The organism is Tepidisphaeraceae bacterium (assembly GCA_035998445.1).
Classification (GTDB): Bacteria; Planctomycetota; Phycisphaerae; order Tepidisphaerales; family Tepidisphaeraceae; genus DASYHQ01.
Genome location: DASYHQ010000051.1, coordinates 1 through 57,671 on the forward strand (window position 1 = coordinate 1; position 57,671 = coordinate 57,671).

Genomic DNA, 57,671 nt, shown 5'->3' on the forward strand with positions numbered 1-57,671 from the left:
GCCGCATATAACTTCGCTAAGCGACTCAAAACCCTGCATGGCCTCACGCCCCACGAGTTCATCTGCAAGAAGTGGCTTGAAGACCCTAGCCAGTTCCATTCAGATCCGAACCAGCACATGCTGGGACTGTACACCTAGTGCATCACGGATTCTTCAGTAAGTACTCCAGCACGTCCCCATGCGCATTTGGGGCCCCCGCCAGAAACGGCACCTTCGCGCCTGTGTAAGCCGTCAGGTCGTACGGCCAGATTGGCTTGCCATCCAAACCCGTCACCACCCCGCCAGCGGCCAGCACGATGGCGCAGGGCGCAACCGCGTCCCAGAGTTTGCCGTTGACGGTGATGGCGGCGTGGGCGACGCCGGCGGCGACCTGGATGGCCTCGATGGCGGCCGAGCCGAGCATGCGCGTCTTCCAGGTCGTCTGCCCGATGAAATTGCACGCCCACTGCGGGCAGCGGCCGGCCTTGTCGATCAGGTTGCTCGTGACCATGATCATCGCGGCGTCGTCCAACCGGCGCTCGGTGGCGCGAATGGGGTGGCCGTTGAGCGTGGCGCCTTCGTCAACGATGCCAGCGTACATCTCGTCGCGCGTCACGTCGTACACCACGCCCAGCACCGGTCGGCCGGCGTCCATTAAGCCGATGCAGACGGCGAACGCGCCCAGGCCGGCGATGAAGTTGTTGGTGCCGTCGATCGGGTCGATCACCCAGTTGCGGCCAGCGGGATTCGGGATGATCGCGGTGATCGCGTCGCCGGCGTCGGATTCCTCACCGATGATGCCGTCGGTCGGGAAGCGCTGGCGCAAACCGTCGACGATGTATCGCTGGGTCGCGCGGTCGGCGACGGTGACGGCCTCGTCGGTCGTGGTGGCGTGGGTCTTGGTCAGCCGATCGACCTTCCCGTAATGGCTCAGCGCCACGCTGCCCGCGCCGCGCGCCAACTCCACGATGTACGACAGGTCATTCGAAAGCGACATGCCCCGCACGATAGGCCGCAGGCCGTCGCTTGGCAACGCGATGCATTGGGACGCGTGATGTTGCGCGCCAAGCACGCCAAGAAGCCAAGGGCGCCAAGTAGTAAGCACGTCAGGGAAGATACTGGTCTGAAGCGATACATTCGACGATTGGAGGCCGACCTGCTTAGTTTGGATCTTCTTGGCGCTCTTGGCGTACTTGGAGACTTGGCGCGATGCATTCGATGATCAGAAGGCCTAAGCGCTTCCCAATCGCACCATCGGATTTACAATCGCGCACGCAGTTCGCGTGACCCATGCCGACTTCGCTCCCCCCAACCGCCGCGTCCGAGTTCGTCTCCGGCACGGAGATCCACGGGCCGAGCGTGAACCCGCGCGTGGAGTTTCGTATCGCGCGAATCGCGCTCTTCGTCGCGATCGCGCTGCTGGTCACAAAGTTCACCGCGTACGCGATCACGGGCTCGGCGGCGATCTTTTCCGACGCGCTGGAAAGCGTCGTGAACGTCGCGGCGGCCATCATGGCGATCTGGGCGCTGGCGGTGGCGCATCGGCCGGCGGACCAGTCGCATCCGTACGGGCATGGCAAGGTGGAGTTCATCGGCGCCGCGCTCGAGGGCGGCATGATCCTGCTGGCCGCCGTCGCGGGCGCGTTGAAGGCGATCGACGTGCTGCTGCGCAGCCCACCCGTCTCGCCGAAGTTAGACGCGGGCCTGGCACTGATGGCGGCGGCCTTGGTCGTCAACGGGGTGCTGGGCGCGGCGCTCGTGCGAATGGGTCGGCGGCGCGGATCGCTCGTGCTGGAAGCCGATGGCCGGCATCTATTGAGCGACGCGCTGACGAGCGTGGTCGCGGTGGCGTCGCTGTGGATGGTGCGTTGGACGGGCAAGGCGTGGATCGACCCGCTGGGCGGCCTGATCGTGTCGGTTTGGATCGCAGTGGTCGGCGTCTCGTTGATCCGCCGGAGCGTCGCCGGGCTGATGGACCAGACCGACCCGGCCGACGATGCGCTGCTGCGGCGCATCATCAACCGGCACATCGGCGACGGTGCGAACGAGCCGCGCGTCTGCAGCTTCCACAAGCTACGCCACCGCCATAGCGGCAGATATCACTGGGTCGACTTCCACCTGAAGGTGCCGGCCGACTGGGACATCCAACGTGCCCACGAGGTCGCCAGCGCCATCGAGTACGAGATCGAGTTGGCCCTCGTCCACGGCAACGCGACGGCGCACGTGGAGCCGTGCGGCGAACGGGGCTGCGGGCAGTGCAGTGCTTCCCGCTAGTCGGCCGATGGATGCCTAACATTTTTGCGGGGCATCGAACGTAACATGGGCGTCTCGCCCATGCCCGTGGATCGCATTAGAGACTTGATTAGTGGCAACTCGCTTCGACTGAGCAGTTGCCACTAAGCAAATCATCCGGCCCTGCAACGCGCATGGGCGAGACGCCCATGCTACGGCGAAGCGTCTCCCCACCGACGCGTTTCCTCACATCCCTACGAAAATCCTAAAGGTTTTCTCGGACGCAAGCGGATAATAGGTAGACGCCACGGCGACGAACGCTCGTGTTTTTCGTATCGAACGGAGCGCGAGAACGAGATTCGCCCGAAAAAACAATGGATTTTGAGGATCGGACGTTGATATGCCCGGTTTTTCAGGTACTTTTAAGGCGTCGGCCCCTGTGGCTCGGGGTTGACGCAGATGGCTTCGGGCGGCGTTGAGGCGTCCGAAGACTGGCAGTCGGGTGGTTGGACCGCCCGAAGGCCGCCGACGTGCCCGGTGAGGCGCGTTGGCCAAAGTTCACCTCTACGTTTCTCTTGGAAAGGAGAATCTCATGGCAAAGGCTCCCGCAAAAGCGCTCACGAAGAGCGAAATCGCCGCCACGTTGGCTGAGAAGGTCGGCATCAGCAAGAAGCAGGTGAACCTGTTCTTCCAGGAACAGGCCAACCTCGCCTACAAGCATGCGAAGAACACCTTCGTGGTCCCCGGCATCGGCAAGCTCGTGCTGGCCGAAAGCCCGGCCCGCGAGATGGTGATGCGCTTCGGTCCAAAGACCGGCCAGACCGTCAAGGTCCCCAAGCGCAAGAAGGTCAAGTTCCGCATCGCCAAGGCCGCCAAGGACGCGATCCTCGGCACGAAGTAAACCTTCGATCGCCCGCGATCAGGAATAACGGAAGTTACGAAGCTGCAGGACGAATTTCGTCCTGCAGCTTTGTTTTTGGGTTGAACGAAGTGCGACAAAGTGGCGTGGGAGGCGTTGCGGGTTGGATGAAAGAAGCGCTCGAGCGGCTCAAGGAACCTGCCGCTGAAGCGGCAAGTCCGGTGGGTTCTCGTTAATCAGATACGCAGCGGGCATTGGGTGCGACCGCGTGGGTATCTTAGGACCCTCAAACAGTTTGTCGATCTTCCATCCGCTTCTTTGGCACGCCCGTTGTTTGGTGTCGTTTGCGCCACACAACTTGGAGACGATATGACGATGAGCGACGGAACTGCTTCGAACCCCGCCTTGAACGCCGACTCGCGGGAAAAAGGCACGGAAGGCATTATTACCCAGCTGAACTCCCTGCTACGCGGAGAGATCTCGGCGGCTGAAACGTACAAGCAGGCGATCGACAAAGTCGGTACCGACCACGCCGAAAGCGTGAAGATGCTTCGTCAAATTCAAGACGAGCACGGCCGGGCGGCCCAAGGGATCCGCGAGCGCATCCGCTCGATGGGTGGCGAGGCGGCCGATTCGTCGGGGGCATGGGGCATCTGGGCCAAGACGGTTCAGGGCACCATGAGTCTGTTCGGTGGCGATACCGGTGCCCTCAAAGCGCTTAAAGAGGGTGAGGAGCACGGCTTAAAGGACTACCGAGAGGCCATCGACGACGTCGACGGCGCCACCGCCCAGATGATCACCAACCAGTTCATCCCCGCCCAGCAGCGGCACATTAACCTGCTGGACCAGCTGATGACCAGCACTGCCAAGGCGTGACGAACGATCGGGTAGAGCAAGCTCCGCAACGGATCGATCAGGCGCGCGATGCGACTGCATCGCGCGCACTTGATCGACAGCGGCATTTAGCTATACTCTGCCCCTCGTTTTATCCGAAGGATCTTGATTATGGCCCGTGAAGTCCGCGAAAAGCGTGAGAAGCGCGAACAATTCCAAACGTTCAACCGTCCGAAGGTGAAGATCGCCCGCACCGCCGCCGATGGCACGGTCTACATCGACTACAAGGACACCGAGTCGCTGCGCAAGATGATCAGCGGCAACGGCAAGATCCAGTCGCGCAAGCGCACCGGCGCCAGCGCCATGGAACAACGCATGATCGCCAAGGCCGTGAAGCGCGCCCGCTATATGGCGCTCCTGCCCTACGTGACGGCCGCCCAGTAAGCGCCCCGTTCCGTTCGATGCAATTGCGACGACGCCCGGCTCCGCGGAGGACCCGGGCGTTTTCGCGTTTTGGCTGAACGACGGCCTTCCCGTTTTAGCGGGGAGGTTTCCCCGCCCCGACCTTTCTCGTTCTTCAACTCGCCCGCGACTTGATCGCACGCCCCGCCTTCACCGCGTACAGCGCCTTATCCGCCTCGGCCATCATGTTCGCGACCGAGGGCTCGGCCAAGCTGCGCAGTGTGCTCATCCCGATCGACAACTTCGGTGGCAACGGCACCTTGAACGTGCGCGCGAACGCCTCCGTCAGCACCGCCAGCCGCTCGGCGAACGCGCCACCCGTCGCGGCGTTGCACCCGGGCAGCAGGATCAGGAACTCGTCGCCACCAATGCGGAACGCTTCGTCGGCCGCGCGCAGCGTGCCGCGCATCAACTGGCCTACTGATTTCAAGAAATCGTCACCCGCGGCGTGGCCCTTCAGGTCGTTCAGTTGCTTGAAGTAGTCGACATCGATCATCAGCAGGCACAGGTCGGTCCCCTCTTGCTGACAACGGTCCATCATCTCCGGTAGCGCGTCGTCCAGCCGCCGGCGGTTCTGCAAACCAGTGAGCGTGTCCGTGGTCGATTGTCGCTTCAGCGAACCGATGCGCCGCTCGAGCTGTTCGGTGCGCTGCGCGACGCGCTGGCGCAGCTCGTGGTTCAGCTCGGCCACCTTCGTCTGTTGCGATCGCAGTTCGCGCATCAGCTCGGCGACCATCATCGCGGCTGGGCGCAGCTGCCCACCGACGGCGTTCAGCACGTCGATCGGCGCGTTGCGATCGCGCACGTCCGTGTACGCTGATTCCAACCGGCGCAGCGGCGCGACCCACTCTCGCTGTCGGTAGTACCCCGCCGAGATCAGTCCCGCTGCGGCCGCGCCGATCAGTGTCAACTGCGTGACGTACGTGCCCCAGCGCGGCGAGGCGCCCTGCACCCACTGCGCGCACAGCGCCACGCCGGCGACCAGGGCGAGCAACGTGAGGCCCTTCAGGCCCCATAACGCGGCGCGCCGGGCCGCGGATGATGAGGGCGCACTATCGGACTGCGGCGCATTACGGTCTTCCACCAGTTCTCCAAAAACGCTTTCGATTGATATCGACGCACTGCGTTACCTCCTTAACGTGCCACTGTCATGGTCGTCACAGAGTTACGGAAAGGGGAAATGGTTCACCTCTAATCCCGACCACCCGCATGACCGATACGACTGGTATCACGATGACCGCACACTCAAAATATGACCTGGTCGTGCTTGGGTCCGGCCCCGCCGGTCAGAAGGCTGCCGTCGCTGCGGCCAAGCTCGGCAAGCGGGTGGCGGTCGTCGAACGCGCCCATAGCGTCGGTGGCGTCTGCATCCATACCGGAACCATTCCGTCGAAAGCGATCCGCGAGGCCGTGCTGCACCTCACTGGCATTCGCGAGCGCGCGGTCTACGGCGACGGTTACGCGGTGAAGCACGGCATCACCATGGCCGACCTGCTCTATCGTTGCCATCACGTGGTGAAGAGCGAGGTCGACGTCATCCGTAACCAGATGGAACGCAACGGCGTCACCATGCTGTACGGTAGCGCCTCGTTCGCTGGGCCGAACACGATCCGCGTGGAACACGACGGCGGCGCGTACGACGTCTTCGGCCAGCACATCCTGGTGGCCGTCGGTACCCAACCGGCGCGACCGAGCACGGTGCCCTTTGTGCCGGGCAAAATTATCGATAGCAACGGACTATTGGAACTGCAGAAGTTGCCGCGCAGCATCGTGGTGGTGGGCGGTGGCGTGATCGGCACCGAGTACGCCTGCATGCTGGCCGCGGTCGGCGTGCGCGTGACGCTCGTTGAATCGCAGCCGCGCTTGCTGGAGTTCGTGGATAACGAACTGGCCGAGTCGTTGCAGTTTCGCCTTCGTGACATGGGCGTGCGCCTGCGTTTAGGCGAGAGCGTGTCGACGATCGAAGATACGACCGACGGCGTCGTGGCGACGCTGTGCAGCAACAAGCGCATCTTCGCCGACACGCTGCTGTACGCCATCGGCCGCCAGGGCGCCACGGCCGGACTGAACCTGGAGGCCGCGGGATTGTCTGCCGACAATCGCGGGCGCTTAAAGGTGAACGAGACGCTGCAGACCAGCGTGCCGCACATCTACGCCGCCGGTGACGTGATCGGCTTCCCCGCGCTGGCGGCCACGAGCATGGAACAGGGGCGCCTCGCGGCGCATCACATGTTCCCGCAGGCTGGCAGCCTTGTCGCGCCGGCGGCGGAAGCGGCGCCGTTTCCGTACGGCATCTACACGATTCCCGAGATCAGCATGATCGGCGCAACCGAGCAGCAGCTCACGCAGGCGGGTACGCCATACGAAGCGGGCATCGCGCGTTACCGCGAGATCGCGCGCGGCCAACTGATCGCCGACCCGCACGGCTTAATGAAGTTGCTTTTCCACCCGGAGAGCCGCAGGTTGCTCGGGGTGCACGTGATCGGCACTGGCGCGACGGAGCTGATTCACATTGGGCAAGCAGTGATGACCGCGGGCATGCCGATCGATTATTTCGTTGAGAGCGTTTTTAACTACCCCACGCTCGCCGAGTGCTACAAAGTCGCAGCGCTGGAAGGACTGTCGCGGTCGCGGCCGGCGCAGAAGACACCGGCGACCCCACTTGCCGTCGCTGCGTAGCGAGAAATCCGATCGCGGCCGGCATCCGCCTTCAGTCGCTCATCGCGACACCCGATACGTCGTGTGCAGCCGCCAGCTGCGCATCGCGATGAACCCACACCCAATCTCTACGCTGCGCATTCTGATCGTCGAGGACGACAAGGGCACCCGCTGTGCGATGACGCGGTTGCTTGAACGTCACGGCTACGGCGCCACCGCGTCGGGCACGGTCGCCGATACGCTCGAACTGTTGCTGCGGCAGACGTTCGACGTCGCGCTCGTCGATCTGATGCTCCCCGATGGTCACGGCGGGGAGATCGTCGACTGGCTAACCCTGCACGCGCCTCAGACGGCCGTCACCGTGCTCACCGGTTGCAACGACGCCACCTTGCTGCAAGCCATCAGGGCCAGCGGTGGCGTGCGCCTGTTGCAGAAGCCGATCGAGTTCGTCGAAGTGCTGGCGAACATTCGCAAGACCGGCTGAGACGGTAAAGAACCCGAAGGCGCGATGGGGCGACGGAACCCGCGGAGAACAGTCGACCTAGATCGGCAAGTGCCGCGCCTGTCGACTCGGCAGCGCACCGGCGTGCCGGCGGCGGGCGGCGCGGGCATCGTCCTTGTTCACGAAGTCGCGCAGGAAGACTGGCCGATCACCGCGCCCGGCGCGTTGCCAATCGCGCCAGAGGGATTCGGCCGTCGCGCGTTCGTCAAGGCTCAACCAATCGACGCAGAACCGCAGCACCCCCTCGGCCAGCTCGTGCAGTGGAATGCCGTGCGCGCGACCAAAGCGCGCGAAGAGCCATTCCGTCATCGCGCGGAAGCTGGCGAACGGTGAAGGTCCGTTGTCGAGCACCCGCGCGGTCGTCTCGACGAAGTTGCCGCTGTTGGCGATCAGGTCCCAGAAGCGCGCAAAACGCTTCATGCCGAGCATGGCGCCCGCGTCGATCAGCTTCGTCTGTCGCACCTCGTACGGTGGCGCAGGGTCGTACACCATCTCCCAAGTCGCATCGTGCCGCACGATCGGCGTGCCGCGCAGGCGCTTCAGCATGCCGACTTGGATCTCCTGAGGCCGCAATCGCACCAGGCGGTCGAAGCCGCGCGCGAAGCTGGCGATGTCCTCGCCAGGCAGTCCGACGATCAGGTCGGCATGCACGTGAACGCCCGTCTGCTCGCGCAGCCAGGTGAGGTTCTCCTGGATCTTCGCCACGTCCTGCCGGCGACTGATGAGGGCCGACACGTCCTCGTTGAACGTTTGGATGCCCACCTCGAACTGCAGCGTGCCTGGCGGGAATTGTGTGATGAGCTCGCGCAGCGGATCGGGCAGGCGATCGGGGATCATCTCGAAGTGCAGGAACAGATCGTCGCTGAGCCGATCGAGGAAGAAGCGCAAGATGGCGCGGCTGATGTTCAGGTTGAGGTTGAACGTGCGATCGACAAACTTGAACCGCCGCACACCGCGGTCGAGCAGCGACTGCATGGCAGCCAGGAACGCATCAGTCGGCACGTTGCGCACCGGCACGTCGAGCGAGGACAGGCAAAACTCGCACTTGAACGGACAGCCGCGCGACGCCTCAACGTAAATCACGCGTTGCGCGATATCCACATCGGTATACAAATCGTATGGCAGCGCCACCGTCGGCGACGAAGGTGCAAGTTGCAGCGCCTTTTGCTTCGCGGCGAACTCCGGTAGATCGGCGGCGATGACCTTCGTCAACGGCCTGCGGTTGGTCAGCAGCTTGTCGCAGAGCGCCGCGAACGCGAGGTCGGCCTCGCCGGTGATGACGTAGTCGGCCAGGTGCGCGATCTCCTGCTGGTTCGTCTCGTACGACACCTCTGGCCCGCCCAGCACGATCGTCAAGTTTGGGCGCAGCCGCTTCAGTTCGCGCACCAGTTCGGTCGACTGCGTTACGTTCCAGATGTAGACGCCGATGCCGACGATAATCGGTTCCTGTTTCAGGACTTCTTGCGCAGCCGTCGGGATAGGGCGCTTGATGTCGAACTCGATCATCGTGGCGTGCGCCGCCAGCGGGCCGAGGTTGGCCATGAGGTAACGCAAGCCGAACGACGCGTGCGCGTAGCGGGCGTTGAGGGTGGTGAGGACGATCTGCGGCATCAGGAAGACAAAGTGTATCAGTATAGTCGGCCGATTTCGTCGGTGTGGAGTTCAAGTGTGGCTGATAGGATGAGCCTGGTAATATGCGCGATCTGTGTATCGTATGTCGGCTGGCGTGCCGGCCGGTGCATTTGAGTATCAGGATTAGCCTGACGGGCCGATGTCGATAGCGCCATGGCGCGTCGATTGCGACTTTATCACCCATGCCCCCCACGTCGGACCAACTCGTAGCGCAGATCGTCTGGCTGTTCGTGCTGGCGATCCCCGTGTCGTGCGTCGCGTGGACGGTGACGCACGAAGAGGTATTCCGCGAGCCGCGTGAGTTCTGCCAGCGGAAGAGCCAGTCCTGCAATCGCGTGTTCAAGCGCAAGTTCTTCTACCTGTTCACCTGCGAGTACTGCTTCAGCCACTACGTGACGATTTTGTTCATCTGGCTGACCGGCTATCGAATGCTGCTGGACGACTGGCGCGGTTACGTGCTGGCATTCTTCGGCGTGGTCTGGATCGCCAACGCCTACATGAGCCTGTTTGCCCGCCTGCGCGTCGACATCCGCAGCGAGCGCGCCGTGGCCGAGGTGCGAGCGAAGGAAGCGGAAGTGAAGGCCAAGCAGATCGAACGCATGAGCGCCGAGCCTGCCGATCGCGCTGCGACGCATGAGAACGAGGACGGGTCGCGTCCGATAAGAACGTCGATGTGAGTGGCGTCCCCGCATTCCATAGGCCTCCGCGTTCACCTCATGTCGGCGAATTTCCCCGCTGCAGATTTGCCACCCTCACCATTCGAATCGTAGGTTTCATGGACGGCCCGACGAATCGGGCGGGCGGCCCTATTGGGGAAGACGAGTTCGAAAGACAGGATGACATGCAACTGGCCCAGGAATCCAACACGGCTCTGATCGACGCGACGGTGTTTCCGCGCGAGGTCGACCTGATCATCTCGGCGTTGGAGGCCGGTGGATCGGGTGGCGCCGAGAGCCGCGTGCTGCCGCGCTTCCCCTATCGCACCCGGGCGGAACTGCGGTTGTTCAGTGACGGCGGTGGCCAGCGCCCGTGGACGCTGTACACGCGCGACGTGAACCGCCGCGGGCTGGGGTTCGTCACGTCGCACCGGTTGCCGCTGGGCTACGGTGGCGTGTTGAACATCGCCGCGCCGGACGGGCGCGTGCTGGCGGTCAACTGCACGCTGCTGCGCTGCCGCGAGGCTGCGCCGGGCTGGTTCGAGGGATGCGTCTACTTCAACCGCGACCAAGCCGATTTCGGCGCGTTGGAGTAACGCGGGCCGTTCGTTAAACTCGCACGGGTCCCCCGCGTTTACCCTCACCAGCGGAGCCGGCCCATGCGCGCATTGCACAGCCTGTTGATCGTCCTCCTGATGTCCACCGGCGCCATCGCGCAGGACGTTCCCCCTTCCCCCACTACCGCACCGGCCGACCAACAGCAGGCCGGTGGTTTTCCGGGCATCGCGGTCGATGTCGCCGCCAAGCAGGTGCGCGTGGACTGCGAGACGCTGGACGTCGACGCGCCCCTGGAGTTCTTTTGCGTGGTCAGCGGCACCAACGAGCACGAGGCGATGCTGCGCTCGCCGATCAAACCGTCACACCTGCACGCGGCGCTGCTGATGCTCGGCCTGCAGCCGGGCGAGCCGGTGCGCTATTCCGAGGCCACCGAGAAGTGGATTCCACCGCACGGCCCGCCACTGACGCTGTTCGTTGAGTTCGAGAAGAACGGCAAACGGCAGCGGTATCCCGCGTACCGGTTGCTGCGCAACGTAAAGACGAAGCAACCGATGCCCCCGACGACGTGGATCTTCGCCGGCAGCCGATTGCTGGACGACAACTCGTACGCCGCCGATGCAACGGGATATCTCGTGAGCATCGTGAACTTCAACTACACGGTGATCGACATCCCGATGCTCGCCAGCAGCGCCAACGAGTCGCTGTCGTGGGAGATCAACTCCGACCTCATGCCGCCGCACGCCACGAAGGCCACGCTGGTGATCGAGCCGGCCGGTGCCGGTGATGTGGCTCCGCCGAACGGAAGCGGGAATGCCGATCTGGGCACGACGTCTACGACGCAGCCGACCGATGATCGCAACACTGGTACGAGACTCTCCGACGTAACGGTGAATGCGGCCGAGATCGACACGTTGCAGTCGGCGTGGGAGGCCGCGGTGCGGCCGCACCACGCGGCGCTGCGCGAGGCGGCTCAGGCCCACTACGACGTCATCAATTCGATGCGCCGCGAACAGCAGCGCTTGATCGATGAGGCTGATCGCATCCAACGCCGCATCGATGAGTTGGAGAAGAGCTATCAGGACATGACCACGCCGCGCCCGTCGGCGATCACACCATGAGCGAGCCAAGGCACGTTGGCGACTTGATCCGTGTCGCGCGGGCTGTGGCGCCACTGCTCCTCTTGTCGGCGATCGCAATCAGCGCGTGCTGGTTCTTCGCCGGTCCGACGATGGGACTGGCGTTCGCGGGATTCGGCATCGTGACGTTGATGGTGCCAACCGGCGCCCTCGATCGGAGCGGCACGACCGGGTCGCTAAAGCAACCAACCCAAGTGCTGTTGGTGCAAGTCGCAATCGTGCTGCCCGTGCTGGTCGCGTGGGCGTGCGCGACAGTCGTGGGAGCGTGGGATGGTGGCGCGCTAGCGGGGTTGATGGTGTTGTTGGTGACGTACGCCAGCGCGATCGCGATGACGGCTTGTTTACTCGCGCTCGTTGTTCCACGCGCGATCACAAGTTCTTTCATGACGGTCGTCGGCATTGCCTGGCTCGCGTGGCCGATCTGGACGGCGCCGTGGATGGGGGAATCATCAGCGAACCGACTGATCGCGGTTCATCCGCTGTTCGCGGTCAACCGGGTGACAGGGTTGATCCCTTGGCCGCAACATGAAGTGATCTACGGGCTGACGCGGCTCGGGCAGGATGTGCCTTACGCGCTGCCCAGTAGTGCGCTGGGCGCGGTTGGTCTGAACGTGCTGGTGATCGTACTCGCACTGGTGCTCCAGTTCGCGGCGCGACGGTACGTTCAACGCCCCACCCGCTGAACCGGCGCGTTCCTCACCGGCTTCGTCGCCGGCGTTACAGGTGACGTCGGCGGTGCGACGTCGCGCAGCAGCAGCGGCGCCAGCACGTCCTCGGCGAACGTCATGCGCATCGGGCCGATGTGGTCGCCGAGGTTGCCATACTTCAGGAAGGCCGGGTCGTACGGGAACTGAACGAACTTCTCGTACTGCTCGGCGTCCGCGGTCGGCGGAACGACGAACCCGACGCGCCCGCCGGCCTCCACCTTCTTCCCGTCAATCGTACCGAACATCTTCGTGCCCACGCCGAGCACGAGCGTGTCGTTCATGCTCGTGAACGCGTACGCCTTATGCTCGACGTGTCGCAGCGCCTCGCTCAGGTCGTAGTCTGGCGACAGCGCCGACGACAGCAGTACGAGGTTGTGTACCTTCACCTCGGGTGGCAGCGATTCCAGCGCCCAGACGGCGATGCCCGTGCCGCCGCTGTGCGCGACAAGGTTGATCTGGCGGCGCGGGTTGCGGGCGGCGATATCGGTGATCAGCTGCGCGACGTGCCTGGCCTGCTGGCGGTTGCGCTTGATCGCCAGCAGCGCGTTCAGGCCCGGATCGTTCTCGGTCCAGTCGTACGTGTCGTGCTCCGTGAACCCGCCGAACTGCAGGCCACGCACCATGGCGCGGTCCAACCCGCGTCGGCCACCAATGCCGGGCAGGTGCAGCACGTAGGGCACCGCAGGGGCGGCTTGCGCCTGCGGCTGTTGTTCGGGCGTCGCGTTCGCCTGTGCGGACAGCTGTGCGGGCAACAGCAGGCAGCAATGCATGATCAGCAGAACGGTGGCGTGTGATGGAAAGTTCATGGTGATGGCGTTTCGGACAAACTGATGGACTGCGCCTCAAGCGCCATCTGAGTCAGCAGTGGCGCGATGTACCCGCTGGCGAAGCGCACGCCCATGGCGCCGGTGTGGTCGCCCGGATGATTATACCGGCCCCACCACGCGGGGTCGTATGCAACGCTCTTCAACTTGCGGTACTGCGCTGCGTCGCGCGCGTCGCGCGGCAACATAAACCCGCCGTACCCGGCGGCAGCGACGTGCTTGCGGTCGATCGTGCCCCACGTGCTCGTGCCCCACCCTAACACGAACCCGTCACGCGGGCTGTGGAACGCCAGCATCTGACCGCGCACGCGCATCAACGCGCGCGACAGGTCGTAGTCCGGCGACAGCGCGGGGCAGATCAGCACAACGGCCTCCACCATCACGTCGGCGGGCAGCGCTTCCAATGCCCACACCGCCGGGCCCGCCCCACCACTGTCGCTGCTGAGGAAGATCGGTCGATTGGGATTGGCGCGGGCGAAGGTGGTCAGTTCCTCGGCCAGTTCACGGGCGGCCTGGCGATTGTCCTCGTAGGCGCGCAGTGCCTTGAACCACCAGTTGCGGCCCGTCCAGTCGTAAAGGTGCACGTCGGCATCGAAGCCACCAACCTGCAAGGCCGACATGTACGAGCGCTCGAGCGGCATGTCGCCGGCGATGCCGGGAAGGTGAACCAGCATCGGCTTAGGGTCGAGCGGCACCGTGTCGCGGCGGATCGCGCAGCCGCCGATCATCATCACCAGCAGCGGGATGATGATGGACCGAACGAGCAGCGGTGGCGCAACGAGCATTGCAAACCTAGTGGATAAACGAAACTTGTTCCGACCCACATGTGGGGCACGGTCGAATCATATGCGGGCGAGGTTGAATCAGGCGACGGGTTATCGGGCGTAAAAATATCTTGGGGGACGACATCAGTATTATTGTTTTGACGTAGCGAACGCGGCGTGTCCATGGTCAACGGACGCGTCCAAACGGTGTGGTGGGCGTTCCTGAGATCGAAGCCGTTGACGGCATATAGAAGAACTGGCCGCTGAAGCGGCCAGTCCGGCGAGGGGTTGGGAGCGCGTTTAGCTGCTTTAGGCCATAGCGTCGACGACGGCCACTGAGGCGCTCATGCCAAGACGGTCGGCACCAGCATCGAACATCGCGAGTGCGGTCGGCAGGTCGCGAATGCCACCGGACGCTTTGACCAGCAGACCCTGGCCATACTTCTTCATCAGGCGCACGGCTTCCAGGCTCGCCCCACCGGCCGGGTGGAAGCCGGTGCTTGTCTTGATGAAGTCACAGCCACTCTCGCGCACCGCTCGGCAAGCAACCTCGAGCGACCGCTCTCCCGCATCGTTCCCCGCCTTCAGCAGCGCGGCCGACTCGACAATCACCTTCACTACCACATCTTTGCGAGCTGCGCGCACGGCTCGCACGACTTCAATCAGTTCCGCCCTTGCGGCATCCAAATCGAACTGCATCAGGTACGGCAAGTGCGCAACCACGTCGACCTCGTCGGCTCCTTCCTTTACGGATGAGGTTGCCTCGATCGCTTTCACGGTCGCTTTCGATGTGCCATGCGGAAACGCGGTGACGGTGCAGGTGAGCACGTTCGTGCCCTGCAACCCTTCGGCGACGGTTGCCACCCAAATTGGCGCGACGCAGACCGATGCGAACTGATGCTGTCTCGCTTCGGCGATGTTTTGCTGCACTTCCATGGCCGTTGCTTCGGGCTTAAGAATGGTGTGATCAATCTTGGCGGCGAGTTCTGAAGAGGTCATGGTTGGATGTTCTAGCAGATCGGATCGTCCTGTTCTTCCGGTTTGATAGATAACAAATATTGAGGTGCTTCTGAAGTGTCTCGTACCTTCGGGATGTCGGGTTCAGGCCGACACGTTTCGGATGGTTTAGTCTCTATCGCTACAAGGGATACGGTGGACTAATGCGATGAATATGGGGTCGAGTATGGTCAGTCGATTGTCTTAGTCGTATATGTGCGTATCGATTTCCGATCGTCGACGCTGGCACCACAGGCGCCTGTAGCACGAAGGGGCGCTGAAGGCTTGGGAGGTTCGACCTCGACTGCTGCCCGCGTGTGGCAGGTCGAGAGTGTGCACGCGATCCGCAACCCTCCCCTGCTCCGTCTGGTTTGGTGACTCCCGGGCGGTGGTTTTCCAATAGGCATGCGTTTATGTGGGAGGATCGTCAGGGCGAGGGAGTCTCCCGGCAAAGGTTGACTTTGGTTTGCTGCGGTTGCGGGATTTAGCCCTTGATGTGCTGAGAATTGTTGGGGTGTCTGTGACTTTGCCCGATTGGTATCTAGCGTGTTTGCACCTTCTAGTTTAGAAACTGGCTTGCGTGCCACGGTTCGGTACTCCAATCCGTGCTGATGCACAAGAGCGCGGTTTGGAGTACCAGAGCACGGTACCCAGCTCTAACGTGCCGGCGTGGCTGGCCGCAAAAGCGTATAGCACGCTCTAGTCATACATCGCAGGCGGACTTATCTATCGAGGTCGGTTTGCGGCGGACTCTGGTGTGGCTGGTTGGACTACCCCCTGCAGTAACATTTGCGGGCTTGGGGGGCGGGAATGTTGGGAGGTATGCCGCGGGACCGAAGGGTGATGTTCCACGTGGAACATCACCCTGGGTCTTTAAATCTTACGGTTCTACATCAACGCCGAGCCGGGTCATCAATTCATCGAACTGGTCGAGTGAACCGTAATGCATGGTGATCCGCCCTCTCCCCTTCGATCCTGACGTTCGGATTTGCACCTTCAAGCCCAGCTGGCGTGCGACCGATCGTTCAAGATCGTTCAGATGTGGCGAATCAGATTTCGATTTCGTTGATGCTGTGGTCGCCGTTGGATCTTGAACGAGGCGCTCTAGATTGCGAACGGACAGGCCTTGGGCAACCGCCAGCTCAGCCAGGCGGAGCTGTTCGCCTGCGTCGCTGACCCCCGCTAAGACTTTTCCGTGCCCTAGGGTAAGACGGCCATCGCCGATCATCTGCTGCACGTCCTTCTGCAGGTCCAACAAGCGAGTGAAGTTCGCGATGCCACTACGGTCTTCTCCCAATCGACCTGCGAGCTCCGCTTGCGTCAGGCCGAGTTGATTCATCAGCGTGCGGTACCCATTCGCCCGGTCGATTGGATTCAGGTCCTCCCTTTGAATATTCTCAACGAGCGCGAGTTGTGCTTGGGTGAGGCCATCCACGTCTCGGATTATCGCGGGAATCTCTTTCAACCCCGCCAGTTTCGCCGCCCTCAATCGTCGTTCCCCGGCGACCAGCTCATATTGATCGCCTTGCCGACGAACGAGGATGGGCTGGATTAATCCGTTCGCTTTTAAGCTGGCAGCAAGTTCAATGAGAGATGCTTCTGGAAACGAGCGGCGTGGCTGGTGCGGATTCGGCACCACGGCGTCGACGGGAACCGTCGCAGGGGCGGCATCGGTTCGATCCTGTCCGACCGGGTTCTCGGCCGCCTTTTTCTCGAGCTCCACCGCCGGGGGGGCGGCCGTTGTAGCGGGCTCCTCGTTAACGGAGATCAAGCTGCTCAGGCCACGCCCTAATCGCGATTTCATTTTTGACATTGATGTTCCTTCTTTTCTTGTTCCACGTGGAACACTCTAGCAAGCCAACAGGGCGTCGCAAAGAAATTCGAATATGACGCGTCAAACTCAACAATTGAGCTGCAACGGTGCCCCAGCGAATAAGCGAGCAAGTCCATTGAAGCCACATCAGGACGGACTCCCGTTCACAACGTTTCCAACCAGAATTTGAAGGATTGCTGCAGGCGGGCTACCCGGTCACTGAAGCAGTGGGGTGGAGTGCTACCAGCGGTGAAGCGGCGCGAGCGAATGGCAGCCGCCTCTCGAAAGGAAGGAAAGGCTTTTCAGAAATCTCCGCACGCTTCGTGTCCATTCCGTTCCCAACTGTCTCCCTCAGCACTACGCGTATAGAACGGCTACCACCATCAACGCAGGTAAGGATGAGCAGCCCATAGATAGGTGCCACAAAATAAGGCCAGCGAACTCCGCAACAACGCTACGCCGGGGCAACTGCAGCCAGCGTCCCACCGACGATCACTGCCGCCAATCCCGAGAGGGCACGCGCTGCCGAGTTCGCTCAGCATCGTCGTCCGGTTAGGGCATTTCTCTCCGAACACAAGCCCCCGTTCCGGAAACAGCACACGTCAGAATATCAAGTCCAGATCGAACTCACCCAATACGGAGCTGGGATATGTATCCAATCTATAAAACAACATCGTCGACATCGTGACTTCCTTCACATGGCACCTGAGGCCTCCGCCGCTATAATCGACCGTGACCTGCTACTGTTCGTGAAAGCACAGGGACTTATGCCATATACACTTGAGCCCGCCGGTCCGGAAACGCTGTCGTCTGCCGACGCGTCGGGGAACAGCGACAATCGATGGACGTTGAACTTCGGGCCGCAGCACCCCGCGACGCATACGACGCTGCGCCTCGTTTTGGAACTGGACGGCGAGCGCGTCGTCGGTTGCGTGCCGCACATCGGGTACCTGCATTCGGGCTTTGAAAAGCTCGGCGAGGTCCTGAACTACAACCAGTACGTCACCATCGTCGACCGGATGGACTACTCGGCCCCCATTTACAACGAGCTGGCCTGGCACGGGGCGGCTGAAAAGTTGATGGGCATCGAGATCACGCCACGCTGCAAAGTGCTGCGGACGATCGCCGGCGAGCTGGGGCGCATCCAGTCGCACCTGCTGTGCGTCGGCGCCGCGGGGTTGGACTTGGGGGCGCTCACGGCGTTCCTGTACGTGTTCAACGAGCGCGAGTCGATCTACGACATCGTCGAGCTGATGAGCGGCCAGCGTTTCCACACCAGCTGGACCCGGGTAGGGGGGCTCAACCAAGACCTGCCCGACGAGGCGATGTTCAAGAAGATGGTGAAGACGTTCATCAATGAGACGATGCCCCGGGCGGTCGGCGAGGTCGAAAAGCTGCTGAACAAGAACCGAATCTTCATCGATCGCACGAAGGGCATCAGCCCGATCAGCCGAGAGGACGCGATCGCCTGGAGCATGACCGGCCCCATGGCCCGCGCCGCCGGCGTGCGGCGCGACGTCCGGAAAGATGCGCCTTACCTCTGCTTCGCCGACAATTGGGACGGCCAGGGCGCCAAGGCCGTGAAGTTCCAGGTGCCGGTGATGACGACCGGCGACGTCTACGCGCGGTATCTCGTGCGATTAGAGGAAATGAAACAAAGCTGCGAGATCATCCGCCAGCTGATCGACGACATTCCGGGAGGTCCGGTAAACGTTTCGCCGGAAGGCAAGGAAACGCTGCCGCCGAAGGATCAGGTTTACAGCAGCATCGAGGGGCTGATCCAGCACTTCGAATTGATCATGACAAACCGCGGTTTCGAGGCGCCGAAGGGCGAGGTGTACCACTGCATCGAAAGCGGCAACGGCGAGCTGGGATACTATATAGTAAGCAGCGGCGAGAACGTCCCCTGGCGCGTCCGCACGCGGCCGCCCTGCTTCATCAATTACCAGACGTTCCCCAAGCTGGTGCAAGGCCACATGATATCGGACGTGGTCGCCGTGCTCGGCAGCATCAACGTGATCGCGGCGGAGCTGGACCGATAAGAAGTGATGAATGAGGAATGCTGAGCGATGAGTGGGGAGAGGATCGGGACCTGCGAGCGAGAACGAAGCGATTCGCGTTGCGAATCATTTCGTTGCACGTCGCCATCAAGAACGATGACACGGCTCGCGTATTGAGGAACCAACTCCTCCGCAGTGGGACATCAGTCGCGGCTCAGTATCGTGAGGCATGCCGTGCAAGATCTCGTGCCGAATTTATCAGCAAGATCGAATCGGCAACGCAGGAGCTGGACGAGAGCGCGTTGTGGATGGAGTTGCTAGTCGAGTCGGGGCTTGTGGCCACCGCACGATTGTCAGACTTGCAGCGAGAAGCTGAAGAGATAATGTCGATGCTCGTCAGTTCCGCGAAGACCTCGAAAGATCGACGTGAACGTTAGAACAGGAGCTGAATGATCTGCTGACTGGTTTTCATTCACCATTCATCATTCATCATTCACCATTGCCCATGGCTTGGATCACTGAAAACCGTCGTACCGCGATTGTCGAGAAGGGCAGCGCGCCGTACCTCACCGAGGACATGAAGGCCGAGCTGCGCGACATCTACTTCCCGCGTTACCCGACCAAGCGCGCGGTGCTGCTGCCGGCGTTGCACCTCGTGCAGCACAAGTACAACTGGCTGCCCACCGCGGCGCTGGAGGAGATCGCGACGTTCCTCGAATTGGCGCCGGCCGAGGTCATGGACACGGTCACGTTCTACGACGAGTACTGGCTGAAGCCCAAGGGCAAGTACCTCATTGGTGTCTGCCGGTCGCTCGCGTGCGAGATCTGCGACGGCAACAAGTTGACCGACCATTGCCGCACAAAGCTGAACGTCGAGCCCGGCGACACGACGGTTGACGGGCGCTTCACGCTCATCGAGATGGAGTGCATCGGCTCCTGCGGCACCGCGCCGGCGGCGCTGGTGAACGAGGTGCTGCACGAGAACCTGACCGTGGAGAAGCTCGACAAGCTCATCGCGACGCTGCCCGCAGATCCGCACAACTACAAAGACCCAACCGTCACGTGGGAGGAGAAGGGCCACGACGGACAGGGTGCTCACTAAGGTGCCCGCGCGCTCCGGCGTGGTCGTCTACGCAACCACACTGGTAAACCTTCAGAATGCACGCAGCTCCCGCACAACCTCGTGATCGCAAGCGAATGATTTCGACGATCCTCATCATCCTCGTAATCGTTGCCGGCGCGGCGTTCTGGTACCTGCGCGTGCAGACGTATCACCTGGAGACCGTGACCGACCGCGTGCTCTATCGTGACGGCAACCGTGGCGTTCGCGAGTTCGCGACGATGGTGCGCAAGGTGCAGCCGAAAACGGTCGTCACGTTGATCGATGAAAAGGAGCTCGTCGACCCGCGCAAGCCCATGTTCGCGCACGAGGCCGAATTGCTGAAGCGCCAGAACATCGACCAAGTGAACCTCGTCGTCCCGCTCGGTGGCTATCCGAGCACTGACGACATTCAGAAGTTCCTCGCGATCGTCGAAGACCCGGCCAAGCAACCGGTGGTCGTGCACTGCGCTCAGGGGGTCCGCCGTACCGGCATGATGGTGGCGGCGTATCAGGAATCGATTCTTGGCTGGGACAAGGAAAAGGTGAAGAACAACATGCTCACCTTCGGCCACAGCCAGCGCACGGTGAGCGACGTCAAGCGCTTTGTGGATACCTATGATCCGAAGTCGCGCACGATGATGGCCGAACTGGAGCGAGGCGTTGAGTAACCCCGATCCTGAAAAACTTCCCGGCAAGGGCCTCTTCGGTTGGCTTGGCCGCCAGATCGGCTACGTCAGTGGTGCCGTGAAGCGCGACGTAGGCGCGCCGCGCACGATCTACAAACAGCAGAAGGTCGAAGAGCGACCGCTACCGCAGCAACCAAACGTTACATTGCGGCGGACGACCATCGACGAAGTGGTGCAACACCACGACCGCAAGTCATGAACCGCCATTCCTTCGCTGCACCTGCGCGAGGGCAACCCGTTCTTCACCGGACGCTTATTGCGATGCCAGGCGGATCGATTCCACGATCCGCAGGGCGCCCGGCGTCGTACCGTATGTCGTACAGTTGTAGATGCGTCGCGGGCGATCGTCGCACGCATCAACGGGGAATTGTCCGATCAGCACGGCTGGCGAGTGAGTTTGACGACGTACAGCACGTTCCGGGTGCCCGTAGCGGCTGCTCAGCCAACACCCGTCGCATGAGAATCGCTTTGTTTTGCGAGGTCCCAGTGTGTCCGAGTTGAATACGGTATTCTTGCAGAACGGCGCGACGGACATGGCGCGTCGGATCGCGGCGTTCGATTGGTCGCGCACGCCGCTGGGACCGATCGATCGGTGGTCGCAATGCTTAAGGCTCGCGGTCGACCTTTGCCTGAACAGCCGGTTTCCCATGTTCATCTGGTGGGGCCCGGAACTCATCAACATCTACAACGACGGGTACGTGCAGATCCTGGGCAAGCGCCATCCGGATGCGCTGGGCGCAGCGGCGCCGGCGATTTGGGGTGAGATCTGGCCGGCGATCGGCCCGCAGGCCGAAGCGGTGATGACCCGCGGTGAATCGACGTGGCACGAGCAAGTCCTGCTGATGGTCGAACGTAACGGCTTTGCTGAAGAGGCCTACTTCACGTGGTCGCACAGTCCGATCCGCGACGAGCACGGCGTGATCGTCGGGCTCTTCTGCGTGGTTGTCGAGGACACGCTGCGCATTCAGGCTGAGCGCGATCGCCTGAAGGCCGATGAACGGGCGCGCACCATTCTCGAGAGCATTACCGATGCCTTCATCGCGCTCGACCGGGAATGGCGCCTTACCTACATGAATGCGCACGCCGAGCGCCTGCTCGGGCGCATGCCCGCCGACACGCTCGGGCAGGTGGTGTGGGACCTCTACCCCGGCCTGCAGGGAAGCGAGTTCGAACAGGTCTATCGCGCGGTGGGTCGCGACCGCGTGCCGCAGGCGATCACCTCGTATTATCCCGACCACGATCGCTGGTACGAGGTGAACGCCTACCCCGCCGGCGACGGTGGCATCTCGTTGTACTTTCGCGACGTCAGCGATCGCGAGCGCGCCGAGGCCGCGCTGCGCACCAGCGAGGAGCGCCTGGCGCTGGCGGTGGACGCGTCCGAACTGGGCACGTTCTACTGTCCCATGCCGATCGGCGAGATCATTTGGAACGCCAAGTGCAACGAGCATTTCTGGCTGCCACCCGAGGCCAAGGTCGACTTCGAACGGTTCTACTCGATCGTCCATCCCGACGACCGGGAGCGGACGCGCGCCGCCGTCGACCGCGCGGTGAACGGTCGTCAGTCGTACGACGTGGAGTACCGCACGGTTGCGCCCGACGGCCGCGTGCGTTGGGTGCGCGCCAAGGGGCGCGCGTACTACGACCAGAGCGGCGCACCGATTCGCTTTGATGGCGTCACGCTGGACATCACGGAACAGAAGCAGGCCGAGCAGTCGCTGCGCGCCAGCGAAGCGCGATTCCGCACGATGGCCGACTCGGCGCCGGTACTGGTGTGGATCGCCGGGCCGGACAAGCTGTGCAACTGGTTCAACAAGCCGTGGCTGGACTTCACCGGTCGCACGATGGAGCAGGAGTACGGCTTCGGCTGGTCGACCGGCGTTCACGCGGAAGATTTGGACCGCTGCGTCCGCATCTACACCGAATCGTTCGATCGTCGGCTGGCGTTTCAGATGGACTACCGCCTGCGTCGCCACGACGGCGAGCATCGCTGGGTGTTGGACCACGGCGTTCCGCTCTACGGGGCCGACGGGCAGTTCACCGGCTACATCGGTTCGTGCATCGACATCACCGACCGGAAGCGCGGCGAGGAAGAGCGCCAGGCGCTGCTGGACGCCGAGCGCAGCGCGCGTGCCGAGGCCGACCACGCCAGCCGAATGAAGGACGAGTTCCTCGCGACGCTGTCGCACGAGTTGCGCACCCCGCTGAACGCCATCGTCGGTTGGGCGGGCATCCTTGCCGGCGGCGCGCGCGACGAGGCCGACTTGCGCAACGGCTTAGCGACCATTCAGCGAAATGCGCGGGCGCAGACGCAGATCATCGAAGACCTGTTGGACATGAGCGGCATCACCTCCGGCAAGATGCGCATGAACGTGCAGCGCATCAACCTTTTAGCCGTACTGCGCGCCGCGATTGAAACCGTGGCGCCGGCGGCCACGGCAAAGGAGATTCGAGTCGATCTGGAGCATGCCGATCTCGCGCCGGTATGGATCGACGGCGACCCGGCGCGCCTGCAACAGGTCTTCTGGAACCTGCTGAGCAACGCCGTAAAGTTCTCCAATCAAGGCGGGCGGATCGAGCTGTCGCTCGCGTTGCGCGATTCTCGAGTCGACGTTCACGTGCGCGACGACGGCGACGGCATCCTGCCGCAATTCCTGCCGTTCGTGTTCGACCGCTTCCGCCAGGCCGATGCCTCAACCACGCGCCAGCACGGTGGCCTGGGACTGGGGCTGGCCATCGTGAAGCAACTGGTGGAATTGCATGGCGGCGACGTACAGGTCGAGAGCGACGGCGCGGGGCGGGGCGCGACGTTCCGCGTCAGCTTGCCAAAGCGCAGCGGGGCGGTTGCGAATGATGCAGACGCCGCAGCGGTCGCGGCGCCTGTGGCTGCGCAAGGCGTCGCACCCTCCGTGTCCGCAAAGCCGCCGACGGATGCGCTCACGGGTGCGACCGCCGTATGGCCGCGGTTGGACGGTGTGAGCGTGGTGGTGGTGGACGATGAGCCCGACGCCCGCGCGCTGGTGCGCCGGTTGCTGGAGGATTGCGATGCGACCGTTCGCACCGCAGGATCGGTCCAAGAGGCGCTGAACCTCATCGCTGATGGGCGTCCGAACGTGTTGATCAGCGATATCGGCATGCCCGGCGAGGACGGCTACGCGCTGCTACGCCGCCTGCGCGCGATGCCGAGCGACCGTGGCGGCGATCTGCCCGCCATCGCGCTGACCGCCTTCGCAAGAGAAGCCGATCGCGTGCGCGTCGAACAGGCGGGGTATCAGGCTCATATCGTGAAGCCGATCGTCGCGATCAACCTCGTTACCACCGTCGCCCGCCTAGCGGGACGATGAGGGAACGGTGCGACTGACGGACCAGTTCCTACAGGCTAACGGACAAAACCTGGTCGCCTTGCGCACATGTCATCCCGTAGGGAGCGGTAGCGGCCTGAGGGATCTCAATCGTCCAATGACGCTGTTCGTGGTAGATCCCTCAGGTCGGCAAGCCTCCCATCGGGATGACACGTCCCTGATTAGCGCAGGTGTCTCGTCGGCTAGCCCTAAGTCCGTCCTCCTTCGGAGTACCTCGGGACGACGAAGTCTTCTTGAGTTGCATGGAGCTATCTGATCTTCTTCGAGCTCATGCAGACGCGGTCAGCAGCGCAGGTTGATTGGTTAACAGAAACGCCGTCGCTTGATCGGCGGGCATGGGTTTGGCGAACAGGAAGCCTTGGCCGAAGTCGCAGCCGACCGCCTGCAGGAACGACACCTGTTCGGGACATTCGATCCCCTCGGCGACCACGGTCATGCCGAGGTCGTGTGCGAGGTTCATCACCGCATGTAGCACGGCGGCGTCGCGGCGCTGATTCAGGTTGGCGACGAAGGTGCGATCAACCTTCAGCACGTCGATCGTGAAGTCGTGCAGGCAGCTGAGGCTTGAGTATCCCGTGCCAAAGTCATCCATCGCCAGTCGCACGCCCAGCGTGCGCAGCCGTTCGAGCATCAGCCGCGCGTCCTGGGCGTCGTCCATCACGACGCTTTCGGTGATCTCGAGCATCAGCGCCGTTGCCGGCACACGGTGCGCCGCCAGCGCGCGTTCGAGGTGCTCGATGAGCCCATCGTCCTGCAGCTGCCTGCGCGAAAGGTTGACCGCCATTCGCAACGAGGCCATGTGGGGATAGTGCCGGTGCCATGTACCCAGTTGCCGCACGGCTTCATCCAACACCCACCGGCCCACCGGCACGATCAAGCCGGTCTCCTCAGCTAGGGGAATGAAATCTGCGGGGCTGACAAGCTGCCCGTCGCGTCGCCAGCGCACCAGCGCCTCGAAGCCAGCGACGCCGTGCGTCTCCAGCGACAGGACCGGCTGGTAGTGCAGCGTGAGCTCGTCGCGATCGACCGCGCGGCGGAGGTCGTTCTCGAGCCGCAACCGGTGGACGGCCTGCGCGTGCATCGTCTCGTCGAAATAGACGTAGCGGTTCTTTCCGGTCGCCTTGGCACGGTACATTGCCGCGTCGGCATCGCGCAGCACGTCGGCGGCATTTGCGTAAGTACCCGAGGTTACGTCGACCACACCGAGGCTCACCGTCGAGTGAAGTTCCTGCCGGTCGCAGGCGAAGGGCTCGGCGACCACGTCGATCAGCTCTCTGGCGATTGCACCGATGGCAGCCGGGTCATTCACGCCATCCAATAGTACGGTGAACTCATCGCCGCCGAATCGCGCCACCGTGTAGCGCGTGGCGGCGTGCCTGTGATTGCCGTGTTTGCGCAGGACCGTGCGGAATCGCTTCGCGACCGTGACCAGCAGTCGATCGCCGGTGGCGTGGCCAAGGCTGTCGTTGACCATCTTGAATCGATCGAGGTCCAGGAACATCACGCAGAACCGGTACCCGGGGTCACGCTGCGCGCGCTGCAGGCAATCATCGACCCGGCTCGTGAACAGCGCGCGGTTCGGCAGCTTGGTGAGCGCATCGTGCGTGGCGCTGTGGGCGGCTCGCCGGGCGGTGTGACGGGCCGCGGTGAACAACCGCGCGTTCTCCATCGCAGTGCGTCGCAGCTCGAGCTGGCTGATGACCTGCCGTGCCAGCGCCTGCAGCGCGTCGGCCTGGTCGGCGCGCAATTGGCGTGGCACGAGGTCGACGACGCAGAGCGTGCCGATCGTCTGTCCTGCCGGCGTCGTCAACGGCGCGCCGGCGTAGAAGCGCAGGTGCGGATCGGAGACGACGAACGGGTTGTCGTGGAAGCGCTCGTCCAGCGTCGCATCGGGCACGATCATCAGCTCGCTTGGCCGCAGGATGGCATGGCTGCAGAACGCCACCTCGCGGGACGTCTCGGACCCTCTGATTCCCACCTTGGCCTTGAACCACTGACGGTCGGAATCGACGAAGTTGATCAGCGCGATCGGCGTCTGGCAAATGTGCGACGCCAGCAGCGCGAGGTCGTCGAACTCGGGTTCGGGTGCGGTGTCCAGGATGTCGTAACGCAACAGGTCCGCCAAGCGGGCGGGCTCCGACGCGGGGATGGGCGGTCTGATCATGGAAAATATCCTTCGCCCAGGGTGCACGCGCCTCGAACGAAGGCGCATGACACGTTGGTCCGCTCACCATCGGCCAATTTGGCTCGCGGCAATACGGGGCATTCCAGAATTTGTGTTATCGGTCCGGTCGCGCGTTACGTGACATTAAGACGGACACGAACCGCGGTCGTCGGTACGAGGACGATCAACGACCAAGGGGAGCCCCGGCCATGATACGGCCTTCAGGCTGCGAAGTGCTTTGTGGGAAAGGAGCCGAGACTAACCGCGCATCGCCATAAGCTTATGGACACAGGTGACCGCGAGCGAGCCATCACCGACAGCGAACCCCACGCGCTTGGTAGATCCCGCGCGAATGTCGCCGGCAGCCAGAAGGCCCGGCAACGTGGTCTCCAGCGGGCAGGGCTCGCGATCGGTCAACGGCCACTTGCCGGCGCGCAGCGCATCAATGCCGGTCAGCACGTAGCCGAGCTTGTCGCGCGCGACCGTCTCGGGCAGCCACGCGCAGCCGGGCTCGGCGCCGATGAAGACGAAGACCGCGGCCACGGGTAGCGGGTCGAGCGTCTCGATGTTCGTCCGCGAGCCGTCGGTCGTGTGGTAGCCGCGCAGCGTGACGCTCTCCAACCGGCGCTCGCCGTGGACCGCGTCGATCTGCACACCTTCGTGCACGGTGATGTTTGGCGCGGTGCGAATGCGACCGACGAGGTAGTCCGACATGCCGGGGCCCAGGCGCTTGCGCACCAGCAGGTGAACCTGCCGATCGCGGCAGCAGTCGGCCAGGAACATCGCGGCCTGTCCCGCGCTGTTGCCGGCGCCGACCACGGCGACGTCCTGCGTGTCGTACAGCAGCGCCTCGACGCTGGTGCAGGCATAATGAATGCCGGCTGACTCAAAGCGCGCCGCGCCTTGGGCCTCCAGGCGTCGCCAGTTCACACCGGCGGCCAGCAGCACGGTGCGGGCGCGCAGCGTGCTGCCACAATCGAGGTGCAGCTCGTGCGTAAGCCCCGGCGCGGTTGCGGGCACGAGACGTTCGACATTGATGGGCGCGACCATTCGCGCGCCGAACTTCAGCATCTGTAGCACGCCGCGCATCGCCAGTTCCGCGCCCGACAGTCCGCTGGGGAATCCAATGAAGTTTTCGATCTTCGATGATCCCGCCGCCTGCCCACCGGGCCCGAGGCGATCGAGGACGACGGTCGAGACGCCTTCCGACGCCGCGTACACCGCCGCCGTCATGCCGGCCGGCCCACCACCGATGATCGCCAGGTCGACGACGTCGATCGGGCAATCGCGCCAAATGCCGGCGCTGCGCGCCAGTTCGCGCAGCGGGGGGTTGAGCAACAGCTGACCGTCGCTGCATTCGATGACCGGCGATTTCTTCGGTGAACCCCATCGCGCCATCAGCGCGCGGCCAGTGTCGGAGGTAGTGTCGTACCAGCGGTGCGGCACGAAGTTCTTGAACAGGAACTCGCGCACGACCGTCGTGTCGCGACAAGCGCCCGGGCCCACCACGCGCAACCCCAGCGCGTCCGACTGCGCCAGCAACCGCCGCCGCTCTAGCGCCGCGATCAGCATCTTCTCGCCGAGTTGCGGCACACGGTTCAACACCTCGCGCAAGCGCGCGCCCGGCACGCGCAGCAACCGGCTGACGCCGGCGGCGCAGGCATTGACGATCACGGGACGGCGCGTGAGCAGGTCGATGTCTCCAGCGAACTGCCCCGGACCATGCGTGACGATGTGCCGATCATCGTCAGCTGGGTTGCGGATCTCGATACCACCGGTCTCGACAATGAAGAGGTCGATGTCGGCGTCTCCGGCACGGAAAATCATTGCCCCGTCGTCATAGTCGCATAACGTCGCCAGTGGCCTCAGTGCCGCCAAATCGTTGGCGTCCAACGTTGGGAACGCCACGATGTTTACTGAAGAGATTGCCGCGGGCGAATCGGTTGTGACGGTGGCCATAGGGTGTTCCGCAGCGTTCAGTTGTAGCGAGTAAGGAAGCTTACTCAAAGCATAGGGTGCTGACCGGATGTTTGACTAAGAGAGCGATATGAATGTGTTTCAGCGGCATTCTGCAACATATCTAGAACGACACGAAAATATACTCCAAATTGACATAAGAAGATGCGAAGTGAGCCCGGTCGACGGACGATTAGTTCAACGTCGTCAAGAGCATAATCGCCAGAATCGAACCACCGACACGATGTCGTGCCTGTCTGACGCGGTTTGCATAGAAAATCACAAAGCTGATGAAGCCGTCTCCGTTTATCGTAAACCTTGAATGGATATACACTTAATGTGAAAATGCAAGCGGATTTCTAGGTACCGTTTTGTCTGGCATGGAAAGGGCGCGAAAAAAAGTGATTTGGTCACGACATAATGCTTGTAGCACTCTTGCAGATGGCTTACTTCTTAGTCCATCGAAATGAGTTGTTCGAACCAAGCTGTTCAGCAACTTAGATTACGGAGGAGATCGCTGGCGATCCCTCCAAGTTTGAAGTTCGGACCACAGTGGGTTTCTGTTCCGCACCGTCAGCTATGACGGCGTCTGTCCCCCCGGTCCCTTTTTACAACCAGACCCTTGAAATGCGTGTCAGGCGGCTGACACGCACGGGCGGTGGCCTCGTGGCCATCAACAGTGATCCTGCGCCCGCAACGGCCGTGACGAATAAGCAGACTGAACAACATGATGCACACCCGCAATCGCAAAACGGCTCACCCGACCATCGAGAAGCTCGAAGATCGTCGCTTACTGTCCGCTAGCCCCGCGATCACCAATGTGGTCCTGGTTGATGCTGGCAAGGATCAGGTCGTGGGCAAGCTGGATCATGGCGCCACGATCGACGTGGCCAAGTACCCGGGTGGCATCAGCGTTCGCGCCGACGTGAACAGCGCCGCGACCAGCGTGAAGTTTGGCTTGGGCAGCAACGACAAGCTTCGCATTGAGAACGACTCGCCGTACACGATCGCCGGCGACGCCCAGCCGTCGGACTACTGGGCCTGGCGGCCGAAGCTTGGTTGGAACCTCGTGAAGATTAAGGCGTTCAGCAAGGACGGCGCGACCGGCCGGTCCAGCCCGACCAAGGAAATTGCGATCAAGGTCGTTAACTCGGCCGTCAGTGGTGGCAGCACCTCCAAACCGACTCCTTCGCCGACGCCTTCGCCTGCACCGGCTCCCAGCACCGGTTCGACCGTGACCGCCAAATCGCCGACCAACGGCAACTCGGCCCCCAGCGTGTCGTTCATCAACCCGACCAACAACGCCGAGCAGGCCCACCCTGGCAACTACGTCGTACGCGTGAACGCCCATGATTCGGACGGGAAGATCGCGAAGGTCGAGTTCTTCGCCAACGGCCGCATGATCGACAGCACCGTCGACGCGCCCTACAGCGCCGCTTGGACGAACGTCGCGACCGGCAAGTACACCCTGACCGCCCGCGCCACCGACGACGACGGTGCCCAGAAGCTCAGCTCGATCACCGTCACGATCAAGAACCCAACGCGGGACCAGACGTTCTACGTCAGCACCAGCGGCAACGATAAGAACAGCGGCGGCAGCACGTCGAGCGCGTTCCGGACGATCGGCAAGGCTGCCAGCATCGCCGGGGCTGGCGACACCGTCGTCATCCTGCCCGGCACCTACCGCGAATCGGTCGGGCTGAAGAACAGCGGCACCGCGACGGCGCCGATCACGTTCAAGGCCCAGAAGCCAGGCACGGTCTTCATCGACGGCGCCGACCACATGGGCGGCTGGAGCCGCGAGGGGTCGAGCCACGTCTACAGCACCAAGTGGGATCTGGACTTCTTCCTGAACGGTTACCGCTACCACGGCAGCGTGAAGGAGACCGGGTACGCTGAGCAGTTCATCTACAACAATAAGGCGCTGACGCAGGTGACGAGCCGGTCGTCCCTGAGCGCCGGCGAGTTCTACGTCGACTGGAACGCCAACAAGGTGTACGTCTGGTTGCCCGACAACGCTGACGCTCGCAAGAAGACCGTGATGGGATCGAAGCGCCAGACGCTGATGACGTCCCAGTCTTATCAGAACGCCAAGTACATCACGATCGACGGCCTGAACTTCCGCCACGCCGCCAACTTCCCGCAGCAGCCGGTCGTGAAGACGAGCGATGGTTGGGTCGTGAAGAACTCGAAGTTGGAACTGATGAACGCGGTTCCGCTGGGCATCTACGGCAACAACGTCCTGATCCAGAACAACGTGATGGCCAACAACGGGCACACGGGCCTGACGGGCCAAGCGACGAACACGCTGCTGGTTGACAACGAGGTCTACGGCAACAACACGCGTGGCTTCCGCGCGACGTGGGAGTCGGGAGGTGGCAAGATGACCCGTACGGTCGGCCTGTACGTGCTGAACCACAACACGTACAACAACCGGGGCCCCGGATTCTGGCTCGACATCGACAATAAGGAATTCGTGATCGACGGTGGGTTTTTCCACGATAACCGTGGCATCAACAACGACTACGAGGGTTGCGGTCTGCTGATCGAGTTGAACAGCGGCCCCGGCCGTGTCCAGAACGCCAGCTTCTACGGCAACACGTCCTCGGGTGGCCTCGGTATCGCCGAGACCCCGTACATGTCGATCCGGGGTAATTACTTCGGCGGTGGTGATCGCTTCGAATTGCGGAACATCGCCAACCGGCCGTTCTCGATCAAGCATGTGAAGATCGAATCCAACAAGTTCGAAAACTCGATGATCGCCAACGCGAATCCAAACTTTGACGTCAACTCGTTCCGCAAGCTGAACGTCACGGCCAGCCATAACGTCTTCGATAACGCGAGCAACATCCCGTGGTACTACTGGCGCGGCGTCAAGTACTTCAGCGGTTCGTCCATCGCGTCGGCGCTAGGCGTCGATAAGACGGCCAGCGCGGGATCGGTCACCATTCCGAAGCCATAACAACGTCGCGCCTCACAACGCAGACGCAAACTCGGAGCGGCGAACGTGGGTTCGCCGCTCCGGTTCTGCGCGCTAACTTCGCACGTTCGTCTACCTTGAGAGTGGCGATCGTGGGATGACGAAGCATTTGCTAATACGCCTGAATCACCATCAGCCAACCCGCGATCGTGAAGCACGAGAGCACGGTTGACCAGAACACGCACTGGGCGGCCAGGTCGGTGTCGCCGCCCAGTTCGAGCGTCAGCAGCAGCACGTTGACGGCAGCGGGGGTAGCAGTGGTAAGGATCAGCATTCTCGCCACGTCGGGCGTGACCTGCACCGGTGTCCACCCGGTTCGATGCAGCACCCACAACAGGATGGCCGTGTGAATCGGCGCGGCGATCAGCCGCAACACCAGCACGAGCGACACCGGTTTCCACCGCGGCCATCGCGGGTTACTCGCCAGCTGCGCGCCGAGCGTGATCAGCGCGATCGGCACCAGACCGGCGGCCAAGTAGCGGGCCGGCTCGCGGATCACCGTCGGCAACAGCGCAGCGTCGCCACCGGTCCACCATCGCGCCGCCAACGCTGCGACCAGCGCAGGAATGATCGGCAACCGCAGCGCCGCGACGACGCTCGGGCCCAAGCTGCCCTGCCGCGCCGATGACGCGATGACCATGCCCAGCGTAAAGATCAGCAGGTTGATCGCGAGGATCACAAACGCCTGAACCGCCGCGGCGTCCTGCCCGGGGAAGGCCAGCATCGCCAAGGGTAACCCGTAATTACCGCAGTTGTAGAAGACGACCGACAGCGTCACCACGCTCAGCACATCCCGCCGCACGCGCAACCAGCGGCCAATCAATTCCATGATCGCCCAGAGCGTCAGCACCTGCAGCGTGCAGATGACGACCACGCCCAGCATCTGCGGGCCGGCGAGCTGGCTCGTCGCCACCGCGTAAAAGACGAACGCGGGGATGAACAGGTAGATGTTGAGCTTTGATAGCGTTGCGAGGTCGATCGCGAACTTCACCCGCATCAGCGCGCCCAGCGCCGCCAGCAGCACGATGGGCGCGATGATGTTGAGGAGGACGTCGGCCATGGGAGATGCTGCTACCATCGCGTCGCACGGCTGAGAACGCAACGGTTTCCGGCCTTCGCCTTGTTCGCGGTCGGCTGGAATCTATCATGATCTGCATGACCAACCGAACCATCGTGTCGTTCGCGGGTGACGCGATCCACATCAACGGCCAGCCCACCTACGCCGGTCGAACTTACAACGGCCACAAGATCGAGGGGCTGCTGCTGAACGTGCGCCTCGTGCAGGCCACATATCACGATGAGAACCCCGAGACGCAATCCTGGTGGCGCTATCCGGACGGCACCGACTTCGATCCCGATCGCAATACCGACCAGTTTCTGAAGATGCTGCCCGAGTGGCGCGCGCAGGGCATGCTCGGCTTCACGATCAACCTGCAAGGCGGTTCGCCGCGTGGGTACAGCACGGACCAACCGTGGCGCAACAGCGCCTTTACGCCGACGGGCGAATTGAAGGCGCCGTACATGGCGCGCATCGCGCGCGTGATCGATGCCGCCGACGAACTCGGAATGGCTGTCATCCTCGGCTACTTCTACTTCGGGCAGACGCGACACTTCATCGACGAGGCGGCCATCGAGCGCGCGGTCGACAACGCCACCGATTGGCTGCTGGCGCGCGGCGACGGTCATGTGCTGGTCGAGATCGCCAACGAGTGCGATCACTGGGACTATCCGCCGATCATCAAGCCACCGCGCGCGGTCGAGCTCATCAAGCGCGTGCAACAGCGGTCGGCCGGGAAGCTACGGACGCCAGCGGGGCGGTTGCTGGCGTCGACCAGCTTCCTCGGCCAAGCCATCCCGAGCGACGACGTCGTCGGCGCGGCCGACTATCTGTTGATCCACGGCAACGGCACCAAGAATCCCGACGCCTTCCGCCAGCAGATCCGCGGCACGCGCGCCCACCCGGCCTACCGCGGGCAGCCGATCGTCTGCAATGAGGATGACCACTTCGACTTCGGCAATCCCGACAACAACTTCCTGGTCGCCATCGGCGAGTATTGCTCGTGGGGCTACTTCGACTACCGCTTCGCTGGTGAAGCGTGGGTAGAGGGGTACCAATCGGTGCCGACCGATTGGTCAACGAACTCGGAACGCAAGAAGGGATTCTTCAAGCTGCTGTCGACGATCACGCGGAGCTGATCGACCTTCGCAAGCGGGTGCAATGTTGTCTGTTGCACCCGCGCCGGTGCAGGTGATGTAGTGACCACGCGCCCCGCTCTAGGCGGCCGTGGCGTCGTCGCATCACGCTATGTGAATGAGATGATTGAAGGCCGCCGCTACGCGCGCTGGATGCCCGCCTCAAGCAGGGCGGCATGCAGCGCCATGACCAGTTCGCTCCGCGTCTCCAGCCATTCGTCGTAGCGATCGGTCCAGACGCTCAGCACGACCTTCAGCGCTCCGCCACCCGCCATCTCGACCGAGGCCTGCGGCGCCGGCAACGAGGAGACGCGCGGGTGTTGCCTGGCCGTCTCCTTCAACACGGACAAGACCTTCTCCGGCTCGACCCCCGCGGGAATCGTCACGTCGATGTTGAAACCACGCTGGCGGTTCGACAGCGTCCAGTTGGTCACGCGGCCGGCGATCAGCAGGCCGTTGGGCACGATCACCTCGGCGCTGGTCTGCAATCGGATGACGCTGGCGCGGATGCCGATCCGCTCCACGATGCCCACGGTCGCCGGGTCTAGTTCGATCACGTCGCCGACCTGGATCGGGCGCTCGAACAGCAGGATGAGGCCCGACACGAAATTGTTGACGATGTTCTGCATGCCAAAGCCCAGGCCCACGCCGAACGCACCGGCGAGGATCGTGAACTTCGTCATGTCGTATCCGAGCGCGGCGACGGCGATCAGGAAGCCGAGGAACAGGATGACGTAATGCAGCAGCGTCGAGATCGCGTTGGGCACGCCGCGCGCCAGCTGCACGCGCGGGTAGACGTCTTCCTCAAGCAGGAACCTCGCCAGCCGCGACAGTACGAACGCCGCCGCCACCGCAGCGATGAACGCGAGGATGCCACCGAGCGTGAGCTGCACGGCGCCCACGCCCCATTCGGCACTAAGGATCGCCGACACGCGCCGCACGAATGCCTCGCGCAGCGCCAACGCGTCCAGCGTCAACAGGAACCACCAGATCGCCGCCCCGATCGACAGCAGCCCCACGATGCGCTGCCGCAGCACCGGCCCGTGCCGGCGCACCATGCGAATGGCCGCCACCGGGCGCATCTGCATGATCGCCAGCAGCAGCGCATCGGTGACGCGCAGCGCGGCGTCCAGGATGATCGCGATGTACGCGCTGGATAGCACCGCCCGGCCCAGGAGGTTGCTCAGGCTGACGTACCCCATCAGATTCGCCAGCGCCGAGATCAACATGACCGGCAGCGCGATGCGCACCGCGCGGTTGACGATGCGCCAGCGCAGCGTTCGGTCGATCTGCGGAAAGCCCTTCGACCTGGGCGCCCGGCGGATGAACAGCGCCAGGAAGATCATGCCGCCGACCATCTCGCAGAAGAAGATCGTGCGCGACAGCGTCGCCAGCGACGCCGTCACCGAGACGGCAAGGTCGACGATGTAAAACCCGACCATTGCGTACAAGAGCGGCAGCAGCGGGCGCATCACCAACTGCCGCAGCACCACGATTGCCGGGATCAGCAGCGCGCCGAACAACATTGCGAGAAACAGGCGGGGCCCCTGCGGGTAGAGCCACGGGATGAGCGGCAGCGTGGTCACCAGGGCCGTCGAGATCGGCATCGCGAAGATTGCCAGGCTGCGCTGCACGGCTGGGTCGTCACCCAGTTTGCCGACGTAGCGCTTGCGCACCCACACGACGCTCGACGCGATCAGGATGATGAGCACCAGGTGCAGCACGATGCGGTCCAGCCGGCGCAGCACGTAAGCACGTGTGCTGAACCACTGGTTCTCGAACGTGTTGCGCCCGTCCTCGGCCAGGTTCTGCTGGGCGCGCTGGCCCTGCAGGCTGCGCCAGAGCGGGGGGCTGTCGCGGTCCAGAAGTCGCGTGACGGCCGACTCGCGCGCATCGCGCACGGCCGTCAGCGTGTCGGAGGCGCGCACGTCCAGCACCGTCACTCGGCCCTGCAGTTGCTGCACGTGATCGAGGCGCGTGTCGAGACGCCTGCGCAGGCGATCGATGTCGGCCCCGAGCGACTCAACCCGCCGCAGCAGTTCCGGCTCGGCCTCGACGCGTTGTGCGACCTCGATCACCTGCCGCGACCGGTCCTGCATCTCCGTCAGCTGCCCGCCGATGCGCCGCAAGTCGCCTGCGCGGGTGGACAGTTGCCGCGAGGTCTCGGCCATCTGCCGGCGGAATTCGGCCCAGTCGCGTTCCAACGTACGCAACGTCTCCAGCGACGGGCTGGGCGACAGCAGCTTCGTCGTCTCGCTCGAGCGCGCGGTGATCTCGGTGTTCAACGAGGGCAGCGCGTCCTCGATCAGCCGCGTTGTCTCGTTGGTGTTCAGGTCCGCTTCGATGTTTCGCACGGCGCTGGAGGTGGATTCGGCGTACTCGACGAAATCGATCGTCGGTTCCGGCTCAGCCGGCGCCGTCGTGGCGGCGGGCACGGTCGCGGGCGCCGGCACGGTGGTGGGAGCCGGCGCGGCATCTTGGGCCAACGCTATGGTGGCAGTGCTAAACAGGAGTAGGACGAAGCATCGAATAAACGCAAGACGGCATCGCAGCATGTCCAGCATAGTTTGGTTGGCACGCAGGCTGTCAACAGTTGCGCGATGCAGACGCAAGCAAGCGCGATGAACGGTTCACCCAGAATGGTCAGTGAACAGAGATTATACCGAACTCAACGGGATCCACGGATCGCGAGACCGGTAGACCAAAAGAAGAACTGGCCGCTAAAGCGGCCAGTCCGGTGAGGTACCTTAGTATGTGCGTCGTCAGGCCCGCGCTTAGCACGGGTTGACGGCGTTCTCGGCGCTGATCATTGATTGAAGGGATGCAGTTGACGAGCGCTTCCCGCCTGAGGTCGGCGTCGTCTCAACGGGCAGGGGTGGCGCGCTTAACTTCACCGGTGCCTTGGCCTTGGCACTCTTGTAAAGCCCGTCCATCAGCCACGAGTGCAGGATGCCGTAGCGCACCGGGCACATCGGCTTCTCGCGGCCCAGCAAGCAGTAGACGAAGTTCTTGTCCGGCGAGTAATGCGGGTAGTTAACAAGCGGATACTTGATCTTGCGGCCCTTCTCGTCGTAGTGCTCGAGTTTGCCGCCGTGGATGCCGGTGTGCAGGCGGCCCTTGTCACCGGCGATGATGATGCCTTCGTCCCAGCCTGGGTTGTTGCCGCTGATGGTTGCGGTGCCCAGCACGTTGCCTTGCCAGCGAATCGTCATGACGGCGTTGATGTCCACCTTCATGCCCTTGTTGTCGAGCACGCAATAAACTTCCTCAACCGGTCGATCCAGGCACCATGCGATCGCGTTGAACAGGTGCGCGCCGGTGTCGTACATCTGCCCGCCACCTGAGACCTTGGGGTCGTGCCGCCAGCGTGGGTTCTTCGGATCGACCGTCTTCGGCCGCCAGCCTTGGTGGCTCCATGCGGTCACGGTTTGCAGTTCACCGATCGCATTGGTCGCGATCGCATTGCGGATGTACGCAAACTCGGCCGAGTAGCTGGCCTGGAAGCTCACCTGCAACAGCAGGCCGGTCTGGCGCACCTTCTCGGCCAGCTTCTTGGCGTGGGCGCTGCTGGTGACCATCGGCTTCTCAACCAGCACGTGGTACCCCGCGTCCAGCGCCGCCATCGCCTGCGGGAAGTGCAGCGCGTGTGGCGTGATAATGATGACCGCATCCAAGCCCTTCGGTGGGCTCTTGAGCAGCTTCTCAATCGAATCGTACCGGCGGATCTCCTCGCGGCCGCCGAACTTGGCCTTCCAGAGGCGCTCCATGTTGTCTTTGTTGATGTCGCAGAGCGCAACGACGTCGGCCTCGGGAACATCCTTCAGCCAATCACCATGCGCGTGGGACATGCCGCCACAACCGATAATCGCCAGCTTGATTTGATCTGCCACCAGCCGCCTCCGTGTCCGTTGCCTTGAGGAAAGTCGATATGCGAGACAGTAACAGGCCAACCGTTGTCTGTCGTGCGTCGCTAACTTTGCGCCGTTACCTGCGCCAGCCCCTTCTTGCCGATCCACCCGATCGCCCAGACGACGATGATCGTCACGATGGCGCCGCTGACCAGCAGCCACGGTTCCTGTTCCAGCGGCGCGTCGACGTCGCTCAGGCGCGATACGGCGTACACGACGACCGCAGTGCGCGGGGACATGCCGATCAACGTGCCCAAGGCGTACGGGACCATCGGCACTTGCGCCGCGGCCATCGCGAGGTTGCTCAGGGAGAACGGCGCCACCGGCGCGACGCGCAGCAGCGCGACGACCAGCACGACCTTGCCGATGTGACCTGTGGTGAGCGCGGTTCGCACCGCCTGCGCGCGAGGCATTGCGCTCAGCATGTTGGTCAGCCGGCCACCGTCGATCGCGCCGCCAAGCAGGTATCCCACCATCGCGGCCAGCAGGAAACCGCCCAGCGTGGCGATGAGGCCGACTTTGAACCCGAACGACCAGCCGCACAGTGCCGATAGCGCATAACTGGGCGCCAGTGCCACGCCACCCACCAGACCGAACGTGATCGCGCAGATGAACGGGCCGATGGCAGGATGCTCGCGCAGCCAAGGCGCGGCCGTGCTTAATCGTCCATAGAGCGCCAACGCGCCCACGCCCGGCAGCACAGCGGCCGCGATGGCGATCGGGCCCATTCGGCCGAGCCGGTGCCAATGCTGCATCGCCCGCTGCATCAACGACGCTGCGCCGGCGGTGGGTCGCGCGGACGCGTGGGGCAAATCGCCGGTGGCCATACCGTTTACTATAGGGCTGCGTGAGGCGAACTCACCAGTTGCCAAATTGTGGGACACAGCTAAACGCGACGAATCGCAAGCACCTTCGCCTTTCGATCACGGTTCGGCCGTACGATTGCGCCGGCGGAACTCGTTAGGCGTCATGCCGACGTCTTCGCGAAACATCGCGTACAAATGCTGCGCGTTTGATAGCCCGCACGATTCGGCAATGCGGTGCAGTTTCAGGTCGCTTAGCAGCAGCAGGTGCTTGGCGCGCTCCAACCTTACTCGGCGAACCTCCTGGTAGGGCGTTCGCTGGAGCGTTCGCTGAAACTTCAACTGCAACGTGCGCTCGGAGCAGACCGCCTGGCGCATCACGTCGTCGGCGGTAATGCCGTCGCAGGCCCGCTCGCGGATGAAGCGCACGGCCTTGGCGACGTCGGGATCGGCGATCGCCAGCACGTCCGTCGATTGCCGTGTGACCACGCCGAGCGGCTCGACCTCGATCCACTTGCGCGGCCGCTTGCCGTGGATCATCTGGTCCATCAACTTTGCCGCCTCGAAACCGATGCGCTCGGCGTTCAGCGCCACGCTCGACAGCGGTGGGTTAGCCATCTCACAGACCAACTCATCGTTATCGACACCGACGACGGCGATCTCTTCGGGCACGTGAATGCCGGCGTGGTGGCACGCGTCCAACAGAAACCGGCCGAACGTGTCTTCGGTCGCCAGCAGGCCAACCGGCTTTTCGAGTTCCCGCAGCCACTGCGCGAGGCGCTGCAGCTCGTCGGCCCGCTGGTCGTCACTCGTTCGGCGGACCTGCTGGAACGTGGCGCACGGCGCATTCGCCTGCGCGGCGAGCTCGCCGAAATCGGCGATCCGATCGGTGTTCCACTGCCCGTGCCCGCCGGCGCACGCGAAGCGGGTAAACCCGCGCTCGCGCAGATGGTCGAACGCGGTCCGACAGACCGATAGACTTCCTGTACCAACGAGTCGCGGTTGAACGGTCGCCGGGCCACCCATGCAGACCAGATGCAGTTTGCGGCGCGCGATCTCGTCGGCCATGTGGCGCGAGCTGACGCGCCCGATCACACCGTGACCCGTCCACACGTCCTCCGGTGGCAGCGACGGAGAGATGTCGCCGTGCTTGATGTAGAACAGCCATGGGTCGTGCAGGCGCGTGTATTTCACCAGCCCGCGAATCACCCCGCGGCCGAACGAGCGGCTGGTCTCCATCAGAACGGCGATGCGCGGTGTCTGGGGCATAGGAACAGCGACGGCATCAAGCGTCACTTGCGTTACATAACGTAACACCGCAACCGATCAACTACCAGCAGGCGATTGCGCTTTCCCGGATAAACTTGCAGCTAAATCGTAGTGGCACGATCCCGTTTGCAGCGTACTGTTTATGCATCAGTTGTGACCGGCCTGGCTTCGGCGGAAGCGAGATCGGCGAGATGCCTGGGCGAGACGGTCAGACGAGGCCCCAATTCGTCCCACGACCGCGGCATCGCAGTTCTTCCGACAGGAGACAAAACATGAAGTTACGAACACGAGCCGGAATCACCCGCGGATTTACCCTTGTGGAACTGCTCGTCGTCATCGGCATCATCGCGCTGCTGATCAGCATGCTGCTGCCGGCGTTGAACAAGGTGCGCCAGCAGGCGATCAAGTTGAACTGCGCCAGCAACCTTCGATCCGCCGGACAGGCCCTGTTCCTGTACGCCGCCGACAACAAGGGCAACCTGCCGTACCGCGATAAGCAGTACTTCAACTCGTCGACGATCTACATCGATTCCAATGCGCCATGGCCCGCCGGGCCCTGGCCGGTCGCGTTGTTCACGCCACCGCAATCGCTGGCGACAGCGGCGTTCCCGCACAGGCCGGGCGGTTCGCTCAGCAGCTACTTCAAGAGCTTTGCCGTCTGGAGTTGCCCCGCCGTCGGAGCGGCACCGATCGACGACGCGGCGAACAACCAGCAGGCTTCAACGGCCAGCAACGGCTCGTGGTACCGCCGGTTGTACGGCAACTACATGATGTTCTGGGGTTCGCCCATCCTGACCGATACCTCGTTCTCCACGCCCGACTTTGGCGCCTACAACCTGGGTCGCCGGCGCTTCCTCAGCAATGGCGTCTCGGTGCCGATCAACATGCCGTTCAAAGTGAACGTGAAGAACGCGACCGAGGCGCCGCTGATGCAGGACGTGATGTACGCGAACTTCGTCGGCGCCGGACAGGGCACGATCAACAACGTGAACGATCCGATCACCTGGGCGCAGGCCAACCACATGAAGCGCGGCGGGGCCGCCGGCTCGTCGACGATCAGCCCCAGCGTGACCGGCGGTGTGCCAGGCCCGACGCCAGCAAACAATCCGTCGGATTCGACGGGCTTCCGGCAGGGCTCGCGATTGGTTGACCTTGTGGAGGGCGCCAACGTGTTGTTCTGGGACGGCCACGTCGAGTTCATGCAGCCGGGCAACATGTACGACGCCGGCTACGCCGAAGGGTTCCCGTCATCGCGTCACGCGATCAGCGGGAAGGGTCCGTACCGCTGAACCAGCGGACCTGTTCAAACCGCTTCATAACAGGAAGCTCCTGACCGCGCTCGATCCGCATCTTCGACAGGCAACCTATGCAGCAGCGTTACCCGATCATCATTAAGCACGACGACACCAAAGACGCGGTCACGCGCATCCGCAAGGCGATCGCCGCAACCCCCGCCGGCGCGCCGCTGGACCTAACGTTCGAGCAAGGCACGCACGCGTTTCAGTACGAACGGGCGGCCGAGCAGTTTTGCTTCATCGCCAACAATGACGAGGGGCTGAAGCGCATCGCGATCCACGTCGCCGACCGTGATGGCGTGACGATCGACGGCAACGGTTCCAACTTCTGTACGCACGGCACCGTGATGCCGGTGCTGATCGAGCGTTGCCGCAACGTGACGCTGAAGAACTTCACTTTGGACGCGGCCTCGCCGTTCCACTGTGAAGCGATCGTTCTGGCCAGCCATGACGATGGCGTGGACGTGGAGATACCGGAGGGCTTCCCGTTCGAGATCGTGTATGGCCGGCTGCGCTTAAGCATGCGGGGCCGCGCGTCGTGGGAAGTCGACAACATTCTCGAGTTCGACGCGGCGCGGCGGGAGACGGCGTACAAGGTGGTCGACCACTACCGCATCGGTCAGCAACTGCGCGTGACCGAGATCGGCCCGCGCCAGCTGCGCTTCACCGCCCCGTTCCGCGGCCCGCGCCGGCCACAGGTGGGCAACGTGCTGGTGCTGACCGGCTTCGGCCGGCACTACCCGGGCATCGTGCTGAGCGACTGCACGAACGTGTCGATCGAGAACGTCACGATCCACCAGGCCGGTGGCATGGGCGTACTGGCGCAGGGGTGCGATGGCGTGCGACTGAACCGCGTGCGCGTCACGCCCTCGGGCGGCCGGATGATCTCGACATATGCCGACGCCACGCACTTCGTTGGCTGTCGCGGGCTGATCGAAATCGAAGACTGCATCTTCGAAAACCAGATGGACGACCCGCTGAACATCCACGGCGTCTACGCGACCATCACCCGGCGCGTTGCGCGCGACGCGGTCGAGGTGAAGCTGAACCACGGCCAGCAGCTGGGCTTCAACATCGCCCGCATCGGCGACCGTATGGAACTGGTGCGCAACACGACGCTGCTGACCTACCACGAGGCAATCGTGACGAACGTGGATCGCATCAACAAGGAATACGTCGTGGTGACGTTCGATGGCGCGTTGCCGCCCGACGTACGCATGAGCGACGCCGTCGGCAACCTCACCTGGACGCCTGACGTCACCATCCGCCGTTGCGTGAGCCGCGGCAACCGGGCGCGCGGCTTCCTGGTGACCACGCCGGGCCGCGTGCTGATCGAGGACAACTACTTCCACACGCCCGGGCCGGCGGTGCTGATCACCGGCGACGCCAACTACTGGTTCGAGTCGGGCGCGGTCCGCGACGTGACGATCCGCAACAACGAGTTCGACAACTGCAACTACGGCGTGTGGGGCACCGGCGCGATCGAGTTTCACCCTGAGGTGAAGCCCGAGCACCGCAATGACCGCCCGTACCACCGCAACGTGACGATCGAGGACAACCGGTTCATCGCGTTCGACCCGCGACTGGTGACCGGATGGGGCGTGGACGGCATCACCATTCGCGGCAACACGATCATCCCGTCGACCGCTTACGCGAAGCCATCCGACGTGTCGGACGAACCGTTCCAATTGAAGGACTGCCGCAACGTGACGATCGAGGACAACGTCACGCTCCAGAGCAGGACCGAGATAACACGCGAACCGGAGCCGGTGGCGTGAACGACCCACAAGCGGAGCACATGATGTACAACGGCTGTTACGACGCGCTGCCCGTGATGAACCGTCGGACGTGGGGCGCGTTCATGACGACGATGCTGGTACTGTCCCCGATGGTCATGGCGCAGGCCGGGGACGCGCTGACGCGGCCGAACCCGGACCTGCAGCAGTTCATCGACGATCGCGTGGCGGCGGGGGACAAGTCGATCACCGTGCCTCCTGGGCAATACCGCGTGACGCCGCGCGACCGCACGCACCTGGTGCTGAAGAACCTGACCGACATCGAGATCGATGCGACCGGCGTCGAGCTGATCTGCACCGAATCGACGCGCGCGATCACGATCGACAACTGCAGCAACCTAACGCTGCGCGGCCTCACGATCGACTACGACCCGCTGATCTTCACGCAGGGGCGCATCGTCGCGATGTCCGCCGACCAGCGCGTGCACGAGATCGAATTGTTCGATGGCTACCCACCGGCCGACCAGGCGCAGCGGAACTACCAGGTCTTCAGTTCGCAAATGCGCGAGCTGCGCGGCCGCGACTACTTTGGCATGACGTTCGAACCCAACGGCGAACGATCGCTGCGCGCGGTGCGGAGCGAGAGCGATACGCAGCCCGATCCGGCACAGGTTGGCGACCTCGTGGTGATGACGACCCAGCACGCGCCCAACGGCAGCATACCGCACACGATCATGAGCAACCGCTGCGTCGACCTGAAGCTCGACAGCATCACGATCTACGCCGCACACACGTTCGCGTACTTCGAGACCTACTGCGACAACACCACCTACCTCCATTGCAAGCTCGATCGCCGACCGGCCGAAATCGACCTGGCGCAGCGGGGCGACGCGCGCCTTCGCTCGGGAAACGCCGACGCGTTCCACAGCAAGTTCGCCGTGCGCGGGCCGAAGATCATCGAGTGCCTCGCCCAGCACATGGGTGACGATGCGGTGAACATCTGCGGCAACTACCACATGGTGATGCAGGCCAAGGGGAACGAGCTGCGCGTGCTGGCGATGGGCACGATGAACATCGCGACGGGCGACCCGATCGAGATCGTCTCCTACGATGGCCGCCGGCTGCCCGATGCGATCGCCAAGCGCATCGAGCCGGATGGGTCGATCATGCCCGACGAACGCGCGTTCCTGCTCGCGCAGCGCATGGACAAGCACACGAAAGAAGTGAAGGGCGAGTCCGCGTACCGCATTACGCTCGACCGCGAGATCGGCCTGCCGATGGGGTCGGTCATCTGTTCGCTGAACCACGTTGGGCGCGGGTTTGTGGTGAAGGGCAATACGTTCGGGCACAACCGCTCGCGCGCCATTTTGATCAAGGGAAGCGATGGCGTGGTCGAGGGGAACACGATCGTCGGCAGCAAGATGAACGCCGTGTTGGTGTCGCCTGAATACTGGTGGATGGAGTCGGGCAGCTCGAACAACGTCCGCATTATCGACAACACGATCCGCAACGTCGGCAGCCCCGCCATCAACGTGATCGCCCGCGGCGGGTCGGGTGCGATCGCGCCGGCCGGTGCGCACAGCGGCATCACCATCACCGGCAACGGCATCGATGACTGCACCACGCCGGCGATCTTCGTCAGCTCGACCGATGGGCTGAAAATCGAGCGCAACACCGGCACGCTCGACAGCGAAGGCGACCGAGCCTACTGGTTGTCCAACACGGTTCAGCCCCCGGCGGAGGGAACGTATCCGCCCGTGGTGACGGTGGAGTCGGCCAACGAGACCGTGCGCGACAACGACATGACCGTCCGATGATCCCACGCGTGTTCGCCCGACGAACCTGCGGGGCTCCAGCGCAACGTCGTATCTGCAAGCGGCGCTAACACGGTCTTCATCGGCACTTCACATACCTTAGCGACGATCGCCGTTGAATTTCACAACGAGCGAGAGCAGCTATGGACGGCAATGTGATGTCATCGATGCCCGCGCCCAGCGCGGTCAGCCGCAGGTCATTCCTTCGATACGTTGGCGCGGGCACGGCCGGCGCGCTGGCGGGGCACGTGTTGGGGCCGCTGGCCCGCGCGGCGAGCGACGCCGTCGCCACCGCGGCGCCGCGATCGACCGGCACGAGGGCGCTGCCATGGTTGAACGCCGACGGTTCACCCGCGTGGCAGCCGGTGTCTTACCCTATCCCCATTGCCAGTGACGGCGGCAGCGCCGCGACCGATGCCGTGAGATTGGCAGAGTACGCCGTTCGTGACGACATTGTCCTGCCGGCCGGGTATCGCTACGACGTCATCGCGGCGTGGGGCGACACGTTCGGCCCGGTAACGCACCAGGTTCGCTTCGGACACGCCGCCGACTACACAGGGCTTGTCCCCATTGCGGGCACGGCCGACGAATTTTGGCTGCTCGTGAACCACGAGTATATCTCCGCCCGGCCATGGTTGGCGGGGTACGAGCGCGTGTTCGGTCAGCCGTCACCGGTGGATGCCCAAGGCAGGATCGGCGGCGCGCGTTTGGCTGGCTGCGACTTGGAACTGATCGATCCACGCCTAACGAAGAACATGAACCCAACGCTGCTCGCCGGCGCACGGCAGATCTGCGAATCGGCGATGAGCGACTTGGGCGTCAGCGTGTTGCGCGTGCGCCGCACTGCCGGGGGCAGCTTCAACGTAGTCGCCGACTCGGCCGACCATTTCCGGTTTGCCGGCGCTAGCGCGCACAACGCCAACGCCAGCGACATGTCCTTCACTGGCCCCGCCGCGGCGATGTTGGGGCAGCCACGCGGCACATACGGCAACTGCTCGGGCGCCACCACACCCTGGGGCACGTTCCTTACCTGCGAGGAGAACTTCCAGGACCAGTCGCCCGAGTTCATCACGCCAGCCGGCCAACCGTTGGTCGGTCAGACGCTGCGTTTCAACGCGACCGACGATCGATCCGAACGGTCGGTGCTGCCATTCGAATTTTCGGGCCTCGGCACGGGGCTGCAACCGCCGCTTGATGGGCGGCAGTACGGGTGGGTCGTCGAGATCGATCCGGTCCAGCGCACGCTGAAGAAGCACACCGCCCTGGGGCGCTTCCGGCACGAGAACGTCGCGCTGCGCTGCGAGACGGGCCATCCCCTCGTCGCGTACATGGGTGACGACCGCCGCGGCGGACACGTGTGGAAGTTCGTCTCCGATGATGTCGTCACCAACCCGGCCGACCCGCACAACTCGCAGCTGCTGGAGAAGGGCACGCTGTACGTCGCACGGTTCGAACACGACGGCGACCGCTATGTCGGCCGATGGGTTCCGCTGCAACCGCTGACGCACATCCACCGTCCCGAGCCGCAGCATTGCAGCGGCGGCCGCATGTGGCTTCCGGCGCGCCCGCAGGGCGGTCATGTGGAAGTGACGGCTGCGGCCGACGATGCGTCGCGCCAGTCGGTGGATGACTGGATGCGTTCGATCGCCCAATTCGCCGGTGGCGATGCGACGCAGCTCATGTCGCTCGTCGAGCCACCCGCCGGTGTCGAGACGATCGATGATCGCATCGCCCACGCCGCCGCCGTCATCTGTATGGATGCCTACGCGATGGCCAACGTCGCCGGTGGCACGCCGTGCTCAAGGCCGGAGGACGTGGAGGTGCACCCGGTCGACCGATCGGTCTACATCGCGTTCACCGACTCCACCGGGTCCGGCGAGGGCTCGCCGGACGTGCGCATCTTCCCCGACTCGCGCGGCGAGAACTCGCGCCAGTACGGCGCGATCTACCGACTGATGGAGGACGACAACGACCCCGCTGCGCTCACGTTCACGTGGGGCCGGTTCGTCGAGTCTGGCGAGATGGCCGACCACGGGCAGTCGTTCGCGTGCGCCGACAATCTCACGTTCGACCCTGCCGGCAACCTGTGGGTCGTCACCGACATCACCACGCCGTTGCACAACAACCCGGTCACCCGGCAGGACAAGACTCGGCCCGGCGAGAAAGGCTTCGTCGGTGTCTTCGGGAATAACGCGCTGTTCATGATTCCCACCAGCGGCGCCAGCGCCGGCGTGCCGCACTGCTTCGCGATCGGCCCGATGGACAGCGAGATGACCGGCCCCACTTTCACCGCCGACGGTCGCACGCTGCTGCTGTCGATCCAGCACCCCGGGGAGCTGAACGGGGTGCGCGGACAGTACCCCGACGAGGTCCGCGAGATGCGCCTCGTCACCCGCGACGGTTCGACCGAGTTCACCCAGCGAAGGCAGATCCCGATCGGCAGCAACTTCCCCTCGCTCGTGCCGGGTGACGTCCCGCGGCCGTGCGTGGTCGCGATCACGCGGCACGGGTGAAGGGGGTCGCAGGCGCGCTGCTATCCGCAATGACCGTGGCATGGGCATCTCGCCCATGCTCGCATTGGGGCCGGTAACCCATTTTCTTGGCAGAGGACTTGGTCGGAGTGGGAGGCCAAGAATCAGAACGCTTGTCTTTCCCACATGCATGGGCGAGACGCTTATGCCACGGTCGGAGACAAGGTCACCGCGCCGCCGACCAGTCCAACACTGATCGTTCCAAGGGAAACGCGCCTTCTGCTTCCGTCGATCCGGGCGTGAACAGCACGCGCAGCGTTTGCGGTTGTTCCTTCGTCGCCGCCAGGCGGATGCGGATCATGCGCGTGTTGGGGTTGGGCGCGTCGAACGGCTGCATGAGCGCCGCGGCCTCGGTCGACTCGATCGTGAACGCGTCGCGGCAGTCGATGTCCAGCCGCATCTGCTTTCCGTCCTGGCGCAGCACGACCTGTTTGTCGCCGATCTCCACGTCGGCGGTCGTCAGCATCTGCCACGTCACGTGGCGCACGTCGGCGTTCGCCGTCCACTCGTCCTGCAGCAGCACGTGCCGGCCGGGCAGCATCGCCAAGCCGCGCAACACGCGCGACGTCTGCGCCGGGTAAACGCCCGACAGGTCGACCACCGTGTGCGGCATGTCGCCGTCGCCGCTGAAGCGCACGATGTGGCCGTTGCCCCGGATGTGCTGTTGAGCGTCGTCGAAGCGAAGGATCCCGTGGCCGTGCGGGCCGATGCGGAAGATCTTCCAGCGATCGGCGTCGGGCTTCTTGTCCCAAAGCTTCATCCCAAGCTGTTCGATCGAGTGGTAATCCTGCATTCCCGGATCGATCGCCCAGCGAACGTTGTCGGCCTCGATGACGAACGATCCGATATCCATGTGCGCGTGCGACACGTTGGGGCTGCCCCCCTTGATGCCGGCGAAGGCCGCGTTGGCGTCGTTCCACGCGCTGCGATGCACGCTGACCGGCGTCTCGCCCCTGGCCGTGTAGTGCAACGGCAGCGGGGTGGGGGCGTCGGTGGCGCCGGCGGGCAGTGGACGGTGCCAGAGCAGCGCAAAGGGCGTCAGGCGTTGATCGGCCCCTGCGGGCTTTCGCTCGAATCGTTGCAGCGCCGCATCCAGCTGCCGCAGATGCGTCGTGATCAGTTCCGGCCGATCTGCCGTCGCGGCGAACCACAGCAGCGCCGGTTCCAGTTCACCGCGCCCGCCGAGGTTGCAGTCGGAATAGTTGTAGTACTGCCCGCGCGGCGACACCATCTGTACGTAGTAGGTCGCGCTCTCCCGAAAGCCGGGCAAATCGGCCAAGCCAAAGCTGGAGCCGAGCGTGCTGGCCAGCAGGTCGATCAGCACCACGTGGAACGATGTGCCGTACGACCAGTACATCGGCCCCTCGCCGTACGCGCCGTCGGGCGCGTACACCCCGGCCGAGGCGGGCAGGTTGCGAATGGCCCGCACGACGATGCGTTGCGCCATCGCCGGCTCGTCCTCCGCCACTGCAAGGGCACCGGCGGCCATGCCGGCGTGGCAGACCGCGTTCCAGTTGTTCGTCGCCCGCACCCAGCCCGGTTCCGGCTCCACCAGCGACGGCTTCAAACCCAACTCGATGATCGCGGTGCGAATGCGGGCCCGTTCGTCGGCCGACAGGCGGTCGTAAAGCCAGTCGTACCCGATCGCCATCGCAAGGGCCATCTCACCAGTATCGAGAAAGTGCGACGGGTTCCAGTCCGGGAACGCCGCGATCGCGAGCATCTCGTCGATCGCCCTGCGGGCGGCTCGGTCGTCGTCGTTCAGCAGCGCCACCAGGCTCAGCACACCGATGCGCCGCAGACACGTGCGCGAGACTGCCAGCAATCGCCGCCCCTCGACCTCGTAATGCTCCGGCGGCACATCCAGCAGTTCCGCCGCCAGACGCGTCAGGCTTTCATGGATCTTCCGTGATACTCCATCGGTGGCGATCCGCTCTTTCACGTCTTTCAGCCGCTCCGGCGAAACAAACAACCGCGGATGCGGGCGGAGAGAATCGACCTTGATGTCCTGCATATTTGGTTTCGCCTGTGCCAGAAGGGTGGAAGGGACCGCCAGCAACCAGGCCGACGCGACGATCGCCATCAGGCTGGTCGCTCGAACGGACCGAATCATGCTGGCAAACCGGTGACGCCGTAAATTGCGGATCGACATGGGCCTGAGATTCTACCTTCGCCACCGCGCCGGCCAAGCCCCGAGCCCAATCTGAATGACGAAGAGACTTACCCGCCGAGCGTCAGCGACGCCAAGGGAAGAGCAGAAGGGTTTCTGGTCCCCTCTCCCGGTACCCCGGGAGAGGGTTAGGGTGAGGGTGATTTCGAACTACTGACGAACAAAAGGCACCCTCACCTAACCTCTCCCGAAGCATGCGGGAGAGGGACCGGAGCGGCCATCCTTGTCTTCCGTTGGCGGTGCAACCTCCCATCATTCAGCAAACCGCGTTCGCTATTGCTCCCCCGGCATTTTTTGCTGCGCCAGCTCGGTGGACATCGCGTACAATTGGCGTAGCAATTCACACCCAGGCGACGCATAGCGGAGTATTTGCATGCCGACGTTTACGTTTGAAGCGATGAACTCGTCCGGCCAAGAGGTCAAGGACGTGATCGAGGCCGGTTCGCACGAGGAGGCGATTGCCAAGATCCGCGGCAAGGGGTACTTCCCCACCAAGGTCCGCGAAAAGGCCGCCAAGAAGAAGGTCGGCAAGAAGGCCGCCGGTCCGGTCGAAGTCAAAAAGAAGATGCCGCTGAGCTTTGGTGGCGTGCCGCGCAAGCAGCTGGTGGGCTTCACCCGCCAGCTCAGCACGCTTCAGGACGCTGGCCTGCCCATCCTGCGCAGCCTGCAGATTCTCGAAGAACAACAGAAGCCCGGCTTGCTGAAGGCCATCATTGGTGGCGTTGCCGACGAGGTCGAAGGCGGTGGCACGCTTTCGGACGCCATGAGCAAGTTCCCCAAGGCGTTCGACAAGCTCTACGTCAACATGATCAACGCCGGCGAGCTGGGCGGCGTGCTCGACCTTATCCTGAACCGCTTGGCCGACTTCATGGAAAAGGCCGCCAAGCTGAAGAAGAAGGTCGTCGGTGCCATGATCTACCCTGCGGTCGTCATCGGCATTGCCGTCGCGATCGTGTCGATGATCATGATCTTCGTTATCCCCAAGTTCGAGCAGATCTTCCTGGACTTCAAGGTTGAGCTGCCTGGCATCACCAAGGCGCTGCTGGCCGTAAGCCGTTGGTTCGCCAACGATTACGGCTGGGCGTACGTGCTGTTTTCGCCCATTATCATCATGGTCTCGCTGCGACTGATCCGCATGAGCGAGGGCGGCAAGTACGCCACCGACCTCACGCTGATCAAGATCCCGATTCTGGGCTCGATCGTCTCCAAGAGCAGCATCGCCCGCTTCACCCGCACGCTGGGCACGCTCATTAGCGCCGGCGTGCCGATTCTGGACGCCATCAACATCACCAAGGAAACCAGCGGCAACGAGGTCTACAGCCGGGCGCTGGGCAAGGTGCACGATGCCATCCGCGAAGGTGAAAGCATGGCCGACCCGCTGCGCGCCACCAAGGTCTGCGACGCCATCGTGGTCAACATGATCGACGTCGGCGAGGAAACCGGCGACCTGGACAAGATGCTGATGAAGGTCGCCGACAACTACGACAGCGACGTCGACGTGCTGGTGGGCTCGCTGATCAGCATTCTGGAACCGGTGATGGTCGTGGTGCTCGGCGTAATCGTCGGCTTCATCGTCATCGCGCTGTTCGCACCCATGATCACCCTGATCCAGACCGTGTCGGGCAGCTAACGAAACCGCCGTTGCCGACACGCGTTGCCGGGGTGTGTCGCACGTAACAAGTTTGAAATCAACCGCTTGCGGTTGGGCTTCCTCATCGATTGCTTTAACAATCGAGTGCTAAGGAAGCCTGCCCGCAGCGGGGGCGGGAAGGGTATCATTGATGCCACAAAGCCTGGCCCCAACGCATCGGATTTGAAGAGGAGGAGCATGAACCTGTCGCCCATTCCAACTGCCCGGCCCACGGGCCGCGGGTTCTCGCTGGTCGAACTGCTGGTGGTCATCGGCATCATCGGCGTGCTGATCGCGATCCTCGTGCCGACCGTCAGCCGCGTCCGCGCTTCTGCCAACGCCGCCAACAGCCAGCAGGTCCTTTCGACACTGGCGAGCGCGATCGAGCGCTATCATGCGGATTTCCGAGCCTATCCGGGTGTATTCTCGAACGACACGATCGCTGACAGGGGTGCCAAGTTCCTCATCCCACCAGCAACCCTGCCGTTGGGGCCAGCGGCATTGCAGGATGGCAATATCACCCAGTCTGAAAACCTGGTGTTGTCGCTTGTAGGCGGTCTCCAATACATACGCACTGCACCCGTCCGCTTCGAGTATGACGCGGCCTACCTGGGAAGGGGAACACCTTCTCTGGGCGCGCGTGAAAAGCTTTTTCCTGCCTATATCGAGGCGAGTGCGGAACGACTTAGCGTCGGGGAACTGGCCGGACCTATCGGGATCGGCAATACAACTGATCCCGTTGATTCAGCGATCCCCGAGTTCCTGGATGGCTTTGGTGGTGATCCGTTGCCGGTTATTTACATCCGTGCACGGGCGGGGGCGCAAGGAGTCGTTGATCCGACTGGTACGCTCCAGTACGACATTCGCGAGTTTGGTTACTACGGCATTGACATTGTCGGCTTCGAAGCCGACTTCCCGGAAGACCCCGACCATACCCCTCCGTGGTGGGCCGCGGGCGTCGAAGCGTACTTTATCAATCCCAAACTCACGACCGGCCCAGCACTCACCGTTGCAACACTCAACCAGCACGTGGCCGTCCAGAAGGACACCTACGTCCTCATCAGCGCAGGTAAGGATCGGAAATACGGCACGAAGGACGACATCTGCAACTTCAGCCCAGTCAAGTGAGCCACACCATGACCAGCCAACGCCGCACGGCCTTCACGTTGATCGAGCTGCTCGTCGTCATCGGCATCGTGGTGCTGCTGTTGGGCATCCTGATCCCAACCGTCAACCGCTCGCTCAAGAAGGGCCGCGAGACGCGCATCGCAGCCGATTTCCAGACAATTTCCGTGGCTTTGGACGCATATCGGGCTGATTTTGGTGATTTTCCGCGACCGCAATATGCGGCAGGCCTTTCCAACAGCGCTCAGCGCCCCAATCCTCCCACCGGTGCCCAGATCCTCTGCCGCGCGTTGATTGGCCCGTTCGTGGCCGATGAAACGCCGAATCCCGCGGCCACTGTCGTGCCCCTTCAGGACGGTGCCGACGGTCCTGGCTTTCGCCTGCGCGCCCAAGGCAAGGTCTGGGGGCCGTACATTAAGGACGGCTCGATTTCCCTCTCTGAACCGCTCGACGGTTCGGTCACCTTCCTCGACATCAACGGCAACCCGATCCTGTACGTCGTGAAGACCAATTCCCAGAGCTTGGCCAATCCTGCCGGCGGTTACATCGCTGTAAACCGCTACACCCCGGCGACGGCCAACGTTCAGCCGCAGTACAACTATTTCGACACACGGGCACAAGGTGGAGCAACGGATATCAGCCTGTTCGCACACGAAGCTGACGCGACAAAATTCGTTGGTAAGCCATTGGCCCGCTTCACCGGGATGATGGGCGACTTGGACCACAGCGGCGGTATCGACGCTGCCGGTGAATCGGCCAAGGCGACCGGTCCGTTCATCCTTTGGAGCGCGGGTGACGATGGGCTCTTCGGCCCGATCATCAAAGACACCGCAGCCTCTTCGCCTACTACCGCAGAAGTGGCCAACTGCGACGACGTCACCAACTTCTCACGTTAAACTTCGCGCAATCGGTTCAGCCACGCTCCAGACGATCAATGGTAACGCGACGTGACCGCTGCCCGTTCTACGCTGCGACATCCGCCGGCCGCGTGCGCGTTCGCCGTTCGGCATTTACGCTCGTCGAGATGCTCGTCGTCGTCTGCGTGCTGATCATCGTCCTGGGCCTCATGGTCAACCTGGCCCGCAGCGTGCGCGTCGGTTACGCCACCGACATCACCAAGGACATCCTCCGCAAGCTCGACGACGCCGTCACGCAATACCAGCAGCGCACCGGCCAGCTGCCCGACGTGCCGCCGCTTATCCCTGCCAGCGGGCCGATCGACGAGAACCGCCTTCGCCAGAATGCCATCGGCAACAACAAGCAAATCGTGCTGGCGTTGCTCGGGACCGATCTGCCCATGACCGTCATTAACGACCAGCCCGCCACGATTTACAACAAGGGCCAGCTGCGCGATCCGTGGGGCACGCCCATCGTCTACATGCCGCGGTTCGACCCGCAGATCGGCATGGCGCTGCGCGACCGCCCGTTCTTCGTCTCGGCCGGCCCGGACATGAAGTTCCTCACGCTCGAGGACAACTTCTACAGCTACGAGGGCATCATTGCGCCCGAACCGGTAGACCCCTCAACCCGCCCAGCTTCACCCGTCTTGGAGCAATGAAATGGCGTTTGGGCTGTCCGATCGCGGTGGACATCGCGAATAGTGTCTGTAGCGGACGATCGGCCGATTCCCCCAAGGCTAGCGAGGAGAACGCAGTGAAGATAAGCCGACGCGGTTTTACCATGGTCGAGATCCTCGTCGCGCTGGTGATCATCTCGATCTTGGCCGCCATGCTCGTCGTCGGCATGCGCCGCCTGAACGAAAGTTCGAAAACCCGCGCGGCACGCGTCACCCTGAATAATGCGAAGTCGATGCTGGCCGAGTATGAACGTAAAAATAAGCTGACTGGCTTCAGCGGCTCAATTGCTGCCCCCGGCGACGTGAACGAAGACGCTGCCACCGGCGCTCGCAACGGGCCGCAGGTGTCGTTCACGCGCAGTTTCTTCGCGCTGCTGACGGCCATGCCGGAGAACAAGGCGGCGCTCGCTCAACTCAGTTCCGACCAGATCATGGCAGGCGGCCCGCCCCCGAGCACGCCAACGGCAACCAATTGGGCCGCCGGCAGCTCCTACGTCGCGTTCCAGAACCGGGTGCATCACCCGACCTCTAGCAGCCCGGTTTACATCTGCATTCGCGACCATTCCTCGACCACAGCAGATGCCCCCGGCCAACCAAACGCCCCATGGATTGTGGAAAACACCACGACGCCGATCCTGCTCGACGCTTGGAACAACCCCATCATCTTCGTGCCTCCCGGCGGGCTTGAGGGCGTGTGGACGAAAGAGACGCTAACCACGCCCAATCCCGTGCGGGCTCCGAATAACCGCCCGTTCTTCGCCTCGGCCGGTCCCGATGGCATCTTCGGTCGCATGCCCGGCCCCGACGGTGTGTTTGGTCGCACGGCAGGGACAGACGGCGTCCTAGGCACCCCCGACGATGTCACCGACGACATCAACGGCGGCGACGACAACCTTTACTCCTTCGAGAATTAACCGATGAGCCAGTGCCGCACGCCATCTGCCGAATGCCCAACGCCGACGGGTGACCGCGAGTCGCGCCGAGACCGGCGCAGCGCGCACGGTCTCTCGCTCGTTCGATGGGCACCTAGCCCACGGCACTTGCGAGTCGCGGTTCGCCGCGCCGGCTTCACGCTGACCGAACTGCTGGTCGTCATCACGCTGATCGTCCTCCTGATCGTGCTGGCGCTGCCGGCGTTCAACTTCATCACCGGGTCGCGCAGCGTCGACGCCGCCCAGAACGTCGTGGGCGCCATGCTCGGCCGCGCCCGCAGCGAGGCGATCAACCAGCAGCGTTCGATGGGCGTCGCGTTCTGGTTCGATCGCACCAACGAACGCACCGCCATGGCGATCGTCATGGGTGGCGACGCCACCAGCGGCGAGGACGAATACAACGCCTGGACCACCACCGCTGCAGCCGGCACCCCGGTCACCTATCGCTTCGGCGACATCGTCTACTACGCCGGTTGGGACACGGGCAACGCCGGCGGCGGGCTGGGCAACTCGCCCGACGAGGCGGCCGTCGGCAACGCGCCCGACCCGGCCACCGGCGCGGCACGGGCGGTCGATCGCAAGTTCGTTACGAAACGATACCGCTGCATCGTCGAAGCCGGCATCCCCAGCAGCTTGACTACCAATCGTCCACCCGACCCCGACAGCGTCAGTGGCGTTAATTCGTTCTGGGGTGAACTGCCACCCACCACGCTCGAAGTGTTCGATGCCGATGTGGAATACCTGCAGCCCGGCGTGGGCCTGCAACTGGTAAACGACGTTCAGGGCGAGCCCAACAACAACGATCAATTCCTCCGCACCGGCGTCATCATGTTCGACGCCTACGGGCAACTCAGCACCAACGCCTACTCGATCGAAACCGCGACGCCGTTGGCCCTGCTGATGGACGCCAGCGGCATCGTGACGCCCGTCGGCACGTTGCCTGACCTGCGCACACACACCGCGATGATGCTCTACGAGCGCGAGCCGTTCCTGAACGCGCCTGGCACAGAAGAGGACGTACGCTTCGAGATCGGCACGTATGGCACGGCGACCTTCGCGACCGAGCGCGATGATGAGGAAAACTGGATCGCCAACAATGGCCTGTTGCTGCTGGTCAACCGTTACAACGGCACCCTGGTTCGGAGCGAATAGCCCATGACGACCTTTATGCCAAATTTATCGGTTCGCCGCGGCTTCAGCTTCGTGGAGGTGATGTTCGCCGTCATGGTGCTGGGCGTCGGCTTCATCATGATCGCCGCCGTCTTCCCCGTTGCGATTCGCCAGGCCCAAGGTACTGTCGAAGAAACGACCGCGGCGCGCGTGCTGGAAAACGCGGCGGCCACACTACCGAACCTCATAACCGTAAATAACGCGAACCCGTTGGACCTGCTAACGGATAGCTTCAATTACACCGGCGCTCTCAGTGCCGCCGGCGCGTACTACGCCCCGCGTGATCCACGTCAGCCTGCCGCACTTGGGACCACACTGTGGGATCGCACCAAGGGCAGCTTCATCGATTCGGCCGATCCAAGGTTCGCTTGGACGTTCTTCTATCGTCGCGATCAGGAGTTGTTGCCGAAGGCGCCGCATGTGATTTACGGGGTCTCCACCATCCGCAACCGGCCCACGTTCGACGCCCAGGATCTGCTGCGGTTCGATAGCACCGCGGCCACGCCAACGCCAGACGACGCGGATGAAGAGCAACCTTGGGCCACGCTGCAACCAAAGCTCATCCGCGTGATTCTGGTCAACCGCGCCGACGGTCCAGACACCGTTGAAGTGCTGCCCGCAGTCCGCACGGCACCAACGCCTGTCCTGAATTTGACCAGGGTCGGGGGTGGAAACGTCCCCGTGGATGAGGTTCCCGACTACACGCCCGCCGTCGGCGAGGGCACGCTGATCATCGTGTCGGATGACAATGTGGCCGCCCCGTATGACGGCGCACCTTTCGACCCGACATCGCCTTACCTGCCCGGCACCCTCAACGGCCGTTCGTACCGCGTCGTCGGGCGCTCGTCGACCCCTGCGAGCGTCGGCGGGACGGTGTGGGACCTGGCGCCCGGAAGCGATCTGGCCAGCGACAAGGAAAACCTCCCCCCAGATCCTGCCGATCGCGACGCCCCCGCTGATGCTCCGCGATCGGCCATCGCCTTCATACTCGGACGCGGTTACGCGAATGTGGTGAGGCCCGATCCGAATAACAACGGCTTGGAGAAAGAAGAATTCGACGGTCGCGTGCTGGACGTCGCGGTCCGTGTCGGGGGGAGCCTTTAATGCGTAATACAATGTCCCATCGATACGCCCGCGGCTTCACGCTGACCGAACTCCTGATCTCGATCGCGATCGCGTTGATCCTGATCCTGGGCATCGCCACGGTCTTCCGCCTCACCGGCGAGACGATCGGCGCCGGCATGGCCCTGTCCGCCTCTACCCGCGACCAACGTGCGGCACAGACCGTGTTCGCCACCGACTTCGGTGGGCTGGCGAACACCAATCCCGGCATTGCGATCTGGTCCGGCACGACCCTGGGTTATCTTGACCCAGCCACCCGCGATCAAGATCCGCTCCGCGACAGCCAGCCTTCCGCGAACCGCACCCGGTTCCGCACCGACCGGCTCGGCATGTTCGTTACAGGCGAGTTCCACCGGCAAAGCGGCAATGACAACTACCTCACGTCCGACGTGACCGCCGACCAAGCATACGTGTGGTACGGCCACCTGCTGCTGCCGGATAACGGCGGCGCGTTCTTCTACAACGGCAACGCCAATCAGCCAATCTTGCCGGGGTCGATCAATCCGAACGCCGGCTCCACATTCTCCACGAATCCAAACAACTACTTCGCTCGCCAGTGGACGCTCGGACGCGTGGCGCTGTTGATGAAGACGAAGGATGCGTCGGGTCAGATCTTGGACAAGGCGGGTACGCCGCAATACTTCATTGACGACGACAATAGCACGACGAACGACATGCGACCGTTCATGTACAACTCGCCTGCCACGAACGACCCCGCAACGGCTAAGCCTCGTGTCCAAGAATCTCGGTATGATTTGGTGGGTCTAAACGGCACCTCGACCGATACGTTCGCTCGCGTGGCGTCTAAGCTGGTAGGTACGTGGTGGAACTTCCTCGACTACCCGTTCCAAGCGGATCCGTACCCACAGCGACCACTGACGTCCGCGGGTGCGGCGAAGACCGCCCCGCTCTTCTTGCCAGGAGCGTCCGACTTCATTACCGAGTTTGCGGGCGATTACGTGACGCAGGTTTCGACAGGCACAGACATGGGTGACGTGTCGGCCCCTCTTCCTGATGGTGTAATCGACTTCGCGGTTGAGAAGTTCGACCCTTCAGATGACGCGACTTGGATTAAGCAGGTGCGATACTACGGGTTTCCTCGCGATGTGAATGGCGATGGCCTGATCGATGGCGACCGGGACGTTATACCGTTCAAGTGGTTCGTCTCCGCTGCTACGTTCGAAAAGAACGAAGGCACCTCCACGGAATTCGATGATAAGCCGGCCAGCTTCCCCGGGACTCCGCTGGCAGTGACTCATCCGAGCGCCGCTACCAACCGGCAGTACGTGACGGCCTGGACCAGCGCCGATGCCCCAACGATTTGGCCGAAGCTGATCCGCGTCACCTACACGATGCAGGACGCGCAGGGGCGGCTGCGGAACCCGCAGCCGGTCGAGATGATCTTCAAGGTTAACTAACGCGAGACGTGTCATGACTTTCCCCTTCCATCGCATTGCCACCGACATTGCCGCCTCGCCGTCGCGGCCGCGCCGCGCGCCGGGGCGCGGCCGCCGCGGTTCGATTTTGATCATGGTGGT

At 63.2% G+C, this 57,671-nt stretch carries 46 protein-coding genes (1 of these 46 running past the window's edge); 31 read left to right on the forward strand and 15 right to left on the reverse strand.

Annotated features, from left to right (window positions below):
* A partial coding sequence (locus tag VGN72_19085; GenBank protein ID HEV7301476.1) for an IS481 family transposase occupies positions 1–138 on the forward strand: 138 nt, incomplete at its 5' end.
* Between the two features lie 4 nt (positions 139–142).
* Here the strand turns inward: VGN72_19085 and VGN72_19090 are convergent.
* On the reverse strand, positions 143–976 hold the full coding sequence (locus VGN72_19090; protein HEV7301477.1) for an inositol monophosphatase: 834 nt from the start codon (positions 974–976) through the stop codon (positions 143–145).
* A gap of 293 nt (positions 977–1,269) precedes the next feature.
* Here VGN72_19090 and VGN72_19095 point away from each other — a divergent pair, with 293 nt between their 5' ends.
* The 4 genes from VGN72_19095 to rpsR all read left to right on the forward strand — a co-directional run bounded on the left by VGN72_19095 (position 1,270) and on the right by rpsR (position 4,348).
* Positions 1,270–2,253: a cation diffusion facilitator family transporter gene (locus tag VGN72_19095; GenBank protein HEV7301478.1), complete on the forward strand. Its 984-nt coding sequence runs from the start codon at positions 1,270–1,272 to the stop codon at positions 2,251–2,253.
* Between the two features lie 550 nt (positions 2,254–2,803).
* A complete protein-coding gene (locus VGN72_19100) occupies positions 2,804–3,112 on the forward strand; it encodes an HU family DNA-binding protein (GenBank protein ID HEV7301479.1) in 309 nt (102 codons plus the stop codon).
* A gap of 333 nt (positions 3,113–3,445) precedes the next feature.
* Positions 3,446–3,946, forward strand: coding sequence for a DUF2383 domain-containing protein (locus VGN72_19105; protein ID HEV7301480.1), 501 nt, complete (start codon positions 3,446–3,448; stop codon positions 3,944–3,946).
* Positions 3,947–4,075: 129 nt separating this feature from the next.
* Complete coding sequence (rpsR, locus tag VGN72_19110) at positions 4,076–4,348, forward strand: 30S ribosomal protein S18 (protein ID HEV7301481.1); 273 nt, start codon at positions 4,076–4,078, stop codon at positions 4,346–4,348.
* A gap of 133 nt (positions 4,349–4,481) precedes the next feature.
* Here rpsR and VGN72_19115 read toward each other — a convergent pair whose 3' ends face one another.
* Complete coding sequence (locus VGN72_19115; protein ID HEV7301482.1) at positions 4,482–5,450, reverse strand: GGDEF domain-containing protein; 969 nt, start codon at positions 5,448–5,450, stop codon at positions 4,482–4,484.
* 149 nt (positions 5,451–5,599) lie between these two features.
* On the opposite strand from VGN72_19115, the gene sthA reads away from it, so the two are divergent.
* Together sthA and VGN72_19125 are read left to right on the forward strand one after the other, a co-directional pair.
* Positions 5,600–7,045 carry a Si-specific NAD(P)(+) transhydrogenase gene (gene sthA / locus VGN72_19120; protein HEV7301483.1) on the forward strand — a complete coding sequence of 482 codons (1,446 nt, stop codon included), beginning with the start codon at positions 5,600–5,602 and terminating at the stop codon, positions 7,043–7,045.
* An 88-nt stretch (positions 7,046–7,133) separates the two neighbouring features.
* Positions 7,134–7,508 (forward strand): response regulator, encoded by a 375-nt coding sequence (locus VGN72_19125; GenBank protein HEV7301484.1) that lies wholly within the window; start codon positions 7,134–7,136, stop codon positions 7,506–7,508.
* A gap of 57 nt (positions 7,509–7,565) precedes the next feature.
* Here the strand turns inward: VGN72_19125 and VGN72_19130 are convergent, their stop codons facing one another.
* Complete coding sequence (locus VGN72_19130) at positions 7,566–9,137, reverse strand: DUF4080 domain-containing protein (protein HEV7301485.1); 1,572 nt, start codon at positions 9,135–9,137, stop codon at positions 7,566–7,568.
* Positions 9,138–9,340: 203 nt separating this feature from the next.
* Here VGN72_19130 and VGN72_19135 point away from each other — a divergent pair, with 203 nt between their 5' ends.
* The 4 genes from VGN72_19135 to VGN72_19150 all read left to right on the forward strand — a co-directional run bounded on the left by VGN72_19135 (position 9,341) and on the right by VGN72_19150 (position 12,191).
* On the forward strand, positions 9,341–9,835 hold the full coding sequence (locus VGN72_19135; GenBank protein HEV7301486.1) for a hypothetical protein: 495 nt from the start codon (positions 9,341–9,343) through the stop codon (positions 9,833–9,835).
* A 164-nt stretch (positions 9,836–9,999) separates the two neighbouring features.
* Positions 10,000–10,410: a hypothetical protein gene (locus VGN72_19140; GenBank protein ID HEV7301487.1), complete on the forward strand. Its 411-nt coding sequence runs from the start codon at positions 10,000–10,002 to the stop codon at positions 10,408–10,410.
* A gap of 63 nt (positions 10,411–10,473) precedes the next feature.
* Positions 10,474–11,490, forward strand: a complete 1,017-nt coding sequence (locus VGN72_19145) for a YdjY domain-containing protein (protein HEV7301488.1) — start codon at positions 10,474–10,476, stop codon at positions 11,488–11,490.
* On the forward strand, positions 11,487–12,191 hold the full coding sequence (locus VGN72_19150) for a hypothetical protein (GenBank protein HEV7301489.1): 705 nt from the start codon (positions 11,487–11,489) through the stop codon (positions 12,189–12,191). The genes VGN72_19145 and VGN72_19150 overlap by 4 nt, the downstream gene beginning before the upstream one ends.
* On the opposite strand, the gene VGN72_19155 is transcribed toward VGN72_19150, so the two are convergent.
* From VGN72_19155 to VGN72_19170, 4 genes are all read right to left on the reverse strand, one after another.
* Entirely contained in the window at positions 12,173–13,021 is an 849-nt protein-coding gene (locus VGN72_19155) for an alpha/beta fold hydrolase (GenBank protein ID HEV7301490.1), read from the reverse strand. The genes VGN72_19150 and VGN72_19155 overlap by 19 nt on opposite strands.
* Entirely contained in the window at positions 13,018–13,824 is an 807-nt protein-coding gene (locus VGN72_19160) for a hypothetical protein (protein HEV7301491.1), read from the reverse strand. Before VGN72_19160 ends, VGN72_19155 begins: the two co-directional genes overlap by 4 nt.
* A 288-nt stretch (positions 13,825–14,112) precedes the next feature.
* On the reverse strand, positions 14,113–14,802 hold the full coding sequence (gene deoC / locus VGN72_19165; protein ID HEV7301492.1) for a deoxyribose-phosphate aldolase: 690 nt from the start codon (positions 14,800–14,802) through the stop codon (positions 14,113–14,115).
* Between the two features lie 877 nt (positions 14,803–15,679).
* Complete coding sequence (locus tag VGN72_19170) at positions 15,680–16,612, reverse strand: ParB/RepB/Spo0J family partition protein (GenBank protein HEV7301493.1); 933 nt, start codon at positions 16,610–16,612, stop codon at positions 15,680–15,682.
* A gap of 767 nt (positions 16,613–17,379) precedes the next feature.
* Between VGN72_19170 and VGN72_19175 the strand changes: the two genes are divergently transcribed.
* From VGN72_19175 to VGN72_19195, 5 genes are all read left to right on the forward strand, one after another.
* A complete protein-coding gene (locus VGN72_19175) occupies positions 17,380–18,654 on the forward strand; it encodes an NADH-quinone oxidoreductase subunit D (GenBank protein ID HEV7301494.1) in 1,275 nt (424 codons plus the stop codon).
* Positions 18,655–19,117: 463 nt separating this feature from the next.
* Positions 19,118–19,714, forward strand: a complete 597-nt coding sequence (locus VGN72_19180) for an NAD(P)H-dependent oxidoreductase subunit E (protein HEV7301495.1) — start codon at positions 19,118–19,120, stop codon at positions 19,712–19,714.
* 95 nt (positions 19,715–19,809) lie between these two features.
* Entirely contained in the window at positions 19,810–20,382 is a 573-nt protein-coding gene (locus VGN72_19185) for a tyrosine-protein phosphatase (protein ID HEV7301496.1), read from the forward strand.
* Complete coding sequence (locus VGN72_19190) at positions 20,375–20,599, forward strand: hypothetical protein (protein ID HEV7301497.1); 225 nt, start codon at positions 20,375–20,377, stop codon at positions 20,597–20,599. Before VGN72_19185 ends, VGN72_19190 begins: the two co-directional genes overlap by 8 nt.
* Before the next feature lie 334 nt (positions 20,600–20,933).
* On the forward strand, positions 20,934–23,741 hold the full coding sequence (locus VGN72_19195; protein ID HEV7301498.1) for a PAS domain S-box protein: 2,808 nt from the start codon (positions 20,934–20,936) through the stop codon (positions 23,739–23,741).
* Positions 23,742–24,027: 286 nt separating this feature from the next.
* Here VGN72_19195 and VGN72_19200 read toward each other — a convergent pair whose 3' ends face one another.
* Positions 24,028–25,923 carry a GGDEF domain-containing protein gene (locus VGN72_19200; GenBank protein HEV7301499.1) on the reverse strand — a complete coding sequence of 632 codons (1,896 nt, stop codon included), beginning with the start codon at positions 25,921–25,923 and terminating at the stop codon, positions 24,028–24,030.
* Positions 25,924–26,181: 258 nt separating this feature from the next.
* The gene (locus VGN72_19205) at positions 26,182–27,882 is read right to left on the reverse strand and encodes an FAD-dependent oxidoreductase (GenBank protein ID HEV7301500.1); all 1,701 of its coding nucleotides are present in this window, start codon (positions 27,880–27,882) and stop codon (positions 26,182–26,184) included.
* Positions 27,883–28,606: 724 nt separating this feature from the next.
* On the opposite strand from VGN72_19205, the gene VGN72_19210 reads away from it, so the two are divergent.
* Positions 28,607–30,841 carry an Ig-like domain-containing protein gene (locus VGN72_19210; protein HEV7301501.1) on the forward strand — a complete coding sequence of 745 codons (2,235 nt, stop codon included), beginning with the start codon at positions 28,607–28,609 and terminating at the stop codon, positions 30,839–30,841.
* Positions 30,842–30,971: 130 nt separating this feature from the next.
* Here VGN72_19210 and VGN72_19215 read toward each other — a convergent pair whose 3' ends face one another.
* The gene (locus VGN72_19215) at positions 30,972–31,919 is read right to left on the reverse strand and encodes an AEC family transporter (protein ID HEV7301502.1); all 948 of its coding nucleotides are present in this window, start codon (positions 31,917–31,919) and stop codon (positions 30,972–30,974) included.
* Between the two features lie 95 nt (positions 31,920–32,014).
* Between VGN72_19215 and VGN72_19220 the strand changes: the two genes are divergently transcribed.
* Positions 32,015–33,055 (forward strand): hypothetical protein, encoded by a 1,041-nt coding sequence (locus VGN72_19220; protein ID HEV7301503.1) that lies wholly within the window; start codon positions 32,015–32,017, stop codon positions 33,053–33,055.
* A 137-nt stretch (positions 33,056–33,192) separates the two neighbouring features.
* On the opposite strand, the gene VGN72_19225 is transcribed toward VGN72_19220, so the two are convergent.
* From VGN72_19225 to VGN72_19240, 4 genes are all read right to left on the reverse strand, one after another.
* A complete protein-coding gene (locus VGN72_19225; protein HEV7301504.1) occupies positions 33,193–35,538 on the reverse strand; it encodes a mechanosensitive ion channel domain-containing protein in 2,346 nt (781 codons plus the stop codon).
* Between the two features lie 288 nt (positions 35,539–35,826).
* Entirely contained in the window at positions 35,827–36,942 is a 1,116-nt protein-coding gene (locus tag VGN72_19230) for a Gfo/Idh/MocA family oxidoreductase (protein HEV7301505.1), read from the reverse strand.
* Between the two features lie 80 nt (positions 36,943–37,022).
* Positions 37,023–37,787, reverse strand: coding sequence for a VTT domain-containing protein (locus tag VGN72_19235; GenBank protein HEV7301506.1), 765 nt, complete (start codon positions 37,785–37,787; stop codon positions 37,023–37,025).
* Positions 37,788–37,883: 96 nt separating this feature from the next.
* A complete protein-coding gene (locus VGN72_19240) occupies positions 37,884–39,032 on the reverse strand; it encodes a DNA-binding transcriptional regulator (protein ID HEV7301507.1) in 1,149 nt (382 codons plus the stop codon).
* Positions 39,033–39,304: 272 nt separating this feature from the next.
* Here VGN72_19240 and VGN72_19245 point away from each other — a divergent pair, with 272 nt between their 5' ends.
* From VGN72_19245 to VGN72_19260, 4 genes are all read left to right on the forward strand, one after another.
* Positions 39,305–40,321 (forward strand): type II secretion system protein, encoded by a 1,017-nt coding sequence (locus tag VGN72_19245; GenBank protein HEV7301508.1) that lies wholly within the window; start codon positions 39,305–39,307, stop codon positions 40,319–40,321.
* A 77-nt stretch (positions 40,322–40,398) separates the two neighbouring features.
* On the forward strand, positions 40,399–42,105 hold the full coding sequence (locus VGN72_19250; GenBank protein HEV7301509.1) for a right-handed parallel beta-helix repeat-containing protein: 1,707 nt from the start codon (positions 40,399–40,401) through the stop codon (positions 42,103–42,105).
* On the forward strand, positions 42,102–43,880 hold the full coding sequence (locus tag VGN72_19255) for a right-handed parallel beta-helix repeat-containing protein (GenBank protein ID HEV7301510.1): 1,779 nt from the start codon (positions 42,102–42,104) through the stop codon (positions 43,878–43,880). Before VGN72_19250 ends, VGN72_19255 begins: the two co-directional genes overlap by 4 nt.
* A gap of 155 nt (positions 43,881–44,035) precedes the next feature.
* Entirely contained in the window at positions 44,036–46,390 is a 2,355-nt protein-coding gene (locus VGN72_19260; GenBank protein HEV7301511.1) for an alkaline phosphatase PhoX, read from the forward strand.
* A 184-nt stretch (positions 46,391–46,574) separates the two neighbouring features.
* Here VGN72_19260 and VGN72_19265 read toward each other — a convergent pair whose 3' ends face one another.
* The gene (locus VGN72_19265; GenBank protein HEV7301512.1) at positions 46,575–48,560 is read right to left on the reverse strand and encodes a heparinase II/III family protein; all 1,986 of its coding nucleotides are present in this window, start codon (positions 48,558–48,560) and stop codon (positions 46,575–46,577) included.
* 391 nt (positions 48,561–48,951) lie between these two features.
* On the opposite strand from VGN72_19265, the gene VGN72_19270 reads away from it, so the two are divergent.
* From VGN72_19270 to VGN72_19310, 9 genes are all read left to right on the forward strand, one after another.
* Positions 48,952–50,208, forward strand: a complete 1,257-nt coding sequence (locus tag VGN72_19270) for a type II secretion system F family protein (GenBank protein ID HEV7301513.1) — start codon at positions 48,952–48,954, stop codon at positions 50,206–50,208.
* Positions 50,209–50,406: 198 nt separating this feature from the next.
* Positions 50,407–51,336: a type II secretion system protein gene (locus VGN72_19275; GenBank protein HEV7301514.1), complete on the forward strand. Its 930-nt coding sequence runs from the start codon at positions 50,407–50,409 to the stop codon at positions 51,334–51,336.
* Positions 51,337–51,344: 8 nt separating this feature from the next.
* Positions 51,345–52,229 (forward strand): hypothetical protein, encoded by an 885-nt coding sequence (locus tag VGN72_19280; GenBank protein ID HEV7301515.1) that lies wholly within the window; start codon positions 51,345–51,347, stop codon positions 52,227–52,229.
* 38 nt (positions 52,230–52,267) lie between these two features.
* On the forward strand, positions 52,268–52,891 hold the full coding sequence (locus VGN72_19285) for a hypothetical protein (protein HEV7301516.1): 624 nt from the start codon (positions 52,268–52,270) through the stop codon (positions 52,889–52,891).
* Between the two features lie 95 nt (positions 52,892–52,986).
* Positions 52,987–53,823: a type II secretion system protein gene (locus VGN72_19290; protein ID HEV7301517.1), complete on the forward strand. Its 837-nt coding sequence runs from the start codon at positions 52,987–52,989 to the stop codon at positions 53,821–53,823.
* Positions 53,824–53,949: 126 nt separating this feature from the next.
* The gene (locus VGN72_19295) at positions 53,950–54,993 is read left to right on the forward strand and encodes a prepilin-type N-terminal cleavage/methylation domain-containing protein (protein ID HEV7301518.1); all 1,044 of its coding nucleotides are present in this window, start codon (positions 53,950–53,952) and stop codon (positions 54,991–54,993) included.
* Positions 54,994–55,065: 72 nt separating this feature from the next.
* Positions 55,066–56,115, forward strand: a complete 1,050-nt coding sequence (locus VGN72_19300) for a hypothetical protein (protein HEV7301519.1) — start codon at positions 55,066–55,068, stop codon at positions 56,113–56,115.
* Positions 56,116–56,126: 11 nt separating this feature from the next.
* Positions 56,127–57,551 (forward strand): prepilin-type N-terminal cleavage/methylation domain-containing protein, encoded by a 1,425-nt coding sequence (locus VGN72_19305; GenBank protein HEV7301520.1) that lies wholly within the window; start codon positions 56,127–56,129, stop codon positions 57,549–57,551.
* 13 nt (positions 57,552–57,564) lie between these two features.
* A protein-coding gene (locus tag VGN72_19310) for a helix-hairpin-helix domain-containing protein (GenBank protein ID HEV7301521.1) crosses the window boundary here: on the forward strand, positions 57,565–57,671 show its 5' end (the start). Its footprint extends 4,558 nt past the window's final position; 107 of the gene's 4,665 nt are visible here — the first part of the coding sequence; its start codon is at positions 57,565–57,567; its stop codon lies off the right edge, out of view.

Bases quoted from the DNA above. Each gene is read 5' to 3' on its own strand.
- VGN72_19090 (HEV7301477.1), bottom strand. From the start codon at position 976: ATGTCGCTTTCGAATGACCTGTCGTACATCGTGGAGTTGGCGCGCGGC.
- VGN72_19095 (HEV7301478.1), top strand. From the start codon at position 1,270: ATGCCGACTTCGCTCCCCCCAACCGCCGCGTCCGAGTTCGTCTCCGGC.
- VGN72_19100 (HEV7301479.1), top strand. From the start codon at position 2,804: ATGGCAAAGGCTCCCGCAAAAGCGCTCACGAAGAGCGAAATCGCCGCC.
- VGN72_19105 (HEV7301480.1), top strand. From the start codon at position 3,446: ATGAGCGACGGAACTGCTTCGAACCCCGCCTTGAACGCCGACTCGCGG.
- rpsR (HEV7301481.1), top strand. From the start codon at position 4,076: ATGGCCCGTGAAGTCCGCGAAAAGCGTGAGAAGCGCGAACAATTCCAA.
- sthA (HEV7301483.1), top strand. From the start codon at position 5,600: ATGACCGCACACTCAAAATATGACCTGGTCGTGCTTGGGTCCGGCCCC.
- VGN72_19125 (HEV7301484.1), top strand. From the start codon at position 7,134: ATGAACCCACACCCAATCTCTACGCTGCGCATTCTGATCGTCGAGGAC.
- VGN72_19130 (HEV7301485.1), bottom strand. From the start codon at position 9,137: ATGCCGCAGATCGTCCTCACCACCCTCAACGCCCGCTACGCGCACGCG.
- VGN72_19135 (HEV7301486.1), top strand. From the start codon at position 9,341: ATGCCCCCCACGTCGGACCAACTCGTAGCGCAGATCGTCTGGCTGTTC.
- VGN72_19140 (HEV7301487.1), top strand. From the start codon at position 10,000: ATGCAACTGGCCCAGGAATCCAACACGGCTCTGATCGACGCGACGGTG.
- VGN72_19145 (HEV7301488.1), top strand. From the start codon at position 10,474: ATGCGCGCATTGCACAGCCTGTTGATCGTCCTCCTGATGTCCACCGGC.
- VGN72_19150 (HEV7301489.1), top strand. From the start codon at position 11,487: ATGAGCGAGCCAAGGCACGTTGGCGACTTGATCCGTGTCGCGCGGGCT.
- VGN72_19155 (HEV7301490.1), bottom strand. From the start codon at position 13,021: ATGAACTTTCCATCACACGCCACCGTTCTGCTGATCATGCATTGCTGC.
- VGN72_19160 (HEV7301491.1), bottom strand. From the start codon at position 13,824: ATGCTCGTTGCGCCACCGCTGCTCGTTCGGTCCATCATCATCCCGCTG.
- deoC (HEV7301492.1), bottom strand. From the start codon at position 14,802: ATGACCTCTTCAGAACTCGCCGCCAAGATTGATCACACCATTCTTAAG.
- VGN72_19170 (HEV7301493.1), bottom strand. From the start codon at position 16,612: ATGTCAAAAATGAAATCGCGATTAGGGCGTGGCCTGAGCAGCTTGATC.
- VGN72_19175 (HEV7301494.1), top strand. From the start codon at position 17,380: ATGCCATATACACTTGAGCCCGCCGGTCCGGAAACGCTGTCGTCTGCC.
- VGN72_19180 (HEV7301495.1), top strand. From the start codon at position 19,118: ATGGCTTGGATCACTGAAAACCGTCGTACCGCGATTGTCGAGAAGGGC.
- VGN72_19185 (HEV7301496.1), top strand. From the start codon at position 19,810: ATGATTTCGACGATCCTCATCATCCTCGTAATCGTTGCCGGCGCGGCG.
- VGN72_19195 (HEV7301498.1), top strand. From the start codon at position 20,934: ATGGCGCGTCGGATCGCGGCGTTCGATTGGTCGCGCACGCCGCTGGGA.
- VGN72_19200 (HEV7301499.1), bottom strand. From the start codon at position 25,923: ATGATCAGACCGCCCATCCCCGCGTCGGAGCCCGCCCGCTTGGCGGAC.
- VGN72_19205 (HEV7301500.1), bottom strand. From the start codon at position 27,882: ATGGCCACCGTCACAACCGATTCGCCCGCGGCAATCTCTTCAGTAAAC.
- VGN72_19210 (HEV7301501.1), top strand. From the start codon at position 28,607: ATGATGCACACCCGCAATCGCAAAACGGCTCACCCGACCATCGAGAAG.
- VGN72_19215 (HEV7301502.1), bottom strand. From the start codon at position 31,919: ATGGCCGACGTCCTCCTCAACATCATCGCGCCCATCGTGCTGCTGGCG.
- VGN72_19220 (HEV7301503.1), top strand. From the start codon at position 32,015: ATGACCAACCGAACCATCGTGTCGTTCGCGGGTGACGCGATCCACATC.
- VGN72_19235 (HEV7301506.1), bottom strand. From the start codon at position 37,787: ATGGCCACCGGCGATTTGCCCCACGCGTCCGCGCGACCCACCGCCGGC.
- VGN72_19240 (HEV7301507.1), bottom strand. From the start codon at position 39,032: ATGCCCCAGACACCGCGCATCGCCGTTCTGATGGAGACCAGCCGCTCG.
- VGN72_19245 (HEV7301508.1), top strand. From the start codon at position 39,305: ATGAAGTTACGAACACGAGCCGGAATCACCCGCGGATTTACCCTTGTG.
- VGN72_19250 (HEV7301509.1), top strand. From the start codon at position 40,399: ATGCAGCAGCGTTACCCGATCATCATTAAGCACGACGACACCAAAGAC.
- VGN72_19260 (HEV7301511.1), top strand. From the start codon at position 44,036: ATGTCATCGATGCCCGCGCCCAGCGCGGTCAGCCGCAGGTCATTCCTT.
- VGN72_19265 (HEV7301512.1), bottom strand. From the start codon at position 48,560: ATGTCGATCCGCAATTTACGGCGTCACCGGTTTGCCAGCATGATTCGG.
- VGN72_19270 (HEV7301513.1), top strand. From the start codon at position 48,952: ATGCCGACGTTTACGTTTGAAGCGATGAACTCGTCCGGCCAAGAGGTC.
- VGN72_19275 (HEV7301514.1), top strand. From the start codon at position 50,407: ATGAACCTGTCGCCCATTCCAACTGCCCGGCCCACGGGCCGCGGGTTC.
- VGN72_19280 (HEV7301515.1), top strand. From the start codon at position 51,345: ATGACCAGCCAACGCCGCACGGCCTTCACGTTGATCGAGCTGCTCGTC.
- VGN72_19285 (HEV7301516.1), top strand. From the start codon at position 52,268: ATGGTAACGCGACGTGACCGCTGCCCGTTCTACGCTGCGACATCCGCC.
- VGN72_19300 (HEV7301519.1), top strand. From the start codon at position 55,066: ATGGTGCTGGGCGTCGGCTTCATCATGATCGCCGCCGTCTTCCCCGTT.
- VGN72_19305 (HEV7301520.1), top strand. From the start codon at position 56,127: ATGTCCCATCGATACGCCCGCGGCTTCACGCTGACCGAACTCCTGATC.